Here is a 57671-nt window from a genome sequence, read left to right as displayed (position 1 = left end):
TTATGAAAATTGAACATGGGTGCGTCGTTTTAGGCTACTATTTTCTTCTGGTGATTGGAGACTGGCAGCTCCACAGGGACTTTTTTCTTTACCATATAGTAAAAATTGAAGGCGAAGATGATGTGCGACACAAACATGAGGGAGCCACCAATAGCCCGCCATAGCCAAAAAGGTTTCATCAAGATCACTGACTCGATAAAGGGATGCCCGTCGATCCAACTTAGCCCTTTCAGCGTGCCACCAGCCATCAGAGAAACCATGTAGGCGAACAGGCCGATGAAGGCCATCCAGAAATGAGCACCAACCAATACTTGAGGAGGCTCTCTGTCTGTTAGCTTGGGCAAAATGTGGTAAATGCAGCCCCACAGGATAAAGGTGATGATGCCATACATGGTCATGTGCGAATGGGCCACGTTGAAATCGGTGAAGTGCCAGACAAAATTGGTGAAGCGGAATGCCTGCAGACTACCCTGGGTAGAGCCCACAAAGTAGAAGATGACACCGACAAGAAAGAAGGGCAGCACGTAGCTTTTGGAGATATGGTTCCAGCTTCCTTTCATCGTCATCAGGAAGTTGGTGGTGCCCGTTACCACCGGAATAAACATGCCTGCGCTAAACACAATGGCTACTGTTTGCAACCACCAGGGCAGCGGACTGAATACGAAGTGGTGCGTGCCAATGAGGGTGTAAAATAGCATCTGTGTCCAGAAAGCCAGCACACCCAGGGAGTAGGAGTAGATGGGTTTATTCAAAGAGGAGGGAAGGTAGTAGTAGACAAGCCCCAACGAGAAGGTCATGAACCACATGCCCACCCCCTGGTGCATGTAATAGCCCTGGATGATGGTTTCCCCCAGGCCATTTTGATAAAATGGCAGGTAGGCTATCAGCACCAATATGATCGTCCAGGTGAGAGAGGCCAGAATGAACCAGTTGGAAATGTAGATCTCCGATATTTTGCGGTGAGCCACGGTAAGGTAAAAATTTCGGAAAGTAATCAACAGTCCGGCAGCGAATAGCAACATGACAGGCCAAATGAACTCTCTGTATTCGCCGCCTCCGTTGTTGATGCCAGCCATCAGGCAAATATTGCCAAGCAGCACCGATAGATTGAACAACCCCCAGGCGATCCAGGCCTTTTTATAGCTGTGAATGGTGGTGTTAGATGTCCGTGCTATTACGAAGTAGGCCAGCCCTATCATAGCCATGGAGGCCCATCCCCAAAACACCGTGTTGGTATGCACGGGCCTCAGTCTTCCAAAGGAGAGCCACGAAGTGTGATCCATGTCAGGCCACACGAACTTCATACCTGCATACTGACCGACCAGCGTGCCCACCAGCAGCCAGCAAACAGCAGCGCCCAGGTAGTAAATGATAATCTTCTTGAGCTCCCAGGGTGTTTCAAGGCTTATCGGCGTCTTTTTTTTTCATCAAAAAATGGATTTTCCGGCTCGCTGGTAACTTTGTCGATCAGTCCGTGGCTGTCTTCTGCGTCCAGATCGCTGCCAAGTTCATTTCCCTCAAGATGGTATTGCAGGGCAGCTTTTCGTTTTTGAAGTATCGCATCTATTTCTCCAGCTTCCAGGCCAATGAGTTCCTCAGCAAACGCCAGCCGCTGCCTGGCCTGCTTTCTTTTCTTCAGCGTGCCAACATAGTCATTCAGCCGGGCGGTTAATATGATCACGGCAATGAAAAGGACGATGGTAATCAGGACGAATGTGCCGATAATGCCGGGACTCATGTACCAGTTGTCGGTCGTTACCGATTGTGCTGCCAGCGGAGTGCTGGAAGCAAGACAAATGAATAGGGGTAATGTTAGCTGCTTGAATTTCATTATTAGGAATTTAAGACCTTTTTATCTCATTAAGGATCAAATTTTTTTACCGTTTTAGAAAAGTGAGGCCCACATCAAGGCCTTTTGTTAGTTCATACAGGCTGGTTGTTTCCAGCATTTCCTTCAAATCGTTACGTATCAGTACAAATTTCTCATGCAAAGGGCAGGGCTCCAGTGCATTGCACTCTTTGAGCCCTAGGCCGCATCCCCTATAAATGCTGTCACCATCTATCGCAAATACAATTTGGCTCAGTTTGATAGACGCTATTTTATCCTTCTGGATTTCAAAACCACCAACAGGCCCTTTCACCGAATCGATGATGTTGTTGCGGGCTAGCTGTTGCAAAATCTTGGCTGTGAAGGCTACCGGAGAGTCGATGTCTCTGGAAATATCCTTCAGGCTTACCCTCACGCCATCCATCGACAAAAGGGCGATGTGCAAGGTTGCTCTGATTCCATATTCACAGGCTTTTGAGAACATTGTGGTTTGTTTGTGTCAAAGATATAAAACAATTTTTTAATTCGGATAAATTTATCCGAATTAAAAAATGCAGAAAAAAAACGTGCGTTACCATAAACACTATTGAGTCAAATACTACCAGACAACAGAAGCTAAAAGAGGTGGTGGTCAATCTTCGCTGCTTTCAAACACCCTGGCCAGCTCGGTAAACTTCTGCATGGTTTCCAGTGGCCCTTTGGTAATGAGCAGATTGATGAGCCAAACAGGTATTTCTCCGCCGGGGTTGGCCCGGGCAGTGTATACAATATCTACCCTGCCGTCGTTTCTTGGCCTTATTTCCCATTTCGACTCAAATTCTGTGATTCGTACAATTCCCTTTTTCTGCGGAACAGCGTTGGCAGCGGCGACGGAATGAGAGTGGTAGACACCAGTTTCCCTGTTCCACCATTGTACGGAGTGCACCGACAAGTCCCTGTTGCTGAACGGGTAGGGCAGGGCAGTTTCCACATAGTAGTGAAAGTCGTTGGAGGATGTAGTTTTGATCCTTTTAGCTTCATTGCATTTGTACACCCACAACTTGTAGTTGGGTACATCACTGAGCAGGTCGGTCACCCGCTGCATGGTGCTTTCTATGGTCGTGGTGATCTGGATTTCCTTGATTGGTGACCCCTCAGCGGTACGGGTATAAATGTTCAGGTCTTTTTCGGCACTAACAAGCTCCCAGCTCGCTTTCTCTATTTTTTGTGCAGAGAGAGGCAGCACAGAAATAGTGAAGAGGGTAGCCATAACTTGATAAATGCGCAGGAGCATAGGTGGAAAACATGGGGAATTCTTGCACCAATTTACAATCGGATTTTGTAGAGATTTTGAATTAGTACTCTTTTATTTTTGAATGAAGAACTTGCACTATAAATATCTCTTGGTGAACTTATTCTAACCAAAAAAATGGGCAGTTACGTATATTACAAGAGTAGCTGAAACTATCAGCACACCCAGAGAATGTCTATCTATCAAACAATCGCAAAAATAGGCTCTAAGTACATAGGGAAGCCTAAGCTCTTCAAATACGGATTCAACCTATCACCGATGTACAGAAGAAGCACGGCTAAGATTATTTATGTATCAAAAGACCTATTGGAAATAAAAATCAAGCTGGCCATTAGTTACAAAAACAGAAACTATGTCAACTCCATTTTTGGAGGGAGTATGTTTGCGGCAGTCGATCCCATCCCCATGGTGCAGTTGATGAACCTCCTGGGCGACGACTTTGTGGTTTGGGACAAATCGGCACAAATTTTCTTCAAGCGCCCGGCCCGGGAAAACATCTACGCCGATTTCACCTACTCATTGGAAGAGGTCGATGACATCAAAAGCAAAGTGGGACTGCAAAATGAAATTGAAATCGTAAAAACTACGTCACTTACCAACAGAGACAAGAGCATAGTCTATTGTGAGGTGAAAAAGACCATTTATGTAGCTGACAAAGCGTATTTCAAAGAGAAAAGGGAAAAGTCAAAAAAGCGCTAGAAAAGTCAGGTTAGGCGTGTCCAAGATCAAAGGAGTTACTCGGTGCTAAATCGCACAGAGTAACCTCTTTAATTTCTACTTCCCAGTCCTCTCAATCTCCTTCAAATTCTCCATTTTCTTGTTCCTCAGGAAGCCGTTGATGTCTTCGAAGTGTTCTTTTACCCGCTTGTTGCCAAACTCAAATACTTTTGCCGCCAGGCCGTCAAGGAAATCACGGTCGTGAGACACAAGTATCAGGGTGCCTTCGAAAGCCTTCAGCGCATCTTTGAGGATGTCCTTGGTTTTGATGTCGAGGTGGTTAGTAGGCTCATCGAGAATGAGCAGGTTCACAGGCTGTAGCAGCAGCTTAATCATGGCCAGTCGGGTGCGCTCACCACCAGAGAGCACCTTCACCTTCTTGTCGATAGTGTCGCCGCTGAACATGAAGGCTCCCAGCAGGTCTTTGATGCGTGACCGGATATCGCCTTTGGCAATTTCATCCACCGTTTCGAACACGGTCAGCTTTTCATCGAGCAGCGAAGCCTGGTTTTGAGCGAAGTAGCCAATCTCGCTGTTGTGCCCCACCTGCAAGGTGCCGTCGACCGGAATCTCGCCCATAATGGCTTTCACCAGGGTCGACTTTCCTTCGCCGTTTTTGCCTACAAAGGCAACCTTCTCTCCCCGGGCAATGGTCAGTGTGACGTCTTTGAACACGACATGGTCGCCATATGACTTGCCAAGATCGGTGGCGATCACCGGATAGTTGCCCGACCTTGCAGCAGGAGGGAACTTGATATTCAGCGCTGAGGTGTCTACTTCGTCCACTTCTACGATTTCGATCTTCTCCAGCATTTTTACCCGGGACTGCACCTGCAAAGTCTTGGAGTAGGTGCCTTTGAAGCGGTCGATGAACTGCTGAATCTCGGCAATCTGTTTTGCCTGGTCATCGAACTGGCGCTGCTGCTGTTCCCGGCGTTCTTTGCGTAGCTCCAGGTAGTGGGAGTAGTTGGTTTTGTAATCGTAAATGCGGCCACGGGTGATTTCGATGGTGCGGTTGGTCAGGTTGTCGACAAAGGCTTTGTCGTGGCTGATGACCATCACACCACCGGCGCTGTTTTTAAGGAAGTCTTCCAGCCACTGTACCGACTCAATATCGAGGTGGTTGGTGGGCTCATCGAGAAGGATAAGGTCGGGCTTTTGCAGCAGAATTTTAGCCAGCTCAATGCGCATGCGCCAGCCTCCACTGAACTCACTGGTAGAGCGGGTGAAATCACTCCGCACGAAGCCCAGCCCCAGCAATGTCTTTTCTACTTCCGCATCAATATTGATCTCTTCAATGCTGTAGTACTTTTCGCTCAGCTCCGATACCTCTTCAATGATCTTGCTGTAAGCATCCGATTCGTAGTCGGTGCGGGTTTCCAGCTGGTGATTCAGCTCTTCCATCCTGTTTTTCATGTCCAGGATTTTGGAAAACGCTTTTGATGTTTCTTCAAACACCGTGCATTCGTCGGCAGTGAGCAAGTGCTGTGGCAGGTAAGCGATGACCGCTTCTTTCGGTGCTGTTACTTTGCCCAGCGTGGGTTTACTTTCTCCGGCGATGATTTTGAGGAGGGTGGACTTGCCGGCACCGTTTTTACCCATGAGGGCAATGCGGTCGGTGGGATTGATATTGAAAGTGATATTGCTAAAAAGGGTGGTGCCGCTAAATTCCACACCCACCGCATCAACTGAGATCATATTTTACCGAATTAGGCCGCAAAGGTATTAATAAGTTTGGTAGAAGGGAGGAGGGGTGTTGATTTTGATAAGGAAATTACCGGTTCCGCTTCTACTAAGTCATTCGAAGAAAACACCTTGGCGAGACCGTAGCAAGCACTACTCTCTGCACGCAGTACTTTGAACAATTGTGATGCCGGGGTGAGACTTGTCAACCAGGCTGGTGAGAGATACTTTTTCAACGATTATTCGAAATTGCTTTCTATATTGAGTTTGATGTTCAAATGCAACATTTTACTTTTTGTTCTACTACTTTCTTGCGCTTGTTACGGACAGATTGATCCTGTGTACAACAACTATGTGCATTACGAGGTAGAAGACGGGCTGCCGCAGAATTATGTGTCCTACCTGGCCCAGGATAGCGACGGGTTCATCTGGTTGGCCACGCTGAATGGCCTTGCCCGGTTCGATGGGCACCAATTTCTACAGTTCAACAGTAATTCGCCTGACCCCAACCGACTGTCTACCTCTCAAATCCTGGATCTTATTATCGACGACGCCAACAATCTTTGGATACTGAACTTTAATTATAAGGTTGATCTGATGAACCCCAGGACTTTCGAAGTACAAAGGGACGTACAGCCCTTCATGAGATCAGATGACCTGCACTTCAAGTTTAACATGGGGCCAAAAGCTGCCCGGTTTGTCTATTTTGTCAGTGACAATGCAAAGAAAAACTGGTTCGTAAAGAATGGTACTGAGTACTACCATATTGACTCCACGCTGACACAGGTAAGTGATATTTTCGCTTCGAAGGATAGCACGGAGTTCGGGTATGGATTTGACATCGATGAAAAGGGTCGCTTTTGGTACATGACGGATAGGGGCCTTGCAGTAGCGAAAAGCACAAAAGATCCTTTGACACTGATTCCTATTCCGGCTGATTTCAACTACGAACCCGGAATAAGAAATAAATGTCCGGTTGTATGCTTGCCCGACAGCAAAGTCTTGTTTGCCTACGAAAATAGAATGTTCATGTACTATGAAACGACCAATAGGTATCAAGAACTTTCTGTGCCAAATGTGCCGGTAATCAATAATTCGAAGATTTTCAATTTGATCACTGATCTTCAGCAAAGGCCAGTTTTTCAATATCAGGGTTATATTTTCAGAGTGGAGAAGGACGACCACATCACGGTGCTGTGGGCTTACCCTGAGCGGGAAAAATTTGTCGTAACAGGTCTTTTGATTGATCGGTCAAATACGCTGTGGGTTGGAATTAATACAGGAGGGTTGTACAAAGTCAATCTGCTTACCCCTTCTTTTCACTCCGCCGAATACAAGGTGAATTTTGTGGCCGACCTCCTCATGGGAGAAGTTGGAGTTCCGGCTGCAGAATTGCCGGCTAGCTGGAAAGCCAATGAATGGGCCTATGATTTCCGATACTTTTCTTCAGGAAAAGGACAGATGTATTTGAAGTACGACTACTACAATTACGACGGTGCCAGGCAACTGTTTAAACTGAATAGTGAGAAGCTAGAACCGGTTGAAACCGGGGAGAGCAGCATCGAATACTTTGTAGGGCTTGGTGAAAGCAGCGATAAACGCTGGGCGATCGGAAAGTACGGTTGGATGTACAGTTGGGTCAATGACCTCTCACCTCCGCGACAAGTTAGAATGAAGGAAATCAATAGTCTGACGGAGGAAATATTGTCGGACATGGTGGTCGACAATGATTTTCAATGGGTGATATCGGTGAATAACACCCTCTACCAGGTCAAAGATGGAGAAATCATTGAGCGCTTTTACCCGGCAAGTGACAATGCAAGCCTTATCGACATTGTTCAAGATCCAGATCAACCCAGTATCCTGTGGATTGCTACGCTAGGCGATGGCCTCGTGAAATGGGATAAGTCGACAAAGAAAACAAGTCACGTTTATAATGCTAAAGATGGACTCTCCGACAACAGTGTGGGGGCAGTTGTGCCGGACAGTTTGGGCAACTTATGGATGGCTACTTTTAATGGCATCAGCAGATTGAACAAAAAAACAGGGTTGATTACTGCCTACTATAAGCAAGATGGGTTGATAGAGAGTGAATTTAACCGACACCATTCGTTTACACTGCCGGATGGAAGAATTGCCCTTGGCGGTACCATAGGTTACTCTGTTTTTGATCCAGACGAATTTGTGGAAGATGATTTTGAACCTGAGCTGAAAATCACCAGCCTTTCAATTAACAACCAGGTTCAGTCTTTTTCCAAAGGCCATCCGGTTCTTACCGCCCCATTGAATGAATTGCAAAGGCTTCAGCTTGGCTATGAGGAGAATTCGCTTTTGCTGGAAATGGCTGCCATGCAATTCAATGGCCCCAAAAAAAACCAGTACCGTTATAAATTGAGTGGTTATAATCAGGACTGGGTTTACAACGGTACCGACAGAAAAATAAAATTCGATAAGCTAAGGAGCGGGACTTATACCCTCGCCATGAATGCTTCCAACACCAATGGAATCTGGAGTTCCAATGTCAGGGAACTGACGATCAAAGTACTTCCGCCGCTCTGGCTGAGTTGGTGGGCTTTTACACTATATGGCCTTGCTCTTTCTTCGTTGGTTTACATCTACTGGAGGGGCTACCGAAAAAAGATTATCAAACAGCAGGAAGAGGAATTTAACAGAAGGGAAAATATTCGTTTGAAAGAGGTGGACGACATGAAAACGAGGTTTTTTTCAAATATCACACATGAGTTTCGCACTCCTCTCACACTGATCCTCTCACCTTTGGAGAAACAACTGCGAGACAAAAATTTTCCCAAAGAGGTCCAATCCATTCTGGAAAATAATTATCGCCACGGGAGCCACCTTTTGAAGCTTGTGAATGAATTGTTGGACATCTCCAAGCTGGAGTCGGGATTTATGAAATCTCATCCTTCAACCGGTCGGCTCGATGTCTTCGTAAAATCTTGCGTGGAGCAGTTTCAGGAAATGGCACAAACAAAAAACATTGAGCTTGCAGCTGAATACAAAAGCCTTGATGGTTTCTATCAGTTTGATAAAACTCATTTGGAGACAGTGTTGCAAAACCTGCTAAGCAATGCCATCAAGTTTACTGAGCCTCATGGTCAGGTTCACCTTGCGGTGGAGGCAGGACAGGACGATCAACTGAGAATAGAGGTGAGAGATACAGGGATTGGCATCCCTGAAGAGCAGTTGCCCAGGTTATTTGATCGGTTTTACCAGGTAGACGAAACATCCACCCGGGTGCATGGTGGCACGGGCATCGGGCTGTCACTGGTAAACGAACTGGTCAGCCTGATGGGTGGCGAGGTAACTGTAGAAAGTGTTGTTGGACAAGGGTCTTGCTTCACGGTGTATATGCCGGTGATAAAAATGCCGCTGCATGATGTGGAACAACACGACATTAGTTTTACTCCGGCAGAGTCAGGGGAAAATGTCCCGCTGGTACTGGTTGTTGAGGATAATGATGAGCTCCGGGCCTTCATTGTGGAAAGCCTCTCGGAGAATAACGTTGTCGTTTCTGCAAGGAATGGAAAGGAGGGATGGGAGATACTTTTGGACAGGCTGCCTGATGTGGTTATTTCAGACATAATGATGCCCGAAATGAATGGCTATGAATTATGCAGGCAATCCAAGCAAGATCTTCGTACCTCCCACATATATTTTATCCTGCTCACGGCCAAAACGGCACAGGAGTCAAAAGTTGAGGGACTGGAAGCTGGCGCTGATGGCTACATTGCCAAGCCTTTTCACCTTTACGAATTAGAATTGCGTATCCAAAATGCAATGATTCAACAACGTAATTTGATTAGTCATTATCAGCAACAACTCCTGGCTACTGAACTACCGACAGCAGCATTGAGCGTTGGCGACGCCTTTATTGATAAGTTCTATCGTTTTCTGGATAGAAGTTTGTATGACACTTCTCTGAAAGTTGAAACAGTGGCAAGGGAGATGGCGATGAGCAATAGCACGCTCAATCGAAAAGTAAAATCGCTATTAGGCATTACAACAAATGAGCTGATAAAGCGCTATCGACTACAAAAAGCTGCGGAGTTGATCCGGGCGGGTGAAAGTATTGCCACAGTAGCGTTCAACGTTGGTTTTGAAACCCACTCTTATTTTTCGCAAAGTTTTAAAGAAGTGTATCAGGTGACGCCCACAGAATACCGTGAACAAACTAATGGCGCACAGGACTAAGCTCTTCTGGGTCGTCGTCGAAGCCATATTGGTAAACGCTATTAGGCATTTTGACACGCTACCGACGATGTCTTTTGTGATTGCTAAAATGTTAGTTATCAATGTGATAACTATTTGTGGTAATGGGGCTTTAAAAGAGTTTCATTTCTGACAAAATCGTTATTGAATAGCTAAGGAAATAGATACTTCATCGACCGCTCAAGCGGCGTGTTTATCAAAATTGTCGCTTGTCGGGCAGGGGAAAATTAAAAACCCGCACCGGAAGCTTTTTGGCTGTGGGGCCTCCTTTCAATGCACTCCACAACGGAGGCAACACACTGGCGGGGCATTTGGATTGTCAACTTTAAGCCTGAACCTGTGAATTATGTAACTCTTTTCCAGGAACGTGAAACACTTCACGGCGGAGTTTGGTCCAAATTTACTGTATCATTTGAAACCCTTTTCGAGGTGTTTCTTGGCTACTCCGGTCTTTTCGTGGTCAAAGTGATATCAATTTCATCATTTTATGCTGCCACTATGAATATCAACGTTTTTCTCGGAGTCGTTTCGTTTGCGGTTTGGTCTACCCTCAGCACCTGGCTGTATGTGAACTACATCAAAGTGTTTGACACTGACTCACAAAAGGAACTGGTGATGCTGCCCAAGAAAGCAGCAGAAGTCACATCTATGGCTGCGGAAGACAAGTCAGCGGCGGAAGTGCCAATGCCCATCGAATTGACAAAGACCTTCACCTTTGACATAAACACGGCGGACATGATACACCCCGGGGCGGTCAAGCAGTTTGCTGATAGCCTTCAACCCTTGCTGGCTGGCCGAAAGGTAGACGTGAGCATCACGGGCTATACCTGCGACTTGGGGACTGAAGCCTACAATATGAAGCTGGGCCTCAGCAGGGCCAACTATGTGATGACGGCCTTAAAGGCCAGCACCATCGATTGGCCAGCGTTGCATTTACCTCTCAAGGGGAAGCCAATCCACTGGTACCCAATACCTCAGAACTGAACAGAATTAAAAACAGACGAGTAACCTTACTCATATCCTCAAAACCATGATCCTAGCCATCTTAGAAATACTCGCATTGCTTACCGTTTCGTGCCTCATAGGTGTCTTTTTCACCTATCGATTTTGGAAAGCCAAATATTACAGACTCCAGCGTCAAAACGATCAGCTTGGCAAGGAAGTAAACAACCTGAAGCAAGAACTAAAAACAGCACACTCCATCACCAACGAAAGAGAAAGCGTACTAGAACAACTCCGTGAGCAACTTACAATGGCCAAGGTCAGCGCAAACGAGCAAGCCTCAGGAAGACATGATGTATCAAAGGCGGACGCTATCGCATCAAAGAATTTCAAAAAGGAAATAGCGCTGTTGAAAGTTGAAATGGCTGAGAAAGAAAGAGAACTCGAAGAGGTCAGCAAAGAGCTGGCGCTGAGGAAAATCTCCTACTACCGACATATTGATGGCCACAGGTACAAAGCTGCCACACTCAACATGGCCGATGAGGCTATTGCTGGTCAGGGAGATGGACGCATAAGCAAAGCGGATGCGGAGAAGATTTTTGGTACAATTTCGGACGGACAAGATTACACACAGGTGGAAAAACATACGATCAGATACTTAAGGGATAACTACAACTGGACGGAGGAAGCCGATGCACTATTCAGATCCAGGGTAAGAAGCTGGGCAGCCAGTGATCATGAGCTCGCTTGATTGCCAGCTTTTGCCGATGGTGGGTGTGCGCTGAAAAATAGTGTGCAAAGGCTTCACTTGAAGAACAATGGGCCAGTCGTTGATGTGGCATGAAGTGATTGGGCATCCTTTATCCCCATAAAAGACGATGGGGCAATCGCAATGCCTCCAAAAAGCATGAGATTTCTTATATTTCCGCACAACATACGGAAACAATGAAGACTCGTCTACCCAACATCCAGGCCCTTTTTTCACTCCTCATCGGTGTTACCGCATTCTTCGGCTGCACTTCACCGGAATCAAAGCAAGTCGATCTTTGGCCCGATGGCACTGAAATACCTGAGTGGTTTTCGGATACTACAAAGGTGAAATTGGCGGATCTCGGAACGCCTTACGTCATTACCGACTTTGGTGCGGTCGGCGACAGCACTGTCCTTCAAACCGAAGCGATACAGCAAGCAATCGACGAAGCCAGCAGCAAAGGTGGTGGTGTGATCATCATTCCCAAAGGTGTATTCCTGAGCGGGGCGTTGTTTTTCAAACCTAATACTCACCTGCATGTGTCCGAAGGCGCTGTGCTCAAAGGGTCCGATAGCATAGCACACTATCCTAAAATGGCTTCGAGAATGGAGGGCCAAAACCTCGACTACTTTCCAGCGCTGGTGAATGCCTATGGTGTGGATGGTTTTTCCATATCGGGCAAAGGCACTATTGATGGCAATGGGCTGAAATATTGGGAAGCGTTCTGGAAACGGAGAGAGGAAGACCCCAACTGCACGAATTTGGAGGTGTCACGGCCACGCCTGGTGTTTATTTGGGGTAGCGACAATGTGCAGGTGCAGGACGTCCGTCTGCACAACTCTGGCTTTTGGACCAGCCACTACTACCAGTGCAATAATGTGAAAATCCTTGACCTGCACATTTCCTCTCCACATGCGCCAGTGAAAGCGCCCAGCACCGATGCCATTGACCTGGATGTCTGCTCCAATGTGCTGATCAAAGGATGCTACATGTCGGTCAACGACGATGCCATTGCTCTCAAGGGAGGAAAGGGGCCTTTTGCTGACACTGATGCCAATAATGGAGAGAACACCAATATCCTTATTGAAGACTGCGAGTTTGGCTTTTGCCACTCAGCGCTGACCTTTGGCAGTGAATCCATTCATGACAAGAACATTGTGCTGCGCAACAGCCACGTAAATGAGGCCAGGAGGTTGCTGTGGCTCAAAATGCGACCTGATACACCTCAGAAATATGAGTATGTGACCGTTGAGAATATTACCGGTAATGCCTACAGCTTTATCTATGTGAAGCCCTGGACCCAGTTTTTTGACCTGAAGGGCAGGGAAGAAGTGCCGCTCTCTTATTCGGATCACATCACCATGCGCAATATCGACCTCGACTGCGAGATCTTTTTCGATGTGGCCATTACCGAGCACGACCGGCTGTCTAACTTCACTTTCCAGAACCTGACGATCAAGGCTGTCAACCCAGCTTTTGACAAGAGCATGGTTAAGGATTTTTTGCTGGAGAATGTGAAGGTAAATGGGGATATCCTACAATAAGTGCATATCCTGAAATCTCTCAATCGGATCAAAGAAAGTTTAACAGACGTTAACACCAGTCACTATCGCTGCTTTACGGGTTCGTTGAGTGAGCAATTGTGTCTCGAGCCCGAACCAGATTACAAAAAATAACGGAAAAATTGTGTGAATCAAAAGTTACATATATAATTGCGTAACTTTTGATTCACATAATATAAAACACATAGCAGTATGAATAGGATCGACGTACTATCAGTGCCGGTATCGGACCAGCAGCGAGCAAAGGAATTTTATTTGAAAATGGGGCTTCATATAGTGGTAGAAGCGCCCTTTCAGGGAGACCAGTTGTGGATACAGATGGGTTTTCCCAAAGGAGAAACGACCATCACATTGGTGACGTGGTTCCCTAAGATGCCAGCCGGGAGCCTACAGGCAGCAGTGATCAACACCGACGATATTGCTGGAGACATTAAGAAGTTGACAGCTAGCGGCATCGAAGTTGGTAAGATTGATGACACGCCCTGGGGTAAGTTTGCTTCGATTGAAGACCCTGACGGCAACACATGGAGTTTGAACCAGAAAAACGCTTAATGCAATGAAAAAGGAAATACACTTAAAATGGTTTTATCCGTATTCCGTCGATACTATTTGGGAATACCTGACCGATGCTGATCTGCTGATGCAGTGGAGTACAATTCACCGGGATGAGCCTTTTCAGGCCAAGCCAGGGTTTCAATGGACATCAACCCAAAAAGCCCGCCGGGGCTGGGACGGTATCATGTATTTGGAAGTACTTGAAATAGTGCCAAAAGAGAAATTGGCTTACGCTCTGAAGGGTGGCCCACGACCTGGCGAGCTGTCGCTGGATACGGTTGTTACCTACAAACTGGTGGAGAAGAACGGGGGCACGGATCTTCAGCTTTCTCATACAGGCTTCCAGGGACTCAAAGGGGCCTTTACTGCGTTTATCATGGAAAAAGGCTGGGGTAAATTCTTCAGCCAGCGCCTCATGAAAGTGCTTAACGAAATACAACATGACACACACACAGTACGATAGCTTTCTGGCACTGGCCGACAAAAATCGCAGGGAGATATTGATGTTGCTTACGAAAGAGAAAAGCAGCATCAATACCCTGGCGGATGCTTTTGAGATAAGTCGACCGGCTGTGTCGAAGCATATAAAAGTGCTTGTTGATACGGGATTTATTTCCATTGAAGAAAGGGGTAGGGAACGACTGTGCAGCCTCAATTCTCAGGGTTTCGAAGAGGTTCAGAGTTGGATTAATCATTTCGAGAAATTCTGGAAACAACACCTGAGCAGCCTGGAAGTACTGCTAAAAAAGAAAGAGAAGGAGTAAAGACTGCAAATAATGGGCGCTATCTACCAGCAAACATTGTGGTAGCAATGACAAAGACAGCCCCGGTGCACTAACCTGTCAGCGTTTATTCCAATTTCTTTAGACAGGGTGTAAGTTTTTTTTCTTTCTGCCACTAACCAGAGAAAACGCTTATGAAAATTGATGACGCCATTGAACTGCTCAAGACAGAAAAAGCCAGGGCCGAGAAAAAATCTGAGATAAAGATTTTACAAAACATGATTGGTATCCTGTTGGACTTGCAAACCCGACAGTTGTCCGCAGAGGATCTTGCCGCAGTAGAAAGCGAGCTGGACGTGATGGAATTGGATGCCTACCAGGAAAACAGAAAAAGACACCTTAGAAAGAAGCTAGCTAAGTTTCAGCAATTTTTGAAAGACAAGTTTTCTCTTATCGCAAAAGGCCACTATACAGCACTAGGCATTGCCTTTGGCGTGGCCTTTGGTGGCATGTTTGGAATGATGATTGACAAAACCCTCGGGAGCTCTCTCGGGATTAGTTTTGGAATCGCTTTTGGTTTGGTAGTTGGGCGCTATCTCGACGCACAGGCGGAAGCACAGAATAGGGTGTTGAACGTTGAATTTAAATAACTGAGCGCAAGCGCCTCTTGACGACGCCGTGATCAATAACTGTTGATTCCACCTCCGCTCCTCAAAAAATATCAAAAAGGGAATGCCCCGGGTGTAATAATCCCCAACTTTGGCCACCAACCAAGGTAAAAGATTTGAGTAGCGACTTTTATACGTCCATGATTTTGCCGTTTTCGGGTATCATCATCAAGATTTGCCGGGCATACACCAATACCCAGGAAGATTTTGAAGATTACTATCAGGAGGTATGCCTACAGATTTGGAGGAGTCATGCCAATTTCAGAGAGGAGTCGCAGTGGTCGACCTGGGTGTATCGGGTGGCCCTGAATGTTTGCCTTACCTTATTGAAGAAAAGGAAAAACGACCCGCAGCACTTTGCGTCCGACTACCTGCCCGACGAGGCTACCGAAGATACCCGAGCATTTGCCAACGAGTCGCTCAACGAGTTATACGCTGCTATCAAACAGCTTTCTGAGGTTGACAGAGGAGTGGTTTTGCTCTACCTCGACGAAAAGAGCTATCAGGAAATCGCCGAGATAACCGGCACCAATGCCAATAATATTGGTGTGCGGATTAAACGAATCAAGGATCGACTAAAAGTAATATTGGATGGAAAGGTCAATTGAAGCTATTTGGAAAGAGGGATTTTTAGTAAGCGATGCTTTGGTGGCACCGAAGATCAATCAGTTATACAACCAAAAGTCGAAGCATATTGTCGATAAGTTTAAAAGGATGTTTGAGATTAATCTTATTGCCATCCTCATTTTTTCTGTTGTGTTGTTGCCGGTAAGTTTTTTGTTCGGCATGGCTTATATGGGGGTACCCATGTTTTTGCTTCTCAATGCGGTGGCAGTCGTCAACAAGCGGCTTTCGAATGGATTAAAGAAAATTGATAAAAGCGTAAGCAGCTATCAATACCTCAAAGCGTTCGATGCCTGGATGCAAAAGCAAATTTCCATCAATACAAAAATGTCGGCATTTAACTACCCCTGGGCGTTTCTTTCCATGCTGGTCGGCTTTTGGTTTTTTGAGATTGATGGAAGGATGTTGGGTGATGCGCTGATGAACAAAATACTGACTCATTATCCCGAGACCTATTTAGTCGGTGGTATTCCTCTCATCGGGATCATCGGCGTAATGCCGGTAGTTGTCCTCCTGGCGTTCTTTGGTGGCCGCCTCTACAAGTTTGAACTGAAGCTGATTTATGGGAATGTGATGAACAGACTTCAAGAAATGTTGGCCGACATGGAAGAGCTAAGAAGATAGAACGTTACAAGCGGGGCTGCCTGAACCTCTTATTCAGTGCGTGGCCGCCTCCCGATTGTACTTGTTCCGGTACTCCAGTGGCGACATGCCGGTAATTTTCCGGAATACCTCCCGAAAGGCCTTCACATCTGAATAGCCAACATCGTACATCACCTCATTGATGGTCTTGCGACTGGTTTCTAACGATTTTTTTGCAGATTCAATTTTAACCCGCTGCAAGTACTCGATGGGTGTGTTACCGGTGGCTTTGATAAACCGTCTGTCAAAGGTACGCCTGCCTACGGCAAAGCGTTGCGACAGCTGTTCCACTGAGACCTTCTCATCGAGTTTGCTTTCAAGGTAGCTCTGAGCCTCTTTTACCATCTCGTCACCATGCTGTTTTTGCCCTTTGAATATGATGAAGGCCGACTGGCTGTGCCGATCCATTTCGATCTGGAATACCTTGGCACAGAAGATAGCGGTTTGCCTTCCGTAGTATTTCTCTACCAAATAGATCATTAGGTTGAGGAAGGAGTATGCTCCTCCATTGGTGTAGATACCATTCTCATCAGTGATCAGCTCGTCGGCTTGCAGTTTGACCTTGGGAAACCGGGTTTTCAAATCGTTAGCGGCCGACCAGTGAGTGGAGCAGCTTCGGCCATCCAGTAGCCCTGATGAAGCCAGGAGAAAAGCACCGGTACAGATGCTGGCCACCTCAGCGCCGTTTTTATACTGCCTGGCAATCCATTCGGTCAGCTCCTGGTTTGCGTGCACTGACTGCTCATAATTGTGGTTCAGCGAAGGAATGATAATCAGGTCGGTTTGTTTGATGGCCGAAATATGAGTGTGGGGCTTCACTGAGAACAAGCCATCATAGAAATCCACCACTTTCGAAATGCCTGCTAACTGAATACTGAAGAGCACTTCCTTTCCAGCCTCTTGTAGGTAGGCATTGGCCCTGCTGAATATTTTATAGGCCCCAACAATACTGCTCAGGTTGTTTTGCCCGTCCGGCACAATGATGGTGAGGTGTTTCATAAAAGCTATTTAGTGTGATTCATCGGAGCATGACTTTTGCGCAACCAATATTAACTAAAGGTATTTGCAAAGGTAATGAATGGCATGTGTCCAAATCAACCCACCACAATGTCTGTTTGACACCCTTTAAAGGTAGGTTTTGCACAATAAATTTGCCGTAGTTCTAATAAAGCCCCGGCAAGTGATATCCTGAATTTAGAACCGAAACTACTCATAGAATGAGACGAAAACTGATGAATGGTGTCCTGCTTGTGGCTGCCTTATCGGCATGCTACAATGTGGACAAAGGAGCCCAAAAAGAGGCCGATACTAACGAAACAACAATAGAAACAAATACCATGAAAGAGCAAAGCTTTACCACTACCATACAGGTAGATCAAACCCCAGCGCAAGTATTCAATGCCATCACCAATGTGCGTGGATGGTGGTCGGAGGAAATTGAAGGCGGCACCGCCCAGCTGAACGACGAGTTCATTTATCACTATCAGGACATTCATATCACAAAAATGAAATTGGTAGAAGTGGTGCCTGACGAAAGGGTGGTTTGGCACGTGCTGGAGAACTATTTTAATTTCATAGAAGACAAGAGTGAGTGGAAGGACACAAAGGTCGTCTTCGAAATTTCACCCAAAGGGTCTCAAACACAGCTAAAGTTTACCCATCTGGGCCTTGTACCTGATTATGAGTGCTATGGTGTTTGCCGGGATGGCTGGACGAACTACATCAACAACAGTTTGGCCCAGCTAATCACCACGGGTAAGGGAACGCCGAACACTAAAGAAGGTGGTTTCAATGCCGAACTGGCTGCAAAATGGAACCTTAACTAGCGCTCTTTGCGCCTTATGCAGTAAAAATACTATGAACAATCAAAGCTTTACCACGTCCTTTTTGGTCAGCCGGTCACCGAAGGAGGTTTTTGACGCCATCAACAACGTGACAGCCTGGTGGACGGAGAATTTGTCTGGCAGATCCCAGCAACTGAACGATGAATTTTCTGTACGATTCGGAGATGTACACTATTCGAAACAGAAGCTGGTGGAGGTTGTGCCGGACAAAAGAGTTGTGTGGCTGATCACTGAAAGCAGGCTCAGTTTTATTGAGGACAAGAGTGAGTGGACGGGTACAAAAGTCATTTTTGACATCTCAGTAAGGAATAGGCAGACCGAAGTCACGTTCACTCACCTCGGCCTTGTGCCTTTGGTCGAATGCTATGGCGCCTGCAAGGGAGCCTGGACTGACTATATACTTGGCAGCTTACAAAGCCTCATCGCCACAGGGAAAGGGCAGCCAGCGTCGAAGGAAGCAGGCATAGGTTCAGGACAAAACTAAACGGTTCGCAGCTCAATGACATTTTCAGCACTTAACGGGTAGAAGAGCATTAGATTGGTGTTTCAACGCCGTAAGTAGCACGCTTAAACCGCCGACCATAAGATGACCTGCATATTGAAGACATTTCTTCGGTTAATAGCTCATGACGGTTATCTTAGCGATATACTGGAAATGATTCATGGTCAAGAGCAAAGTTTGGGGCCTCGCAGCGGCTATTATCTTCTTCTTCTTTCATTTCTGCGCAAAAGGCCAGACTGACGCTACGGCATACGAAGCGAAATTTCAAAAATGGTTGGGCGTGCGGGCGGATTCGGCTTTTACCTATGCCTCCAAATTATTGGCGATTGCCCAGGAAGTTGACGACCCAAAAGCTGTAAGGGAAGCTCTCATCAAGCAGGGGTTGGCCTATGGGTTTTTGAATGAATTTGATTCGGCTCTCGTCTATTATCGTAAATCGCTCAACGTAAGTCTTGCCAACGACGACAGCTTGGGGATGGGGAAGTCCTACTTGAATATTGGAGTGAATTTGTTTTACAGAGGCTTCCTTGACTCAGCTGCCTTCTATTACGAGATAGCTCGCCCGATCTTTGAAAGTTTAGACGAAAAAAAATATTTATCCTATAGCCTGAATAATCTTGGTCAGGTTTACAAAAGATCAGGCAAATATGATCAGGCCGCCGAGGCATACGCTAAATCGCTGGGGATCAAGAAGCAATTGAAAGATACAGTTGGCATTTTGAACGCCTACTTCAATTTGTCGAGCCTGTATGTTTCCACAACAAGATTTGATACGGCGCTCTTGTATTCACAGGAAACGTTAAAAATTGCGCTCATACTACAGGATACCAGCGAAATAGCCGGAGCCTGGTTAAATATAGCCCTGTCTCAACAGGGCGTGGGCAATGCCGGTGCAGCTCTAGGGGCTTACAAGGCGGCTGAAAAATTTGTGGGATATCCTGGCGATTCGGAATTCAGAATGGAGTTGTATTACAACCTGGCCAAATTGTATCGGGATCAAGGTAATTATGACCTTGCCGAATCATATCTGGGCAAAATGAACGTATACATGCACTCCGAAGCCTTTTTGGAAAAGCAAATGGCGTACTACCAGCTGTCGTATGAGTTGAAAAAGGCCAGGGGCAGTCATGCCGAGGCACTGGCGCTTTTAGAGTCTTTTGTGCAAGTCAAGGACAAATACTTATCTCAATCTGTGCAGGAGCAGATAACAGAGCTGGAGCGGAAATATCAATCCGAACAGCAGGAACTCAAAATTACCGGGCTTGAGCTTGAAAAAAAGACCACTGACCTGGTGCTGGCGAAGTCGATTAATCAGCGGAATATCTTGATTTTGGTGGCCATCATTTTCCTTATTCTGGCGGGTTTTGCCGGGTACAGGTACAGAGAGAAACAAAGGACTTCCAAAGTGCTGAAGCAGAAGAATCACCAGATATCGGAGGCGTTAGACGAAAGAGAAATTCTGCTCAAAGAGATCCATCATAGGGTTAAGAACAACCTGCAGGTGATTTCTAGTTTGCTAAAGCTTCAGGCAGGCAGCTTGAAAGATGAAGCGGCAGTGGATGCGGTGATGGAAGGCCAAAATAGGGTCAGGTCTATGGCGTTGATCCATCAAAAATTGTACAGTGCGGACGATATACGGGGAGTTAGCATTGACACATATCTTGAAAACCTGACGAGTGAACTTCTCACAGCTTTTGGGAGAAATGAAATTGATGTGGAGATAGAAACTAACGGATTGAAGCTCGATATCGACTCGGTGATCCCCCTGGGGCTGATTCTCAATGAGCTGATTTCTAACAGTCTTAAGTACGCATTTGACCAGCCGGGCGGGCGAATAAGCATCAAAATGTGGGAAGCAGACGAGAAGCTGAACGTGACGGTTAAGGACAATGGCAAAGGAATGGATTCGGCCACTCTGGAGCAGTCCAACTCTTTTGGATGGAAGATGATTCGGTCGCTGAGTCGTAAAATTAAGGCTGAGATTGATATCCGGAATGATGGTGGAACCGAGGTGAACCTGTACTTGTCACGTTATAAATTGGTGGTATGAAAAAAGCTTCTGTACTGGTAGTTGAAGATGAACCCCTTATTGCTGATGATATTGCCGAAACGCTGGAAGCTCACGGCTATGAGGTTGTCGGCATTGTAGATGAGGCAAGCGATGCGCTGGAGGTTTGCAAGACTTGTCATCCTGATGTTGCTCTTTTGGATATTCAGATAGAAGGGCCTGTCGATGGAATTGCCCTGGCTGCCCAATTGTCCATGCCCATCGTTTTTCTGACCTCTTTCTATGACCAAAAGACGCTGGATCGGGCCAAACTGGTGAATCCTTCTGGCTATATTGTCAAGCCTTTCAATGAGCGAGACCTTATCGTGAATCTGGAAATCGCCATAGCTCGTGGCAGAAAGCCAGCCAAAAGTAAGCCGGTTGCCAACGAGAAATTTTTTGTCAAAAAGGATCAGGAGATCGTTTCCGTCTCCGCTTCAGATATTGTGTACGTGGAAGCGTATGACAATTATTCAACTTTGTACACTGAAAAAGAGAAATACATGATCAGCCACACACTGAAAAGTATTTCGGAAAAGTTAGAACCATTGGGTTTCCTGAGGATACACCGTTCTTACCTGATCAATTTCGATGCGGTGGACAGCATCTCCGAGAACTATGTGTACCTGAAAGGCCATCAGGTCATGATTGGGAAATCCTACCGCAAACAGTTCATGGAGTCACTTTCCCTACTCTGACGCCTTCAAAAATCCCGCCTTCGACTAAAAATTTCCTTTCCTTCACTAAATCCCACTATCATTTGAAGTAGTCAGCTGGCAATTTCATAGACAAAAAACGACCTATGAAATTTTTTCTGTCTGCTGCACTTTTAATTTTCACTCACATCCTTTCGGCCCAAAACTTTGTAGAGAGCTGGGAAACAACGTTTTCCGCTACCGGACCGGCGGAGATTGTAAAGATGATACATGACGCTGATGACAATGTGATCATTCTAGCCAATCAGAGGCAATCCGACGGACCAAGGTTCGATGGTCTGGTCCTCAAATACAGCAAGAGCGGTGTGTTTCAATGGTCGAAATCTTACGGGTATGATTCCGAAACGAATGACTACGGGGTCGATATTGATGTTGACGATGATGGAAACATCTATGCACTGTTTAGTATTAGCCCTGAGAACGCTGGCAATACTGACCCGAATGGTTTTTTATTGAGAAAGTATTCCTCCGCAGGGACTGTTGTCAATAGCTACGAAAGCATTGGTTCATTGGGATACATACCCCAGAAAGTAGCCTTCTATGAAAGCCAGAACAAGGTTTATTTTACAGCCAGTAGAAGCCAGACTTCAGGTAAAGGATTGCTACTAAGGCTATACAGGTTGTCGGATGGCCTGGTGCATGAGTATGCTAAAAATTATGAGAGTGACGAGGATGACGTCGCATTTGCCATTGATACAGGAAGTACAATTACTGTTCAGTTTCAAAAAGGAACGTCTGAGATAGCTGCATTGTCTATTCCATACAATTTCGGGGTTTCCGATTCTTTTTTAGAATCGGGGTCGATCGTAGTAACTGAATCCATTGAGAACATTACTTATAAGCAGTTTAGTAGTTATAGGTATTTTAAGTTTGAACTAGACAATGGAACCGTTGATCTTTATGAAAGGTCTTCAAGTAATGTAACAAAAGCTGTATTTACCGGAGAGACAGGCTTCGTTGGCGACTTTTCAAGATCCAGTGGTGATGTATTGGTGACCGGCGATTTTGATCAGAATGTAGTCAGGAGGGAGTATAATTTTTCCGGAGGTTCTTATAGCCTTGAGTATGAGTTAGATGATCCGCAAACTATTGGCAATTTTCTTTCATCCGGGAATTACGTGCTTGGATCTATCGTTGAAAACAATACCCGGTATTTTGGTGCCTTAGAGTTTGATTTTTATGGTGTTTCAGATAAATGGTACCATAGCTCAACCGATGGCGAAACACTTGATAAAGCCCTTGCCGATTCGGATGGCAATTTCATTTTTGCGAGCTCTCCTGGCAGTCAGATTAAGCTATTTGCCTTATGCAATGGCCCCATTGGCATCGACCTTGGCTCTAATATGAATACAGAACTGGAGACTGTTACGCTGTCAATAGGCTCGAGCCCGGCCAATGAGGCCAACTGGGAAACTATAGAATGGAGCACAGGGCAAACAGGGGTGAAATCTATCGAAGTCTCAGGGTATCGTGAGGTGAAAACGATTTCTGTTACCGTTACTAATGCCAATGGGTGCTCATTTACTGACGAGATACAGGTTACTTTCAGGGTGCCTGCTCCAGGTTTGCCACAGCCAGAAATAATTGGTATGAACGGAGCTGCTCCCGTTTTTCGGTTTACCTGGGACAAGACCATTGCTGACGTGGTGGAATACGGGATTGACCAGGAGTTCTACATCGGTAGCTGTGGAGTGTTTCGGGGTGACTGGGAGGAGTTTAACAGCAGTTCTTCGGGAAACGCAAACGATTATATAGATATCACAACATCCATTCATGCTGGTTTGCAATTGTTCGGCGGTTATGCAGAGGATGCTGATGAGAACCGGTCATACCCAGCGTATCAGCTGGCCCTTCAACCTTGCAATTGCTATGATATGGAAGCCCTGGATACCTACCTGGCCACCGTTGCAATCAATGACGGGAATGATGTAGTGGGAGAGGGTGAGATTGCATCATTCTTAATTGTGAACCCAGAAACAGATATTCGTAAAACAGGCGATCAGGAACTGCTTTCATACTTTCAGTGGGAAGTGCCTGAAGGCTGGGATATCATTGACTACCAGGGCACTCTGATCAAGACAAGAATCAATGAAGGAGCTGCAAGTGGAAATGTTTCTGTGAAGATTGTCAATCCATGTACCGGAGATCAAACCTCTGCGATATCAAAAGAAGTTACCGTAACGAAAGATCAAACGATCGCATTTGACCAACCGGCTGACATGCAAATGGGGGACGACCCTGTAGCGCTTGGGGCAATGGCTTCGTCTGGTTTGGATGTTGCCTATGATGTCGAGCCACACGATATACTCGACATCGATAATGGAATGATTACTCCACTCTATGCAGGCACAGTAACCATCACAGCGACACAAGCTGGTAATTTCGAGTGGAATGAATCAAATCCTGTTCAGCAAACTTTTACCATCAATAAAGGCAACGATGAGATTACTTTTGGAGAATTGGGTGATGTATTATGGAATGCGGAAAACTTCGATTTAGATGATCTGGCCTCTACCAAAAGTGGAAGAAATATTTCGTGGACTGAAGTAGATAATGCGTACGTTTCGGTTTCATCCCTGGGGGCTGTTGTACTTAAAAAGCCAGGCGCTGTGGAGATCACTGCTACCTTGGCCGGGGATGATAATTGGAATGCCGCCAACCCGGTCAGTCAGACACTTACAATTCTGAAAACAGACCAGACCCTCACACTTGATGAATTTCCGGATAAACTGGTGACAGATGATGATTTTCTATGGGGTGAATACCTGGATATTTCTTCTGGTCTAACTCCCTCACTAGAAAGTGACGATGAAGGGGTGGCAAGGGTATCTGGCAGTCTTATTGAAATAGTCGGAGCGGGAACAGTGACAATCACAGCTATACAAACGGGGAATGATTATTACAACGCTGCTGACCCGGTGAATCAGACACTGACCATCAACAAGCTTTCGCAAACCATATCATTTGACCCTATACCTGAAAAAACCACTGACGATCTGCCGTTTGAGCTGGATGCTACGGGAAGCTCAGGTTTGGATGTTGAGTATGAAAGCTTGAATACTTCTGTTGCAACAATCGATGACAATACTGTTACTATTGTTGGAGTGGGCACGGCAGACATCGTCGCCTCGCAAGCCGGAAACGGTACTTATGAGCCTGCACCTAACGTGACCCGCACATTGACCGTTTCTGAAGGTGTGACCATTACTTTTACTGAAGGATACCCGCAATTTGAATACTACCTGAATGGCGTATATCGCCTTTTATTAGAGTTAACCCAGAATGGCAATGTATACTACGTGGTTACTGCCGAAGGTGCAGACGAGCCCACACCTGCACAAATCGAAAACGGAAAGGATGCCTCGGGTGCACCAGCGTTTAAAAGCGGATCGGCCTATTCTTTGACCGCCAATGATGAATATAATTCGGCCCAGATCTTGGGGCTGGAAGAACTAACCTCCTATGAGATATTTTTGACAATTTCTGATGAAAGCTATGCACTGAGCACTGCTGTTCATCAATTGTCAGTTGAAACCGGGGACTATTCAAAACCTGAATGGGAGTCAGGTTATCCGGCAATGGGTACCATCAATTCCCTGTCAGCTGAGGTGGAAATTGATCTCAATGAGGAGAGCGGAACAGTGTATTATGCTGTGTTCGCAAGCAGTGGTGCTACCAAATTCCCCGCCAATTTGAAGGCTGGGAGCAATTACGGAGCAGTTGATGAGGGTTCTGTATCTGCTGGTGAGGGTAGCTTTGTCCTGACTGGGCTAAGCGAGGCAACAGCCTATGATGTGTGGCTGGTGGCTGAAGATGCAGCTGAAAACTTGCAAACTGCGGCCACCAAATTGGATTTCACTACCATTGACGATATAGCGCCTCAATTTGGTGCGGGTTATCCGTCAATCGCAGCTGTTGATGAGTCTGACGTAGAAATTGATGTGAAGATAAATGAGGCGGGAACAGTCTACGCCATTGCTCAACTTGCCGGAGAAGGTGCTCCGTCGTTTGCGCAGGTACAGAACGGCCAAAACAGCAGTGGTGCAACGGCGATCAGCGCCAACTCGGTAACGGTGAATAAAAATCAAACGACCGCTTTAGGGGTTTCCGGGCTTACCTCCCAGGTGGAATACGATTTTTATGTGGTGGCCTGGGATGATTTTGACAACGAGAGCGGTGCTCCGGAGATGCTAAATGCAACCACCAGCGACCTGAAGGCACCAGTTATTTCTCCGCAGTCTCTTACATTGGAAAGTGTTGATGAGACCATTGCAACCTTGAGTTTTTCATTGGACGAGCCAGGCTCATTCCATTGGGTAGTCGACACTGAGATTGTAACATCACCATCACCCACTCAGGTATCGAACGGTCAAACAGAAGCGGGGGAGGTCTCAACACACTCAGGATCAGTAGATGTTACCATAGCGGATCAGGCCTATCAATTTGAGGTGACCAGACTGTTGGCTGATCAGGAGTATGAAATCTATTTTGTTGCCGTAGATGAGAATGAAACCCCTAACATTAGTGAAAGCACATTTTCAACAACCTTTTCTACGGTAGATCTGACGGCCCCTACCTTTGCGACTACTCCTCAGATGACCAACATTTCTAACGAAGGCTTTGACCTGCTGATAGATGTTAATGAGACTGGGTCTTTGCACTATGCAGTGATCGGTGCGAGCGATCCGCTGCCAACAACCAACGAATTATCTACCGGTTCAGTGACCAATGCTATCATTCAGGGAAGCAAAGCTTTAGCAGACGGAAACAATGATCTCACTTTTACTATTGCTCTCACAGAGGAGTCTTCCTATAAAGTGGTTTTGTTGGCAGCTGATGATGATGAAAACTTGCAAGACGATGTTATCTCGATAGATTTCACGGTTCCGAGCTCCAAAATAGCTCAGTCGGTCACTTTTGAAGCATTAGAGGAGAAAACTTACGGAGACGCTGATTTTGTCCTGGCAGCTATTGCAACCTCTGGGCTGGACGTTAGTTACAATAGCTCCGATGAGTCTGTAGCCACTGTCTCAGGGAGCAGTGTGACGATAATAGGGGTAGGTACTACGACCATTACCGCCTCTCAATCTGGTAATGACAATTACCATCCTGCGACTGATGTCGAACAAACCCTTATTGTCAATAAGGCGAGCCAATTGATCACTTTTGAAGCATTAGAAGAGAAAACTTACGGAGATGCTGATTTTTACCTGGCAGCTATTACAACCTCAGGGCTCGATGTGAGCTACAGTAGCTCCAACGAGTCTGTGGCCACTATTTCCGGGAGCACAGTGACGATTGTGGCAGTGGGTAGTGCTACTATCACTGCCTCTCAATCTGGTAATGACAATTATCATCCTGCGGCTGATGTTGAGCAAACCCTTACTGTCAGTCAGGCGAGCCAATCGATCACTTTTGACGCATTAGAGGAGAAAACCTATGGAGATGCTGATTTTGACCTGGCAGCCATTGCCACGTCGGGATTGGGTGTTAGCTACAGCAGCTCAGACGAGTCTGTGGCTACTATCTCTGGTAGCAGTGTGACGATAGTGGGAGTGGGTAGTGCTATTATCACTGCTTCTCAATCTGGAAATGGCAATTATCATCCTGCGGCTGATGTTGAACAAACATTTACTATCAATAAGGCGAGCCAGACCATCACCTTCGATGCCATAGAAGATCAGAATTTTTCCGTCGGGTCTCTTTCACTGCTTGCGACAGTTTCTTCACAGTTGTCTGTTGTCTATACGCTGGATGATGGCGATGGTGCAATCAATGACAACATGTTGACCTTCCACTCAGCAGGAACCTTTACCGTAACAGCTTCACAGCCTGGTAATGGCAATTTCAATGCTGCCGAGCCTGTTAGTCAAAGCTTTTTCGTGAATGAGGAGAGCCTCAAAGTGCCTCAAACCATCACTTTTGCTTCCATCGAAGATCAGACCTACGGAAATACAATCCAGCTATCAGCTACCTCGTCCAGTGGTCTTACTGTCAACTATGAAATGCTCAGCGGAGGAGCCGTAATATCAGATGGAGAAGTGAAGTTTACCGGGATAGGAGCCGTCACCATCGAAGCAAGCCAGGGTGGAGACGATACTTACGAGCCTGCAGCTTCAGTAAGCCAGACTTTCGGGGTGCTCCCTAAAACCCTTGACGTATTGGCCGAAGACAAGCAGATTGTCTATGGTCAACCGATGCCGGAATTGACTTATACCATTACTGGCTTTGTGACAGGTGAAGATGAGTCTGCATTGACCACAGCTCCCGCCGTGAGTACGGAAGCAATTCAAGATAGTAATGCGGGGAGTTACAGCATATCCGTTGAGGGCGCAGTTTCGGGTAACTATGTCTTTAACTATCAAGGTGCACTACTTGTCATCAATAAGGCTCAGGCAGATATTACCATAGCAGATTTGGAGCAGGAGGCAGATGGATCAGCCAAAGAACCAGTGGTTACCACAACACCGTCCAACCTGAACTTCACAATCACTTATGATGGGTTGGCGGATGCCCCAATCGTCGCAGGGACTTATGAGGTGAAAGTAACGATTGATGAAACAAACTATGCTGGTGAGCAGGCAGCTATTTTCACTCTGACAGAATCGAACCCTTTGGGTGTCGAGGCTGAAGCATTGCTGAGTGTCTATCCGAACCCGGTAGCTGATTACCTGACCATTAAGAATTTAACTAATAAAAATATCGCCATATATGACCTGGAAGGCAGGTTGCAGTCGGTAGACAGGGTGGGGGAAAGACTTGACTTTTCCGGATTGAAACCAGGAATTTATTTACTAAGAAGCGACGGGCAAGTATTGAAGCTCATTAAACTTTAAAGCAGAGGCATACCACAACAATTGACTAAACTCAGATTAACCCCGGTCTCTTAGGAGACGGGGTTTCTTATTTCATCATCATTAGGAGGCATATCAAGCGGGTAAATGCTGGCTATAGTGAGGAGGATGAGCCCTCGAGATGGCACAATTTTTTCTATGTGATGCTAAGTGGCATAATTGCAGGCCTGATCAACATTATTAGCCTAACAATTTAGAAAAGCATGTAGAGGTTTAAAATAGAGTCGATTTGCCGATCCAACTAGTGGCCCTCAATATCGACTTGAAATGAAAAAGGCTCTACACGTTCTTCCCTGAAATTGCCGAAAGACTGCCTTTTGCTCACGCCAGGCCAATGCACCTCCAATTCGCCGCTTTGCACCTTGTACATGATGGTGTAAAGCGTGCCAAACGATTTGTCGAAGTTAGTGTTGTACAAAGGCGGCTGCATAAATTTGGCGAGGACGGACGCCTCTGTTTCAACCTGCGAGGCAACCAGCTCCCCCAGCAGCTTCTTCCGCTCGATGGTGCCAGTGAGAGAAGCATAGTCGGTCCACTCTACTTCTAACTGGTGATTGGTAGCAACGGGGATGTGTAATACCACCGGCGCTCTGTCGGGCGAAAGGTACACAGTGGCATACAGACCCGACTTATCCACAACAGTCACGTTGTAGGCCATGTGAACAGGTACCCGTGACAGGATTTTCACGGCATCATCCACATTTTTAGCCACCTCAAGTACATAACGCAGCACGAGCGGAATGCCGAAGCCTTCACCAGTTACCCGTCGCCCGCCGAAAGTGAGGGAAGCGGCAAGGCCCGAGGCGTTCATTCCATCCAGCAGGCCCCAGGTGCAGTCGCTAACGCCCATCACCGGTTGCAACCAGTTGGTGTACAGCATCGTGCCTTCGTACATCTTGAAAGTGTAGTCGTAGTTGCGGATCAACGAAATGTCATTGTCACGAGACCAGGCCACCTGCGAGCAAGCCGTCATATAAGCAGGAGGGCAGTACATAGACAGGAACCTGCCCTCAAGGTCGCCGTCACCAGCCAGCCCCATTAGCTGTTGATACACTGGCACTAGCTCCGGCATATGATAGGCCAGCTGGCTCGCCGAAGTGAGGTAGCCCTTTCTGGCCAGGTAGCCTTCAGAGAGAAACCAGGTTTTATAGTGAGGCCAGGTTCTATCAAACAAAGCCTTCCACTTTTCTCCGGGTTTTTCTTCCTGAAGGCAGTTGAACGATAGCGGCATAGTTTACATCATTTTGAATCCGCCAATTTCAGCGGCTTGTGGTTTGGCTGGCGTGGGTACATAGTCCACTGCCTTGTACATGCTTTTGATGGCTTTGATCCATTTTTCCGCCCGTGGTCGGAGTTTGAAATCGTCGGTCATCAGCCGCCCCCTCATTACCAGGATACCCATGTCAGCTCCTTCGTAAAAGTAATCGTCGTTTCGACTAATGCGAAGAAAGAAGGCTTCGTTTTCTGTTTCAACAGCCCTTCGGTGGGTGTCCATCCTCGAAAACTTGATCGTCCCATCGTCGTTCATTTTGTAAATCCCCGAACGGGGTGCCTCTGTGATCACCTGAATCTTCTTGTCTGTGTATTTTATTACCAACTGGCCCCATGAGTCTATGTTTTCCGGATTGAACCAACGCCTGTTGATAGCATTGACACTTATTTTGTACGGCTGATTCATCCATTCCAGCAAGTGAAACATAAATAGAGGCATATCAGACAAGGCAAAAACGGCGTGGTTAGTAATGGAACTTGCTCCTGTGATCCGTGGATTCAATTCACCCAGATACAGTTGCTGGTCATCCTGATCGATAAGGAAGTCGAGCTCAAAATAGCCTTTGTACCCCTCTTTCCGTAGTTGGTAGCCAAACTGCTCAGTATATTTCTTTGCTTTTCTTCGGATGGCAGGGGTGAAGGCATCGGCAAATATCTCGTTGCCGCACCAGCCGCCTTTGTAGGGCGTAAGTTCCTTGAAGCCTACCAGTTCAGTCATCAGTGGGGCTACAATGGTGCCATGCTGTGTTACGCAAGCCTCAATGGCCGACCCACGGCAATTGATCCGCTTCATGATCTTCACTTCCTTTTCTTTTACAATTTCTTCTTCGTACTTCTCCCATTCCTGCTCATTTGAAATGAAGAAGGTGGTGTGGCCAGAGTCGCCAAAAGGAGTTTGGACGACGAGGTCGGTTCCGAGCTTTTTCTTGCTGATTGAAGTCATGTGCTCATAGCTTTTTACATTCGACAAAATGTAAGGAACACAGGGAACGCCAGCTTTCTCAGCAATCCGATTGGTGTTCACCTTATTGTCCATGAAAGTCCTCATTTTGGCAGGCGGGAAGCAGACTTCCAGGCCAAGTTGCCTTGACAGTTTTTCCGTGTTTTCATCAAACATCAGAAACAAAGCTTTGCCCTTGTCGCCACGTGATTTGATATAGTCAACTACCTCTTTGTGTTCCAGCAGGTAGTTGTTGATATCTTCTATGCTCTGGAATTCTTCGTGGGGCATTTCTTCTTTTGGAGAAAAGACACTTGGGTGCAAGCCATCGAAGCACTCGATGTAGCAAATGAACTTAAAGCCTTTTACCCATTCATCGGCGCCCAGCAGGTTGAAGTTGGTGGCACTTATGAAGTAGATGGGCGTTTCATTGCGATAAAAGAACCGTCGGATGTCAGATATGCCATTAAGTACGCTTGGGCTTTTTGATTTTGCTGCCTTGGGTGTAGCTTTTTTGACGGCTACTGTTCCTGTTTCTTTCTTCATGGTTATTTGTGTTTTGTTTTTTCGTTCGGTTAAGGAGGAAAGGGTTATTTAAACCTCTCCAGTATTAAATAGTCTCGTTCTTCACGAGTGGTTTTTTCTCTGCTCGGTTTTGACATTAGCCAGAAAACTGTACCCAGCATCGAAAGAGCCAGTAATATGGCCCATTCCAGCGGCCACTTCAATGCGGCGGGACTTGCAGGAAGGGTGATTGCCAGTAGTATCAATATGGATCCGCCGATCGCTATATAGCCGGTTAGTTTACCGCCAGGAGCAAGGTAAGGCCTCGGCTGATCAGGAAATGCTTTTTTCAACCTGAGGTAAGAAAACGACACTCCCAAAAAGGCAGCAGCGATGCAAAGTGACCCCACATCAACAAAGGCAATCATGGCACCACGGCCAAGTAATGCAGAGATGAAGGTGATGGCGCCGCTGAACAGCACAGCGTTGTAGGGCGTCTTATACTTTTGATGTGACCTTCCCAGAGGTGGCGCAATGATCTTACCTCGTCCCATAGCAAAAAGCACTCTGGATCCAGCCAGGAAAAAGCCGTTCCAACTGGTAAGCGAGCCAATGAGAATCGCTATCAAAATGCTGTTTACTAAAAATTTGGATTGAAAAGCTGATTCAAACGCTTCGGCAGTAAATAAGTCCGACCCCACTATCGAAGACCAGTCGGTGACCATGGAAGTGCTGAAGATGAGCAAAATGTAAAACAGCACGGCCGCAACAATAGATACGAGTATGAGGATACCTATCATCCTTGGGTTCACACTGTCTTTTGCTTCTTCTGCTCCCTGCGGTATAGTGTCAAAACCCACCAGCCAAAAAGGCACTGTGGCAAATACAGCAATGATGCCACCAATGACTGTTTTGTCAGCACCTTTAGCAAACAAGGGTTGAAGGTTGCTCACCTGCCCCTCCCAAAAGCCTATTACTCCGACTGCGAGGACGATGAGGAGAAAAACGACCGTTAGATAAACCTGAAACCGGATGGAGTTTTGAACGCCGACGTAGTTGATCCAGGTGATGAGGGCAACAAAAAGGAAAGCCAATAGGAGGTGGCTACCAAAAATAGTTTCCCCATTGATGGCATAAAGCGGCCATTGGTCGATGGCAGGAAAGAGGTAGCTGAGAATTTTCCCGACTGAAATAGCCTCAAAAGCTGAAACTGACAAATAGCCAAACGACAGGAACCAACCTACTAAAAATGACTTGGAGGTGCCAAACGCCTTGTAGGCATAGGCCACCTCACCCCCTGAAACTGGCAACATGGCCGTTACCTCGGCATAGCAAAAACCAATAAACAGCATGAGTAGTCCGCCAATCGCAAAGGCTATCGCCGCACCCATTGGGCCCGCTGTTTGCAGCCAGGGCCCCATGGCCGTTACCCAGCCAACGCCTATCATAGCACCAAAGGCAAGGCAGAAGAAGCCTGCCCGGCCAATTCCTTTGCTCAGTGCCGCCCGGTCAATTGTTGAAGAACTGTTCATCGTTACTTTTTCGCTGGTACGGCTTTTTTGACTCTACCATTACCTCCCATACCAACCATGCCGCTCATAGCTGCCGAGGCACCCATCAGTGAGCTGCCCGACTGGTGTCGGTTGAGCGCCGCCTCGGTAAATATGCGCAGCCCCAAATCTGACCGGTACCCATGGATTTCCTTTACATCAAGTGCCTGGAGAAAATCAAGTATCTCTACTGTCATTACCTGTCCGGGTACGAGTACCGGGAATCCTGGCGGATAGGGGATAATAAAGGCAGATGAAACCAACTGACGTCCCTGCTGCATCAAGTCCTTGCACGATGATAGCTTGACGTATTCGCATTTTTCTTCCTTATAGGCCAGGAAGTAAGCCTCCCTCATTTTACCTCCCGGTATGCCGGCTACAGCCCTGAACGAATCGTGGAAATAGCTGAAGTCGGGGAGCGGCGGCGCCTGCTCAGTGAGTGAGTAGATTTTATCCTGAAGAATTCGGTTTTCTTCCGGATTCAGCGAGTCAAACTGAACGTCGATTTGCTCCGCTATCTTCACCAAAGCACTTATCAGGTAGCTCACCGAACTTCTGGTGGTACCGATATTGGTCATAAATAAAACGGAGTTCCTGGAGGTTTTATTGATCTGAATATGGAATTGATCCATCAGGTACTTGTTCTTGAAAGTGTCACCATCCACACCGGTAGCGCCAATGTGCATATTGATTTTTGTTGGGTCAAGCACAAAATCATCCTCTGCCCAGGCGGTTTCAAGCCTTTGCCAGCCTTTTTCGGTGTTGTAGTACTCCGACAGCCCCGACTGGCGGTATTGATCGGGTATTATGTCTTTAACTGTCAGGATCTTGAAGTACTTTTTGAGTTTCGGGTGGTCACTGATTTTTGCCCGAAGCAGCATGGCCATCTCAATGCTTTTTTCCACCAGCTCATATCCTTCAAAGCTTACCTGCCTTCTACCCACATCTAAAGAAGCAAGTATCTGGTAGTTGGCCGAGGTGGAGGTGTGCGTCATGTAGGCCTCGTGAAACGAGGTTTCTGCCTTGCGCTCAAATTCCTCATCATAGATATGGATCATTGATCCCTGACGAAAAGACGATAGTGTCTTGTGGGTGGATTGCGTGGAATATACCCTGATCTTGACTAGTTCGGGGTTAGGCATCGTCGGTGTTTGGTCACCACCTTTCTTTTTAAGGTCGGCCAGGTGTTGCTTGTACTGCTCTTTGTAAGCCGCTGTTTTATACTTTTTGCATAGCTTGTTGGCTACATACATGGCCGTTCTTTGCCTGTAAGTGGGAGTGAAGGCAGCAAAGCCAAACCAGGCCTCGTCCCATAGGAAAATCATGTCAGGTTTTATTGCCAGCACCTGCTCCATTACCCGTTCCACGTTATACACAAGCCCGTCGAACGTACAATTAGTGAGCAAAAGCATCTTCACATTGTCTAGCCGCCCCGCTTTTTTAAGCGTATGGAGGCGTTCGGTGATCTCAAAGAGTGGTACTGCGCCATACATGGAGTATCGCTGAAGTGGGTAGGAGTCTAAATAGGTGACGTAGGCGCCGGCCAGCACCATGCCATAGTGATGCGACTTGTGGCAATCTCTGTCGATAAGCACCACATCGCCCGGCTCTATCAGAGCCTGAAGGACGATCTTATTCGAGGTAGATGTTCCATTGGTGGCAAAATAGGTCCGTTTTGAGCCAAAGGCTTTACTGGCAAGCTCCTGTGCCTCTTTCAGTGGGCCGGTGGGTTGCAGCAGAGAGTCAAGACCTCCCGTTGTGGAAGAGGTTTCTGCCAGGAACAAATTTCTGCCATAGAAATCGCCGAAGTCATCTATCCAGTTCGATTTGAATATCGAGTTGCCACGGGAGATGGGCATCGCATGAAAAACACCGGTTGGTTTTTGACTGTATTCTTTCAGTGCCGTGTAGAAGGGCGTTTTGTACCGGTCTTTGATACCCCTGATGATGCTCAAATGCAGCTCCTGAGTATCCTCACTTCGATAGAATATGCGTTGAAACGTCTTCAGTGCAGCGTCTGGCAAATTGTTGACGGCATTGTCCGTTACGTAGTAGATGTCGAGCTCAGGTCGCAGATTTCGGATGGCCTGTCCCAAAAGTATGCCCAGGTCGTAGTCGTGATGTTCTTCATAGTTCTCTGTAAACAAGCTGGCTAAGAAGGGTTTTAGGATCCCGTTGGTGTTCTTCGACCTATAGGGGATTTCGTAACGGATGACGCAAGCCTGAATATTTGGATTGGCCACCAGGGCTATCAACGTATCCTGAAATGATTTGACAAAAACCAGCTGGTAGACAAACACATCCTTTTCATCACGTACATCGTCAAGCTTCTTCGAGATAGAATGTTCCTCTTTGGAAGATAGGTTGTCGACCACCAGAACTTCGAAGTACTTCTTCTTTGATTTCTGCGAATTTCCCTGCTTGTTCTCCTTTTCTTTTAGAAGAGTGCCCAGTGAAAACGTCTCGGGGTTGTGGCGATAGTCTTCACTTACCAATAACCTCAAAACCTCCTTTACTGAGTTTTTCAGAATCTGGAGCTCATCTTTCTTTAAAAAATCTACCAGCACATTCAACGTATTGTTACCCGGGAACGCAAAGTACTGTTCGATCTCACGAAGTTCTTTGATCGATTTGATGATCCCGGCTTTGTCGTTGTCCAACTCACCTCTGTTGCGCTTTCTAGCAAGGCTGTATACCCTTTCCTTTAATTCGGTCCAGAGTTCTGTCCGCAACTGGCCGGTGTTGTAATAGTGACCAGCACTGGAAATGGACTTTTCTTGGGGCATATTCACGACTTTCATAGGGTTTGTTTTTAGTGGAACAACGAACGGTGGCAATTAGGTGGGCGTAGGTCAGGCCTTCGAGTGCAGCGCCAGCCTGTTTCCTTCCGTATCCATGAATAAGGCAAAATGTCCGACGGCCTCATTGATCAAAGTTTTAGCCATTATCACCCTTCCACCTGCTTCTTCTACTTTGGAAAGTACGACATTAAGGTCTTTGCCACCATTGAGGTAGAGAAGGGGGCCAGTTGTATTGGGCACGCAACCCTCACCGACTACCACAGCTCCTCCTATACCACCTTTGGCGGGAAAGAAAGCCATTGAATAGCCATTTGCTTCGGTACTGTCCATTTTTATACCGTAAATGTGGCTATAAAAACCAACCGCTCTCTCAAAGCTATAGGCAGGTATCTCAAACCAATTGATATAGTGCTTTAAGTTCAAAGGCTTTTCTTTCTTCACATGTCTCACTGCTGTCTTCATATTGAATAGTTTTTGGTTTTAAGGTTTGAGTTTATTCATCCAGGACTGTAACACGGTAGGCGCCTCCTGAATGGGGATATCGGTTTCAAGCGCCTCTTTAATTTCGGCCAGCCTGGTGGGCTTGTTGAGTTGGCCTAGCGTACTTAGGTAGGGTGCTTTTGCTCCGTCTTTGTAAATATCAAAGCTGACGTTTCGATCACGAAAGCTTTTCAGGGGCTGACCCAGCCTAAGCACACCCATTTCCCTGCTTCTTTTTACTCTCTCCATATCTATTTCGATTGGAATGAGCTCTTCACCTGTACTTGCCTGATGCAATACACGTCCATCCGGCCCGCATATGATCGAACGGCCTGTTCCGCCGTCGCCCAGGCCGTTGATGTCGAAAATGAAGCACTGGTTGGTCGCTGCTGTCGCCTGCACAATGGCCAGTTCGATATCACGGTCAATAGTGGCCGTTAGTGTAGGGTGGAGGATTACTTCCACGCCGTTGACTGCAAGGGTGCGTGAGGTTTCGGGAAACCACATGTCGTAGCAAATGGTAAGGCCGAAGCGTCCTACTTTTGGCACGTCAAAAATCAGGAACTCATCGCCGCCGGTTACACCCACCTCATAAGGGTAGAAAGGAAACATTTTATTGTACCTTCCCACCACTTCTCCCTGAGGATTGATCACGCTGGCCGTGTTGAATATTTTGTCCTCCTTTTTCTGAAACATGGTGCCTGGCACAAGCCAAATGCCGTGTTTTTTAGCTATTTCACAAAACTCCTTTTCGGAGTCGTTAGGAAACTCCTGCGCATGGTAGGTAAGTGGGCCAAACGGGGCCAGCTCGCTGAACACGACCATCTCTACCCAGGGGTAGACTGACATCATTACTTCAATTTTATGTTTCATCACAGGAATATTGCTATAGCTTGCTGAAACATGCATTTGTATGCCTGCTATTGAGAATGGCGTCATATTTAATTGGTTATTTTTAGTAGTTCTTCTTCAATAATGTCTAGTCCTTTGTTAAGCTGCTCATGGGAAATGACAAGCGGGCTGAGTACACGCACTACATTTTTGTTTGTGCCAGCCGTCAATAGAATGAGGCCTCTTTTCAGGCATGCCTTGGTGAGGTCGGCAGCGGTATCAGCATCCGGCTGATTGGGGTCTCCGTTTTCTACGAACTCAATCGCCTGCATGGCACCAAGTCCTCTGACATCGCCGATAGCCGGGCACTTTGCTTTTAGCTTCAAAAAGCGATCATTCACAATTTTAGCCACTTCATCGGCTTTCTGGTTCAAATTGATCTCTTCCATGTACTTGATGGTGGCAATGGCGGCGGCGCAGCAAACCGGATTGCCCAAATACGTGCCTCCGATTGTTCCTACGGCGGCAGCGTCCATCACTTCCTGTTTGCCAATCACTGCTCCGATGGGCATGCCAGACCCCATTGATTTTGCCCAGGTGGAAATGTCAGGCGTAACATCGTAGTGCTCGTAAGCGCCCCATTTTCCAGTCCGCCCAAAACCACTCTGCACTTCGTCGAATATGAGCATGATACCATATTCATCGCAGAATGCACGTAAGCCCTCTACATAGCCTTTCGGAGCTATATTAAAGCCTCCTTCGCCCTGCACCAGCTCGATAATAATAGCGGCCACACTTTCAGGATCAACAAGCGTATGGGTGGAATCATAAAGCTTTAGTAGCTCTTGTTCAACGAAGTCTTCCTCAGTCAAGCCAATCCCGTCATGATAAAAATTAGGAAAGGGCAAACGGTATACTTCGGGCGCAAATGGACCGCAATTCAGCTTGTAGTTGATTTTGGAGGTCAGCGTCATGGCCATCATAGTGCGTCCGTGAAACGCTTCCTGAAAGCACAGTATGGCAGATCGTTTGGTAGCTTGCCTGGCAATCTTGATCGCATTTTCTACCGATTCAGCACCGGTGTTGGTGAGCATCACCTTCGTGTTGTCACCGTGAGGGAAAAGTGAGACCAGTTTTTCGCTTAATTCAAGGTAGGGCTCATAGGTGGAAATATTAAAGCAGGCATGGATAAGCCTTTCTGCCTGTTGCTGAATCGCCTTCACCACTGGTGGCGGGCAATGACCGGCGTTCGTTACCCCAATTCCTCCAGCAAAATCGATCAACTCGTTTCCATTGGCATCAACGATGGTGGCCCCGTGTGCCTCCGCTGCTGAAGAGGGCACAAAAATGCTTACTCCATTGGCGACGACAGCTTTTCTTCTTTTGATCAACTCCTGGGTTTTCTCAAAACTCAGCTCTTTTGCTCTCTGATAAGTCTCAGTACTCATATATTAATTATAATTATTTATTGTTTTCAGGTAAGTGCAAACCGCTTCAAAGTGCCCAAAAAACGGGGCGTAGGTAGGGCCAAGGCAGAGTCTCCCGAGCCCCGGCTAAGGGTCATTTTCTTATCTTAAAAGATGCTATGGCTCCGTGGAAATGCGAAACTTTACTCCCAAAAGAACTCAAGGGAGATTGGTCACGGAATTCACAATATAGTCTAATTTATTGATATATCCCAGTTTTATGCCCATATTTTACGACGAGCTTGGTGCTTTATTTTTTGAATAACCTGCTACCAGGCTTCGAATGAGGTTTAGGATCGATACGCTGACGCATTTTTGAAATCAAGGAATATTTTTGACTAATTTTAGGGAAGCAGAAAGTACAGGCCACATCATTTGCTTCCCCAAGCAACAATTGTACAGATTTAAGATGGAGAGCATACACTCTCAGTGGTTCCACGGTGAAGGGGAGCGGAAAGTATAATTATTTTTATCACCTAAAGATTTGAAAATGGAATTCAAGAGCATTAATCCTTACAACGGAAAGTTAATAGGAACATATAAAGAGCAAACGGCGGCGGAAGTCGACTTGATGATTGAAAAAGCCCAAAGGGCTTTCCATAGTTGGAGAAAAGTGCCTGTTGCCGAACGAGCCCGCTTAATGGCGAAAGCTGGCGCTGTACTTCGTGAAAATGTAGAGGAGTATGCTAAAATGATTACTCAGGAAATGGGCAAGCCAATTTCTGAGTCAAGAGGAGAAGTGAACAAATGTGCCTGGGTATGCGACTACTACGCTGAAAATGCTGCTGACTTCCTGGCTGACGAAGTGATAAAGACGGAAGCACAAAAAAGCTTTGTACGACACGACCCCATGGGATGCATCCTTTCCATCATGCCCTGGAATTTCCCTTTCTGGCAGGTCTTCCGGTTCGCTGCACCTTCTCTTACGGCCGGCAACGTTGCCTTGCTCAAACATGCCCCCAATGTCTTTGGCTGCGCTGAACAAATAGCTGGAGTATTTCAAAAAGCCGGTTTTCCTGAGGGAGTGTTCCAAAATCTCATCATTCATCATACGAAAATAGAAGCAGTTATCGCCCGTGATGTGGTGAAGGCTGTTACGCTTACCGGGAGCGAAGGTGCAGGTAAGGCGGTGGCTCAAACAGCTGGAAAGTATTTGAAGAAGGCAGTACTTGAGCTGGGAGGAAGCAACGCCTTTATCGTACTGGAGGATGCCGATATGGATAAAACGATTCAGACAGCACTCACGGCAAGAATGATGAATTGCGGGCAGAGCTGCATTGCCGCCAAGCGCTTTATCATCGTCGAAGGTGTTTTCGATGAGTTTGTCGCAAAGTATGTCGAGGCAGTTGGAAAGCTGAAGGCTGGAGATACCATGGATGATGCCACTCAGATAGGCACGCTGGCTCGTAAGGATTTGGCAGATCAGCTTCAGCGGCAGGTGCAGGAGTCGATCAAAGCTGGGGCGAAGCTCTTGCTCGGTGGAAAGCAAAACGAATGCTTTCATGAGCCTACCATTCTAACGAATGTTACTCCAGGCATGCCTGCCTTTGACGAGGAAACATTTGGACCGCTGGCACCAATGATCAAAGCCAAAGATGAAAAGCATGCCCTGGCTTTGGCCGAACAATCGAAATTTGGGTTGGGGACTACGGTATGCTCGACGAATATTGACAAAGCGCTCAGTTTTGCAGCCGACATCAGCGACGGTGCTTATTTTGTCAACGAGTTGGTGAAGTCGGATCCACGATTGCCCTTCGGCGGAACTAAAAGTTCTGGGTATGGCCGTGAGTTGGCCAAAAACGGCATGATGGAGTTTGTAAACGTGAAGACCGTGTATGTAAAGTAGGAGATGGTTGCTGATTCTACTTAGCGAATATAGACGTGCCGCCTGGCCCGGAAGGTTTTCTATCTATATTTAGTTGAACAAAGCAGGGGCGGGCAGCCCTGCAACACCATTCAAAGGATAAACTTTGGAGCTCGTCAAACAATGTCAACCCCCGGTGGAAGTTCCCGTAGTGACTGTGAGAAACTGACCCAATATGATGCGTAAACTGACCCATTTTCAAAAGATCAAGATTGCTGCGGCTTCGCTGGTCGTGTTTTTGCTCGTGCTGGCCACGAACATCATGGACAACAATCATTTCGACATCGTACAGCAGTCGCTGGAGACTGTTTTGGACGACCGACTTGTTGCCAAAGACTATATCTATAAAATTTCCCGTCAAATACATCTCAAGAACAAGCTGCTATACACCAGCGACCACGAGCAAATGGCCAAAGCGAATCAAAAAGCCAATGACTCCATTCAGACCCTGGTGGCGAAATATGCCGCTACGGAGCTTACTCCAAAGGAGGCACAGTATTTTGAGTCGCTTGAGAATAATCTGGACAAGCTGCTTCAGGTTGAAAAGCAATTGTACGGCAAGTCTCCTTCAGAACAGGTGGCTGCTATTGAGAAGGCGGAAACCTATTTTACGAGGATCGGCAGTAACCTCGACGTTTTGTCAGAGGTGCAGTTGGCAGAGGGAAAAAGGCAAATACACTACTCAAATCGGGCGATCGAAAATAGCAACCTCATAGCAAAGCTTGAAATAGGAGCGCTTATTGTCATCGGGCTCATTATCCAAATCTTCATCTTCTTTAAGCCTTCGGAGTAGCCGTAGTTGATTTTATAACTAATCTGCTTTTCCAGACATACTCAATCAACCAGTGCCTGGTAAGCCAGCACTTTAAATGTGTTGCCGGTAGTGTTGGTATGAGAACCCCACATTTGCTGATAGAAAAGGATCACCATTTTTTCTTTGGGGTCAACCCAATAGCTGGTAGAGAAGGCACCACCCCAACTGTAGGTGCCCTCATTGGAGGGGAATTTGCCACTTCCTGCTGCTGAAACAACCTCGAATCCTAATCCGAATTTGTTGACACCAAACGTCAGGTCACCAATTTGGTTCATGGTCATCATCCGAACAGTGTTACGTGACAGCAGGCGCACTCCATCATACTCTCCGCCATTCAGTAGCATCTGAAGAAAAATAGCATAGTCGTAAATGGTGGACGACAATCCACCACCACCGGAGAAATAGCTTTTTTTCCGAAGGGGGAAGTTCATATCACCACCGAGGGCTTTTTCACATTTTTTCAAACCGGTGGAGTCCTCCAAAAAGAAGTTCACCAAACGGTCAGCCTTCGCTTGCGGGATATTGAAATAGGTGTCTTCCATCCCCAGTGGTTTAAAAATGCGGGCGTTGAAGAATTCTTCCAATGTCATCCCGGACCAGACCTCCACAAGGCGGCCTACTAAATCAGTATTGAGCCCATATGTCCATCGCTCGCCTGGTTGATGTACAAGAGGCAGGCTGCCCAGCTTGTTCATTGCGTCGCCCAGGGTTCCCTCATACACGTCCAACCCGGCTGTAATATTGTTTTTAGCGTAAATTGCCTGCGCCTCCTGGCTGCCTATTTGTGCATAGTCTATGCCGGAGGTGTGAGTAAGCAGGTCTCGTATGGTAATCGCCCTGTTCGCCGGAACGGTGGTGTAAGTGGTGTCTTCCGGGTTGAACGTATCCAAAACCTGAGCGTTTTTGAAGGAGGAAATGTAGTTCGCCACCGGGTCATCCAGCAGAAATTTTCCTTCCTCGTACAGCATCATGGCAGCCACACTTGTGATAGCTTTCGTTTGCGAGGCAATTCTGAAAATTCCTTCTCTTTCTAGTGCCTCCTTAGTTTCCGGATCGTCGTAGCCAACGCCCTTATAGTAAACAATTTTGCCATTTCGTGCGATCAAGCCAACGGCACCATTTATCCAGCCTTTGTCTACCCATTCCTGCAGAGAGGTGTCGATCCTGGCCAGGCGGGTGGGGGAGAACCCGGCAGCCTTCGGGATGCCAATAGTAAGCGCAGAGGAACCCGGATCTTGGAGGGGCTGGCAGGTGAGGAGAATTCCTGCCAGAAAAATGAGAGGTAGTCGTTTCATGGGTTTAGGTTTATCCTCTCAATTTAATTGATTATTCGGGATTACGCCATGGTGATGGCTATTGGTTTGGAGCGTCTTTTTTTGAGGATATAAGAATGAAAGAACCAGCAGTAGCGATTAATCATCATCTTCGTCAAAAGGCCCCTTCCCGGGAGGATTGAACAAGCCCCATTGGTCGATGATATAATTGCTGGTGTCAAACCCGGCAACCCAATCGATGAAAAGCAGCCGGTATTCTTCAATCAGGTCCCGCACCAGTTGGTAATACCGCACTTCTTTGAACCCATACATGTCGAGACTGTGGTTTTGCACCATCAAGTCTCTGGCTGCTTTTCGGATAATGGCCGCTGCTTCCATTCTGATGTCGTAAAGGTCGCCTGCTTCCGCCCCAGCTACTTTTACTGTGAGCAAAGCAGCATCCGACAGCATATGGCCCTTGATGTCCTGCAACACCTCGTTGTCCTCAGGAATCAGATTTCCGATAAGTCTGACCGTTTCGAGTATTTCTTGTCCTTTTTTGAAGATAGGCAGCTGTCTCGGGTCGTTATCGTTCTCTTCGTAGGACATTATGTTTAGGGCAGAAATTTCTCGCTATTGGCGCCGATTTGCTTTTATTCTCAAAAAAAAGTTTAGTCATTCTTCACTCTTTGAGGCATGCTACATCCCCACCAAAGCCAGGGCTTTTTTCATTGCGGTCATATTGGTTGTCAGCGCCTCGTCATTCTCAAGCTCGTTAAGGGCCTGGTTGAACGGTTCTGTTCTTACAGGTCCATCATAGCCGATGTCGATCAAACCCTGCAGAAAGTCTTTCATGTTGATCACGCCAGTAGCAAGTGGGAGCTCCCGCTTTCCGTCCTGCTGCTCCTCTCGTTTGAAGCCTGATCGGGCATCGTTGATGTCGGCAGTGATGATATCAGCCGGTGTGAGGGTTTTGATGTCCTCCAGGGTGTCGTTAGCGCAATACCAGTGGAAGCTATCCAGCACAAACCCAACATTTCCAGTTCCTATGGCAGCAATGAGTTCTTTTCCTTCCTTCATGGAGCTGATAAATGTATAGCGATTCCCGGCCACAAGTGTTCGCATGCCCAGGTACTCAAGACCAAGCCTGATGCCATAGTCATTCATTATTTTGGCGCATTCACCTAGCCGACTGGCATGCTGGCGCATATTTTCATTGTACGTAAGCGTGGGATGGGAGGAGATAATCCAGGTGTTGATCCGTGTGGCGCCTTGTTTTTGCATGGCCTCGCAGAACTTTGGCAGTTCCTTCACGTCTTCTTTGAACTTGGCTTCATCCCGGCGAAACTCCACAGGTATATTGGTCGAGTCGTAGCTGATTTTGTTCGCTTTCATCTTCGCCATGATTTCGTTCAGCTGAGCCGACGAGTAGTCTTTCATCACTTCCTGTGTAAACGGGCTAATGGCCTCATAACCATACTGGATGGCGTAATCCAAGGTTTGCGCAAAGTTGGCCTTCACCCCGATAATGCCCGGGTTGAGGGCTAGCTTGAACTTTCTCTGCGCTTTAGTAGCCGAAAATAACGGGAATGAAGGGCTGGCTGCAACTGCTGCCGCCATGGCTGAAGCCTGGATGAATTTTCTTCTATGCATGATCTTCTGGATAATAATTGTCTAAGATAGGGCAGTAGTTATGATTTCGGAATAGGAGAGAGGATGGGCGGTGGGTGTGGGAAAACGGTGGCTTTGCCGGTTCTTGTCCTTCGAATGATTTATGGCAGACGAAGAAAGGTCGGTGCCTCTTCAACAGCCAAATGCAAATTTTAAAAGTGCACATTCTCGAATGCTATTTCACCTCCAGTTTTCAATTTTAAGCGCTTCAATACGATTAAATTCTTTCTCATTTGAGGTCACGAAAATGAAATCGTTGGTCAAGGCAGTGGCAGCTATCAAGACGTCGTATGCTCCAATGGGGGTTCCTTTAAGCTTTAATTCGTATCTGAGTTTGGCTGCAATTTGTGATTCGTCAGATCTGAAGGGTAGGATATTTGCCTCTGATAGAAATGCTTGCACAACTTCCTTGCTTCTTGACTTCAGACGTGGGTTTTGAACAAGCCCAAAGCGTAATTCAAATTCCGTTATGGTCGAGATGAAAACGGTGGCTGGGGACTTTGACTTGAGTTTGCGGATAATATCCTGATTACCCCTTACCAAATCGATAACTACGCAAGTATCTAATAAGAAAGCCATTTAAAAGATAGTTTCTTTCGGCGGGATGAGATCTTTTCTCAGGTCATCCACTGAAGGAAATTCAGTATCCGGCTCTATATGGTTGATCCAATCTCCCCATTTACTTTTCTTTTCCTGGTTCAGCAACAACTCGACGGCTTTTCGAATAGCAGCATTTGTGGTCAACCCTTTGTTTTTGACATAGGAATCGAAACGACTTTTAAGATTGTCAGGCAAGTATACGGAGATGTTCATGTCTAGTATATTATAACATATTACAAATGTAGTGAAGTTTTAGTTTTCGATCTTCAAGTTGAAGCCATTTTCACTTTAGTCTTTACTGGCATACCGGCCTTCTCCACAGCCTTTTTGTTCTTGATCCGGATCTTATAGGTCTCATAGGCAACCTGGTATTTCATCCAGAATTCTGCTTTGATGCCAAGGGCATCTTCCAGGCGCACAGCCAACTCCGGAGTGATGTTTCGCTTTCCTCCAATCAGCTCTGACATTATATTCTTGGCAATACCAAGCGCCTTTGCCAACTCAATCTGCTTCATTTCCCTGGCTTCCAGCTCATCTTTTAAAAGCTCTCAAGGGTGCATGGCCGATCCTGGCACTAGGTCGTTTGCCGGCAGTCTTTCTTTACTGGAGAATAATGTCAGCATCGATGTTCAGCTTTTTATGTATAGTCTTAGCCATGTCCAGGGTAATGTCACGCTTGCCTTTTAAGTATTCACTGATCCGGCTGGCGGATGTTCCAAGGAGTTCAGCAAGCTCCTTTTGGCTTAGGCCCATCTCAGACATGCGTAACCGGATCACATCGATCAGCCCAGGCGTAGCTACCGGCAGGTGAGCTTCCTCGTACTCAGCAACGAGGTCAGATATTTCATCAAGTTCGACAAATGTTGGGTCTTCCGGAGAGGTATCATTGCCCACAACCTTTAGAAGCTCTTCGATCCGTGCCAGGTACTTTTTATATTCCTTTTCTTTGATCATATCCGTATTCTTCAGATACTTGAATAGTCCTGAATGTCGTCATATTCAGAATGTGAACCGATAAGCCGGATATACAATTTTTTTGAAGCAAAAATCACTATAGCAATCAGCCGGAATTTATTTCCTTTGATGTTGAAAACATACCGGTTGCTTCCGGCATGGTCCACACTATTAAAGGTCTGTCTCATCTCCCGGAAATTCTCCCAACTGGCTTTGCTGGTTTTGTGATACCACTCTTCCAGGGCTGTTTTGGCCTCCGGCACCTTTTCGGTGTATTCCCCGATCCTTCGGAACGTTACAATCCTCATTACTTCAATTGTAAATGCAAAGTTACATAAAATGTAATTTATATCGCAATCCGATTCACAGCCGCACACTTTTTCATTGCTGGTGATCGTTATTTACTTTCCGATACAAAATATAATGTAGGTTGATTATCAGTTAGTTACGTGCTTATAGATACAAATAAGCAACAAAAACTATCGCTAAACAGCTAAATAAGGAATAAAGAAAGGAAAAATGGAGCGGAGCGGACATAAAAAAACCGCCTCACAAAGGAAGCGGTTTTTATCGAAAACACCAATTGCTTTACGCAACTGTTACAGAGCCTAAATAAGAGCTGTTAGCAACTTTAGTTCCGTCTTCTGATACAAACCCTAAGAAGACTTCAACGTCTTCTCCTGAGTACTCAGAAGGCACTGGAATGGTTGCTGTACCAACTGATCTCGCTGGTCCCGCAGTTGTGAAAACTGCCTCACCTCTTGTGGTATTCAAAAGAGCAATCAGAGCTTTATCTGTTGCTAATGCACTACCACTTCCTGAATTGTCTGTCCAGGTAACTTCTACGTTTCCAGCACTTGGAGAAGAAGCTGCTCCATTCGCAACACCCGTCAGGTTGCCTCTTGAAACCAATGCACTTGCATAGTCAACCATGAAGTTGGGGTAAGCTCCTGTAATGGCATTATTCAGGTTGTATGACATGGCCGCATTGAATTGGGTCATTTTATTGGCATACTGCTTAAAACCAACTCTAAGGAAGTCTGTCATTGGTTGCAAGAACCTTAGAACTGTTGAGAATTTGGAACGTTGGTCAACCTGACCTTCTGTTCTCGGGTTGGTTACGTTGGCAGGCTTGATTCTCATGTAGTCAATGCCCTTCCAAGTTCCACCTACGACATTTCCGACCTTGCCGGAGAAGCCGCCTAATACACCTTGTGAAATTTTTCCCATTGCTTTTTAATTTTTACGGGGTTAAACAAATGCTTGGACTTGGCACGGACTAAACACGGCTTTATCCTATCGCATCTAAAATACTCCAAGAAGTATGCAAGGTTGTTGGTTTGGGTGCTGTTGCATTAGAACGCTTCTTTTTGCTTGTCAAGCAGTTACAAGTTGGCAGGGCAGGTATTTATCCTGCACCTGTGTCACGAAGTAGCTGGCAGAAAATCGACCTTCTTGCTGTATCTACCATCTTTAATGAGACCTTGATTTTTTCTTCATGGATTTCTAAAAGTCTGAGTGCGTTGATTGCCTTTTCAAATGCCTGGGCTTTAGTGCTTGCTTTCGCTTCTGACTCTGTTAGGTGCTTTCTCAGCTCGTGAATAGATATGAAAGGAATTACAGATCCACGAAGAAAGAACTGGAAGGATTTGGAACGCCACAATCCGAAGCAAAGCCAATACATGAACTCTCTGTCTCCTTCATTTTCAGTCAAACAAACAAAGCAATTCGGGCAAGATGCATTTAGCGGTTTCCCACTATTCAATCCTTTATTCAGGATATAGAAATGGGGTTTGGTGTAGGTGGTTTCTGGTCTGTGTGTTTTCAAGCGAAACGATTTCATATAGCAAGCCATTAGAATTATGCTCGCTACGCTCCGCACAGACATTTTCAAAAGAGAAAAGAAAAAAGGGAAAAAAAGAAAAGAGAAAGCTTTGATAAAGGTGGGTGGTGGAGGGTTGACAAGGTTTTTGGGAAAAATACTACCCAGAGGGTGGAGATTTTTATCAAAACCCGTAGGGCTTGACCTTGACAAACCGCTTGTGCGTTGGGCTTGTGCGAACCCACCTAACTTTGCTGCTCCCTTTATTTTTATTGGTCTGGGTTTTTAACTGACATTTAAAAGGACTTTAAATCAATCAATAATCAATCTGTTATCGAAGTTGGAATGTGGTCGGGTATCGTGTGTGAACGCAGGTAAACTAAGGCGTAGCCATTTATGCGAGCCGCCTGCGAGTGGAGCAAGGGTGGTGGCTGCAAAAGCCCGAAGAATGAGGGCGGCAGACAGCTACCGTTTACGGCAGGGCTGGCGTGATTTTTTGCTTTGGGGTCGGGAAAGGCAAGTGTAGCGATTGAATGAAGCGGAATATTGAAGAACGGTATTTTAAAGGATAGTGATATTGAAGTGGAGGTGTAACATTTGGTATTTTCCATTTTCAACCAAATGTGGGTTTTCAGGATAAGCATCAATAGCAATCGAATTGTAGTGATGAAATGTGGAGTGTAATGAATGAGCTACTCTTGTGTGGGGTGCTGAAAGTGGCTGAATGCAGGGAAAGAGGAACGAGAGACTGAAATGAAGCGACTGTAGGCACTGGATCAAATGCAAAAAGCATGACAGCCCGATCAGCCCGCAGCGACCCGCAGGCGAGCAAAAACACATGCAGCGACAGACCCCCAATTTAATATTGAAGTGAGTACAGCGAACACCTTATTGGGGTTTGGGGGGATGAAGTAGCTGCAAGTGAGGATGGAGAGAAGTGTATGTAGCAAAACAAGTGAATGGCAGGTGGTGAGCACCTACTGGAGCACAAACCAACTGGTAAGTGAACGCTATATGCAAGGGCGACCGTAGGGAGTGTATTTTACCCTTGCAGATATGTTTTTGCGGAACAAAACGGAACGATTGACGAACACCGCTTTACCTGCGTTGGGGTGTGTGTTGGGAAAAGCAAGTGTGGCACGGTATGGAATGCAGCTTTGCGGAATGGAATAACGGGCTACTCTTGCTGTGCGGTGCAGGAAGTGGGTGAATGAAAAGAGTGAGGTACGAACGAATGCAATGAACCTACTGGAAGCACATGGGTGTAGGAAGGTTAGAGTCCGCTTGTATCACTCTCGTCTGGTAAATTAATCATCATTATCCCTTTCTAAAGGAATCATTTTGGCATTACTCCGTATTTCAGAGTGTCTAATTTCGCCACCACTTGTACCTACATATTTGGCTACAACGCCATCTGCTATGGCTAGTAGAAGAATCAGAATCGCTAAATATTTGGTGTATTTAAACTTCTTTAATTCTGCTACAAAACCAACTAACGATAGTACTCCCAAAATGATTGTGATGGTAAAAAACGACTCGGCATACTCTTCATGTGTATGTATGAGTGTTTCACTGATTCCAGCAATGTTTTCTAGCACCTCTTCTGCTCCTTCGCCTGTGTAAAAGGCAATAATAGAAGTAATGGCACTAAAGACGAATACACCGAGTGCAGTAAGTTTAACCTCAGTTTTCTTCAATACTATACCAGTCATTAGGATTAATGTACCAATTAAAATACCTACTATTGGTAGATGATTCACTACTAAATGAAAATGTGCGTTATTCATAATTACTCTGTTATTAAGTTAAAAGCTCCTTTAGTTAAAATTTCCGAATTGTCTTTAAATTGTTGGCTGTTAAGTATTTCTAAATATCCATTGTTAGAAGAGCCAATTTTTACTTCTTTTTTTATAAGAGTGTAACCCTCGGTAGTTGAATTGCTCAGAACCAATACAAAATATTTACCCTCTATTTCAACCAATGCATCTTGCGGTAAAGCACTTCTTGATTCAGATGTTGTCAAAATATCTGCTTCCACATACATTCCAGGATTAAATCTATCTGCGAGTTTTTCATCAATTAGATGCCCATGAATACCCACCGTTCTATTCTCAGGATCTACCGTTTTGTTTACCAAGTGAACAGTGGCTTTGTATTCTTTAATGGTACCCTCTTGTAATTTGAATTGTATAGTCTGTCCAATTTTAACCTTAGGAAGGTCTTTCTCGAATATGTTTAATTCTAAATGCAAATGATCCGTATCCACTATGGTAACAGCTGTTTGAGAAGGGGCTAAAAATGCTCCTCTAGCTATATTAACCTGTGTAACAAAACCATTAATTGGAGAAGTGACATTAATAGTCGAACGGATATTTTCTTTAGAAAGACTGTGAGGATTGATGCCCATCAATACCAACTTCTTACCTAAAGATTCCACTTTTACGCTTGTGACTGTATAGTCTGCTTCTGCTTTTAGATAATTTTTTTGTGAGGTTACGTTATCTTGAACCAAATTTTTCTGTCTTTCAAAATCTGATTTTAAATAAGTAAGTTGACTTTTTGCCTCTAAATAGTCCTGCTGCATCTGGATGTAATCAGGGTTTTCTAAAGTAAATAGTACCTGACCTTTTTTTACTCGCTGTCCTGTGAGCAACTGGATACCTTGCACAGTACCTCCAAAATAGGTGCTTATAGTAGCTCGGTTTTCTGGAGGCACATCAAACATACCATTTGCTTTGACAATATCATGGAATGATTTGGTTTCAAGCTTTCCAAATTTCATGTCTGATGATGAGAACTGGATTTTGCTCAAGTGGTAACTATTCTCATTAACCGATTCAATAGGTGCTGTATCTGTACTTGATTGATCTGTCTTTGAAGAACATGAAGTCAAAGAAACAATTGCAGCTGCAATCAATAAGCCTAGAGCTTGTTTTTTCATTGGTATTATATTAATATTTTTCATTTTCAGTTCATTAAATAATTTGCTTCCAGCACTGTCATATTGTATTGAAAGAGAGTGGTCAGGTAGTTAATTTCTATGCTTTTTGAATTGTCCAATAGCTGGGTGTATTGTAGGAAGTTAATCTCACCGCTCTGGTATGCCTTTATGGCGTGAAATAAGGTTTCTGTTGCTACTTGTTTACCTGTAGATTCATAGTAATTTATTCCTTCTGATAACCGTCTGAGGTCAGCGTGTAAAGCCTCATACTTTGCAACCAACTGGGTTTTATAATTTTTGCTTTCAAGTTCCAATATGCTTACTCCTGTTTTTGCCGCAGATATTTTGGATTTCTGATTACCGAACCATAATGGTACCGCTATGCCTACCTGAAAACCTGAATAAGATTGAGTACCCGTACCATTGTTTGTGCCTTGAAAAACAGATACACTTAAATCAGGTAACATCTTGTTTTTTTCCAAAGAGACTTCTTGACTGGATAATCTCAAAGCATCTGCATAATAGCTTAAAGCTGGATGATTCAAAGTATCAATTGGAACTAGCTCAATTCTGATCATGGAATCATTCACAACTTTTAAGGAGGCATCAGATTGTAGCCATTGGTTTAGTGTGATATATGATTTATTGATACTCTCTTTCACTTGATTAAGCATTAAGGAAACCTCTTTTCTTTTAGTTTCAGCGGTTAACTTCTCCAAATAGTTAGATTCTCCCTGTTCAAACCTTCTATTTGCTGCGTGTTCGAATGATGCGTACAGACTATCCAGATAGATATAATTTTTAAGCATTTGTTGCCAATACACTATTTCAAAATAGGCTATCGATACTTCTTTAGTAATGCTCCTTTTATCTAAAAGATATTGGTCAGTTATCAATTGAGTTTTGCTTTGTGCCACTTTTCGCTGTGCACTATAAACGGTAGGGAATTGAATAGACTGACTAATGCCCAAAACATTGAGTGGTAGGTTATTTGGTGCAATGTTGTTCTGATCTTTATTGAAATAAAAGTCTGTTTTGTTAATATCTACCGCACTTTTTTCTAATTGTTTACTCTGCTCAATCCTCTGATTCGATGCTTTTAACCCAGCATTGTTTTCAATGGCTATTTGAATAGCCCCTTCAAGCGTGATTGTATTGTCTTGACTTTGACCTAACATTGGAATAGTCAACATAAGCAAGAGCATAATTGCTGCTTTCGGTATTTTTAGTTTTGGCAGATGTCCTTTTCTATCAAAAAGTGCATAGAGTACAGGTAATACAACCAAAGTAAGAGCGGTTGCAGATATGAGGCCACCTACCACTACCGTTGCTAGAGGTCTTTGTACTTCTGCTCCCGCAGAGGTAGAGATGGCCATAGGTAAAAAACCCAACGCTGCTGCCGCAGCAGTTAATAATACAGGTCGCAAACGATTCTTTGTGCCAACAAGTATGCGTCTATTAATATCAGTTATACCATGAGACTTTAACTCTTTAAACTCTTCAATCAATACGATTCCATTGAGTACTGCTATTCCAAATAGGGCAATAAAACCAACACCTGCTGAGATACTAAAAGGTAAATCCCTGATGTACAAAAGAATCACTCCACCTACGGCAGACATGGGTATGGCACTATAAATAATCAATGCTTCTTTCACTGAGTCAAAAGCAAAATATAAAAGCACAAAAATGAGAATCAGAGCGATAGGTACAGCTATCATTAATCGCTCTTTGGCAGTTCTCAGGTTTTCAAACTGGCCACCATATTCAACGGTGTAACCAGTCGGCAACTTGATTTTTTGCTCAATGGCCATTTGAACCTCTTGTACTACTGATTCTAAATCTCTGCCTCTCACATTTACACCTACAACTATTCTTCTTTTCGTATTGTCTCTTGATATTTTGGCAGGACCTTTCGTGTAAGTGATGGTTGCAAATTCACTCAAAGGGAGTTGATTGCCATTAGGAAGCTGAACAGTTGCTGTTTCAATATCCTGAATGTCCACATGATGTGATGCATCAAATCTTACCACCAAATCAAACTGTTTTTCACCTTCAAATACTGTTCCTGCTACTTTACCAGCAAACCCCATGGTAATCAGGTTATTCAAGTCTTCTACATTGAGGCCATATTTGGCAATCTTTTGTCTGTCATACTTTACTGACATTTGAGGAAGCCCCGCTACTTTTTCCACTATGATGTCAGCAGCACCTTCTATACCTTGAATAGCTTTCTCAACTTCCAAAGCCTTTTTGTAAAGTATATCTAAGTCTTCTCCGAAAATCTTAATAGCCAGATCCGCACGCACACCTGTGATTAATTCATTAAATCGCATCTCAATAGGTTGTGTAAATTCAAAATCTACTCCTGGTATTTCTGTTAAGGCTTCCTTGAATTTGTCTGCCAGTTCATCTTTGCTGGTAGCGGATACCCATTCACCTTTAGGTCTTAGCTTAATGATGACATCACTTTCTTCCATGGACATTGGGTCTGTGGGTACTTCAGCAGCACCAATCCTACTGACCACTTGTTCTACTTCTGGAAATCGTTTGAGGATGCTTTCAATTCTTGTGGTGGCAATGACCGTGTTGCTTAAAGAAGTTCCTGTTTTTAGCACAGGCTGAATCACAAAATCTCCTTCGTCTAATGTAGGGACAAACTCACCACCCATTCGAGTAAATAGAAAACCAACAGCTATCAATAGTGAAACAGCCAAACTCAGCACTATTTTTTTTCTTCTCAGTGCCCAAGCAATAGTTGGTCGGTATTTGTCTTCTAAAAATGTGATAAGGCGTTTAGAGATTGTTCTTTTGTTTGGGTCTGAGGGCTTAATGAATAGTGAAGCCATGACAGGAACATAGGTAAAACAAAGGATCATCGCCCCAATCAGTGCAAAACAAAATACCATAGCCATAGGTCTAAACATCTTACCTTCTACACCAACCAATGAAAGGATAGGAATAAATACAATGATGATGATGAGTTGACCAAACACAGCTGAATGCATCATTTTACTGGCTCCCAGGTGTGTAATGTTGTCTATAAAATTCTGTCTTTCAGCCTTTGGAAGTGCTATGATTTTAGACCGTTCAGCTGTGATCTTAAATGCAATAAATTCAACAATTATGACCGCTCCGTCTATGATTATTCCAAAGTCGATGGCTCCCAAACTCATTAAGTTGGCATCTACTCCGAAAATATACATAAGCGAAAGAGCAAACAGCAGACACATTGGAATGACAGAGGCAACTACTAACCCTGAGCGGATATTTCCGAGCAGCAGTACCACAACGAAAATGACGATCAAACATCCTAATATTAAGTTTTCTGCAATAGTGAATGTCGTTTTTCCAATGAGTTCACTACGTTCTAAAAAAGGGTTGATACTAATTCCTGGAGGTAGTGAAGGAGAGATTTGAGACACTCGTTCTTTCACGGCATCAATTACCGCTTTAGAATTTGCTCCTTTGAGCATCATCACCTGCCCAAGCACTTTTTCACCCTCTCCATTACCAGTAATAGCTCCAAAGCGTGTAGCATGGCCAAACCCTACAGTTGCTACATCTTTGATGAATATGGGAATGCCATTTCTATTTTCTATGACAATGTTTTCAACATCTTCTAAAGAACTGACTAAACCTTCCCCTCTAATAAAATAAGCTTGATTGGTTTTTTCGATATATCCACCGCCAGCTACGCTGTTATTTTTTTCTAGGGCTGAGAATGTTTGCGTAAGTGAAATATTAAGGCTTCTTAATTTCTCTGGATTAACTGCAACCTCATATTGTTTTAAATAACCACCCCACGTATTTACTTCTACCACGCCTGGGATACCAGAAAGTTGTCTTTTAACCACCCAGTCCTGAATCGTTCTAATGTCTGACAAGGAATAGTCGTTACGATGGGCAGAATCAACCTCAATGACATATTGATAAATTTCACCCAGTCCTGTGGTGATTGGACCCATGAATGGCTTTCCAAAACCAGAAGGGATTTTTTCTTCTGCGGCCTTTATTTTTTCGGCAATCAATTGCCTTGGAAGATAGGTTCCAATGTTATCATTAAAAACAACTGTAACCACAGAAAGCCCAAACTTAGAAACAGACCTAATCTCTTTAACATCTGGTAGATTGGCCATTTCCAACTCAACAGGATAGGTCAGAAATTTTTCAACGTCTTCTGTAGAGAGGTTTCTCGAAGTAGTAATAATTTGAACCTGATTGTTAGTAACATCAGGTACTGCACCAATGGGGATTTCTGAAAGAGAGTAAAACCCAAACCCAATGATCCCTGCTGAAAACAGCAATACAATCAATTTGTGATGGATGCTATACTGAATGATTTTTTCTAACATTGATGTGTATCGTTTTAATTACACACCAAAAATAGAAGGGGTTCTCTAAAGCTTTTCTCAAGCCTTTCTTAAGATTGGCTTAAGATTAAGATCTATCCGAGACTAACACCAAAAAGATGACCTACTAATGCAGTTAAACCCATAGCCACCGTACCCCAAAAAGTTATTCTTATTATAGCTTTACTGATACTTGATCCGCCAGTTTTAGCAGCTAGTACGCCTAGGATAATTAAGAAAACTATAGCAAATCCATAGAGGTAATATTCCATGTGCGTTAATGGCAGAAATAGAGCTACTAATAGTGGAAGAATACCTCCGGCACTGAAAGCAGCACCAGATGCCCAAGCCGCTTGAAGTGGTTTTGCCTGACTCACTTCATTAATACCTAACTCATCCCTAACGTGTGCCGCCAAAGCATCTTTTGCAGTTAGCTCAGTGGCAACAAGTAAGGCTGTCTCTTTTTTTAACCCTCTTTGCTCATAAATTTCTGCTAAACGTTGTAGTTCTATTTGAGGCATTTCCTTCAACTCCTGCTTTTCTCTTTCTATGTCTGCTTTTTCTACATCGGTTTGAGAGCTTACTGATACGTATTCTCCAGCTGCCATTGATAGTGCTCCCGCCACTAACCCTGCCAGGGTAGCCAATATGACTGGCTCACGAAGATCGCTTGCTGCAGCTACGCCAATTGCTAAACTAGCGGTTGATAAGATACCGTCATTTGCACCTAATACTGCGGCCCTTAACCAGTTGCTTCTATGGATGAAATGATTGTCTAAATAATTATCTGATGATGCTTCCATCTTATGTCTGAGCTTTTTGAAATGAAATAGAAACAGATGTTCCTTTACCTAAAACACTGGTGATATTAATTTGAGCTTGAATGGCATTAGCTGCTTTTTTAACAATACTTAACCCTAATCCATTACCCGAGATTTGTTTGTGATTCATGGCTTCAGAACGAAAGAAGTTATCATAAATATGCTGTAAATCTTCTTCTTTAATTCCTATTCCTTCGTCCTCAATTGTGCAGGTCACCTGATCATTTGTCTCTGTTAACATAATTTTAAGAGAAGCACCTTTGTCTGAATACTTGGCAGCATTACTTAGTAGGTTTTCAATAATCAAACCGGTAAAGTAGGATGGTACTAAAAATTTCATCCCATGATCAAATTGAAAATCTACTTTCAGTGCTTTCTCTTCTATGATGTTTTTAAAATACATTAATGATTCATTAATGATAGTTGGCAGTGCTACCCAATCTTCATCGTTTTTCTTTACACTCTCATCAAACCTAGCGAGTAAGAGCAGTTGTTCCAGGATATTTGTCATTCTTGCGATTTCAGACAAACTGTATTTTATTTTTTGCTCATATTCGAGTGGTGTTCTAGGCTTTCTAATTAACACTTCCAATGTTCCCTGAAGAGCTGCCAAAGGTGTTCTCAGCTCATGTGAAGCATCTGAGGTAAATTGTTTTTCACGTTCGAGAGCATTTTCGATCCGTGCAATTAGAGAATTGAAGTTTGATGATAACTCATAGAGTTCATCTTTGTGTTGCGGTAACTCAACCCTTTCTTTCAGGTTGTATTTTGTTATCTGTGTAATTGTATTGGATACCAACTGGACAGGTTTTATACTTCTGCCAGCCAATAGGCGTGAAACGTAATACAAACCTGCCAATATGATCAAAAAGGAAATGACTAAAACGTTTCTTAATTTAAGAATGATAGATTTTGCCGATTCTGAAGACATTGCTGCTAGAATGTAGCCCTTTATTCTGCCATCTTTTTCTATTGGAAGTTGTACTTGTCTAATCCCACGATCATTAAGCTTTGAATCAAAATGTCCTCCAAATTTTGATTCTTTAAAGGAGAGGTAGTCTTGTTTTAGATTCGGAGATTTGTCCATAAGCCTACCTTGCTTATCAATCAACTGAATAAACACAGGGTTGACTTGAATTTCCCGATGCTCTTTTTCTTCCCATTCAGCTTTATTTTTAAAGCGAAGGCTGTCTCTAATAATTACTATTTCATTTGTATGCTTTTCTGCTTCATAACTCAAATCATTATCCAAATTTCTAAGAACAGTTTCTTGTACTACAAAGAAAATAGAACAGAATGCCACAGTCATAATAAGTGCTGTGGCAACCATGTAATTAAGAGCTATCCTATTTTTGAAACTGAGACTCATAATTCTTTTGCGATGTAACCAACACCACGAACGGTTTGAATATAGTTTTCTTCCTCTGACAACATGAGTTTTTTACGTAATGCGTTGATGTATACATCTATTACGCCAGTATTATAATCGAAGTGAATATCCCAAACACTTTCAATGATTCTTGATCTTTTACAAACTTTTCCCTTATTACGTAGAAGATACTCTAGCAAAGCAAATTCCTTTTGAGTTAAACTTATTTCCAGATTTCCCTTATGAACTTGATATGTTTCTGTATTCAAAGTAATCCCTCCTAATACAAAAATTGAATGTTCGCCAGATTTCGGTCGTAGCTGAACCTTAACACGCTCTAATAACTCTTCAAAATGGAAAGGTTTTTTAATATAATCATTAGCACCTGACTGTAAACCAAATACCGTCTCATCAAGCGTGTCTTTAGCTGTCAGAAAGATGATGGGTGTTGATGGATATTCTTTGCGAAACTGTCTACAAATTTCGATACCACTAAGACCGGGTAGCATCCAATCTAATAGCAACAAATCATACTCTCCTGACAAGGCGAGTTGCAATCCTTTTTTACCATCGTCTGCTACATCAACAGCAAAAGATTCTTCCTCCAACCCTTGTTTAAGGAAAGCAGATATGCCCTGTTCGTCTTCTACTATCAATATTCTCATTTTACAAATTTCTTTATTCAATCATTAAGCAGCCTTTAAGAGATTCTTAAGATTTGCTTAAAATCACAAAAACCAAAGATTGTCTTTTCCAAATTCAGGTATTTCATTGCCATCAAAATGAGGGAGCATTTCTGCTACCATTTCAGGGTATTTGATGGTAACAGGTAAGTTCTGTTGCCTTACTGATTTCCAATACATTCTGCTGAACTGATATACCTGATCAATCAATTCTTTTACCGTCTTGTATTCTTCTACCAATTCTTTTTCTGTACAAAAGATTTTCAGCTTGATCGGGAACGGAAAGCCGTCATGGAAGCTGTAGAATTTCGGGTTGTACCGTGTATTGTTGAACAGTAGAAACTTGTTGTATCCAATCTTTATAAAAGTACCACTCATTGGCATAAGGTCTGACCAACTGTTGTCAAATGCAACAATGTCTGAGGACTCTGTTTTGTTGATGGAAACTATAAATACTGGTATATCTAATCCAAGGTCTTTGAGGCCGTCTTCTATCGGTTGTAGT

General features: G+C 45.0%; 48 protein-coding genes and 1 pseudogene (2 of these 49 only partly in view). 18 read left to right on the top strand and 31 right to left on the bottom strand.

Annotated features, from left to right (window positions below; translation table 11 throughout):
- The 5 genes from ACMVP2_RS27190 to ACMVP2_RS27170 all read right to left on the bottom strand — a co-directional run.
- Positions 1 to 17, bottom strand: partial view of a cbb3-type cytochrome c oxidase subunit II gene (locus tag ACMVP2_RS27190; protein ID WP_339811393.1) — the start only. The gene continues 991 nt to the left of window position 1, outside the view; the window shows 17 of its 1008 coding nt (coding positions 1–17); it begins with the start codon at positions 15 to 17; its stop codon lies off the left edge, out of view.
- Positions 18 to 29: 12 nt separating this feature from the next.
- Positions 30 to 1334 (bottom strand): cbb3-type cytochrome c oxidase subunit I, encoded by a 1305-nt coding sequence (locus ACMVP2_RS27185; RefSeq protein ID WP_416865953.1) that lies wholly within the window; start codon positions 1332 to 1334, stop codon positions 30 to 32.
- A 71-nt stretch (positions 1335 to 1405) separates the two neighbouring features.
- Entirely contained in the window at positions 1406 to 1831 is a 426-nt protein-coding gene (locus ACMVP2_RS27180; protein WP_416865952.1) for a hypothetical protein, read from the bottom strand.
- 46 nt (positions 1832 to 1877) lie between these two features.
- Entirely contained in the window at positions 1878 to 2312 is a 435-nt protein-coding gene (locus ACMVP2_RS27175; protein WP_416865951.1) for an RrF2 family transcriptional regulator, read from the bottom strand.
- A gap of 147 nt (positions 2313 to 2459) precedes the next feature.
- Positions 2460 to 3077, bottom strand: a complete 618-nt coding sequence (locus ACMVP2_RS27170) for an START domain-containing protein (protein ID WP_416865950.1) — start codon at positions 3075 to 3077, stop codon at positions 2460 to 2462.
- Between the two features lie 213 nt (positions 3078 to 3290).
- Here ACMVP2_RS27170 and ACMVP2_RS27165 point away from each other — a divergent pair, with 213 nt between their 5' ends.
- The gene (locus ACMVP2_RS27165) at positions 3291 to 3818 is read left to right on the top strand and encodes a DUF4442 domain-containing protein (protein ID WP_416865949.1); all 528 of its coding nucleotides are present in this window, start codon (positions 3291 to 3293) and stop codon (positions 3816 to 3818) included.
- 75 nt (positions 3819 to 3893) lie between these two features.
- On the opposite strand, the gene ACMVP2_RS27160 is transcribed toward ACMVP2_RS27165, so the two are convergent.
- Positions 3894 to 5534: an ABC-F family ATP-binding cassette domain-containing protein gene (locus tag ACMVP2_RS27160; protein WP_416865948.1), complete on the bottom strand. Its 1641-nt coding sequence runs from the start codon at positions 5532 to 5534 to the stop codon at positions 3894 to 3896.
- 255 nt (positions 5535 to 5789) lie between these two features.
- Here ACMVP2_RS27160 and ACMVP2_RS27155 point away from each other — a divergent pair, with 255 nt between their 5' ends.
- The 10 genes from ACMVP2_RS27155 (at position 5790) to ACMVP2_RS27110 (ending at position 16197) form a co-directional block, all read left to right on the top strand.
- The gene (locus ACMVP2_RS27155; RefSeq protein WP_416865947.1) at positions 5790 to 9731 is read left to right on the top strand and encodes an ATP-binding protein; all 3942 of its coding nucleotides are present in this window, start codon (positions 5790 to 5792) and stop codon (positions 9729 to 9731) included.
- 357 nt (positions 9732 to 10088) lie between these two features.
- Positions 10089 to 10733 carry an OmpA family protein gene (locus tag ACMVP2_RS27150; protein WP_416865946.1) on the top strand — a complete coding sequence of 215 codons (645 nt, stop codon included), beginning with the start codon at positions 10089 to 10091 and terminating at the stop codon, positions 10731 to 10733.
- A gap of 46 nt (positions 10734 to 10779) precedes the next feature.
- Complete coding sequence (locus ACMVP2_RS27145; RefSeq protein ID WP_416865945.1) at positions 10780 to 11442, top strand: hypothetical protein; 663 nt, start codon at positions 10780 to 10782, stop codon at positions 11440 to 11442.
- 194 nt (positions 11443 to 11636) lie between these two features.
- On the top strand, positions 11637 to 12986 hold the full coding sequence (locus ACMVP2_RS27140; protein ID WP_416865944.1) for a glycoside hydrolase family 28 protein: 1350 nt from the start codon (positions 11637 to 11639) through the stop codon (positions 12984 to 12986).
- 210 nt (positions 12987 to 13196) lie between these two features.
- The gene (locus ACMVP2_RS27135) at positions 13197 to 13556 is read left to right on the top strand and encodes a VOC family protein (protein WP_416865943.1); all 360 of its coding nucleotides are present in this window, start codon (positions 13197 to 13199) and stop codon (positions 13554 to 13556) included.
- A gap of 4 nt (positions 13557 to 13560) precedes the next feature.
- Complete coding sequence (locus tag ACMVP2_RS27130; RefSeq protein ID WP_416865942.1) at positions 13561 to 14022, top strand: SRPBCC family protein; 462 nt, start codon at positions 13561 to 13563, stop codon at positions 14020 to 14022.
- Positions 14000 to 14323: an ArsR/SmtB family transcription factor gene (locus ACMVP2_RS27125; RefSeq protein WP_416865941.1), complete on the top strand. Its 324-nt coding sequence runs from the start codon at positions 14000 to 14002 to the stop codon at positions 14321 to 14323. The genes ACMVP2_RS27130 and ACMVP2_RS27125 overlap by 23 nt, the downstream gene beginning before the upstream one ends.
- A 152-nt stretch (positions 14324 to 14475) precedes the next feature.
- The gene (locus tag ACMVP2_RS27120) at positions 14476 to 14931 is read left to right on the top strand and encodes a hypothetical protein (RefSeq protein ID WP_416865940.1); all 456 of its coding nucleotides are present in this window, start codon (positions 14476 to 14478) and stop codon (positions 14929 to 14931) included.
- Positions 14932 to 15065: 134 nt separating this feature from the next.
- On the top strand, positions 15066 to 15557 hold the full coding sequence (locus ACMVP2_RS27115) for an RNA polymerase sigma factor (protein WP_416865939.1): 492 nt from the start codon (positions 15066 to 15068) through the stop codon (positions 15555 to 15557).
- Entirely contained in the window at positions 15541 to 16197 is a 657-nt protein-coding gene (locus ACMVP2_RS27110) for a hypothetical protein (RefSeq protein ID WP_416865938.1), read from the top strand. The genes ACMVP2_RS27115 and ACMVP2_RS27110 overlap by 17 nt, the downstream gene beginning before the upstream one ends.
- Positions 16198 to 16230: 33 nt before the next feature.
- Here ACMVP2_RS27110 and ACMVP2_RS27105 read toward each other — a convergent pair whose 3' ends face one another.
- Entirely contained in the window at positions 16231 to 17214 is a 984-nt protein-coding gene (locus ACMVP2_RS27105; RefSeq protein ID WP_416865937.1) for a GlxA family transcriptional regulator, read from the bottom strand.
- Positions 17215 to 17432: 218 nt separating this feature from the next.
- Here ACMVP2_RS27105 and ACMVP2_RS27100 point away from each other — a divergent pair, with 218 nt between their 5' ends.
- From ACMVP2_RS27100 to ACMVP2_RS27080, 5 genes are all read left to right on the top strand, one after another.
- Entirely contained in the window at positions 17433 to 18041 is a 609-nt protein-coding gene (locus tag ACMVP2_RS27100) for an SRPBCC family protein (RefSeq protein WP_416865936.1), read from the top strand.
- Positions 18042 to 18072: 31 nt separating this feature from the next.
- On the top strand, positions 18073 to 18543 hold the full coding sequence (locus ACMVP2_RS27095) for an SRPBCC family protein (protein WP_416865935.1): 471 nt from the start codon (positions 18073 to 18075) through the stop codon (positions 18541 to 18543).
- 178 nt (positions 18544 to 18721) lie between these two features.
- Positions 18722 to 20611 carry a histidine kinase dimerization/phosphoacceptor domain -containing protein gene (locus ACMVP2_RS27090; protein WP_416865934.1) on the top strand — a complete coding sequence of 630 codons (1890 nt, stop codon included), beginning with the start codon at positions 18722 to 18724 and terminating at the stop codon, positions 20609 to 20611.
- Complete coding sequence (locus ACMVP2_RS27085; RefSeq protein WP_416865933.1) at positions 20608 to 21306, top strand: LytR/AlgR family response regulator transcription factor; 699 nt, start codon at positions 20608 to 20610, stop codon at positions 21304 to 21306. The genes ACMVP2_RS27090 and ACMVP2_RS27085 overlap by 4 nt, the downstream gene beginning before the upstream one ends.
- Before the next feature lie 104 nt (positions 21307 to 21410).
- Positions 21411 to 28160, top strand: a complete 6750-nt coding sequence (locus tag ACMVP2_RS27080) for an MBG domain-containing protein (RefSeq protein WP_416865932.1) — start codon at positions 21411 to 21413, stop codon at positions 28158 to 28160.
- A 259-nt stretch (positions 28161 to 28419) separates the two neighbouring features.
- On the opposite strand, the gene ACMVP2_RS27075 is transcribed toward ACMVP2_RS27080, so the two are convergent.
- The 7 genes from ACMVP2_RS27075 to ACMVP2_RS27045 are packed head-to-tail and all read right to left on the bottom strand — an operon-like array spanning position 28420 to position 38004.
- Entirely contained in the window at positions 28420 to 29409 is a 990-nt protein-coding gene (locus ACMVP2_RS27075; protein ID WP_416865931.1) for a C45 family autoproteolytic acyltransferase/hydolase, read from the bottom strand.
- 3 nt (positions 29410 to 29412) lie between these two features.
- Entirely contained in the window at positions 29413 to 30936 is a 1524-nt protein-coding gene (locus ACMVP2_RS27070; RefSeq protein ID WP_416865930.1) for a biotin carboxylase, read from the bottom strand.
- 44 nt (positions 30937 to 30980) lie between these two features.
- A complete protein-coding gene (locus ACMVP2_RS27065; RefSeq protein WP_416865929.1) occupies positions 30981 to 32426 on the bottom strand; it encodes an APC family permease in 1446 nt (481 codons plus the stop codon).
- A 2-nt stretch (positions 32427 to 32428) separates the two neighbouring features.
- Complete coding sequence (locus tag ACMVP2_RS27060; RefSeq protein WP_416865928.1) at positions 32429 to 35245, bottom strand: aminotransferase class I/II-fold pyridoxal phosphate-dependent enzyme; 2817 nt, start codon at positions 35243 to 35245, stop codon at positions 32429 to 32431.
- 51 nt (positions 35246 to 35296) lie between these two features.
- Positions 35297 to 35707 carry a VOC family protein gene (locus ACMVP2_RS27055; protein ID WP_416865927.1) on the bottom strand — a complete coding sequence of 137 codons (411 nt, stop codon included), beginning with the start codon at positions 35705 to 35707 and terminating at the stop codon, positions 35297 to 35299.
- An 18-nt stretch (positions 35708 to 35725) separates the two neighbouring features.
- Positions 35726 to 36664 carry a carbon-nitrogen hydrolase family protein gene (locus tag ACMVP2_RS27050; RefSeq protein ID WP_416865926.1) on the bottom strand — a complete coding sequence of 313 codons (939 nt, stop codon included), beginning with the start codon at positions 36662 to 36664 and terminating at the stop codon, positions 35726 to 35728.
- Positions 36665 to 36666: 2 nt separating this feature from the next.
- Positions 36667 to 38004, bottom strand: a complete 1338-nt coding sequence (locus ACMVP2_RS27045) for an aspartate aminotransferase family protein (RefSeq protein ID WP_416865925.1) — start codon at positions 38002 to 38004, stop codon at positions 36667 to 36669.
- 508 nt (positions 38005 to 38512) lie between these two features.
- Between ACMVP2_RS27045 and ACMVP2_RS27040 the strand changes: the two genes are divergently transcribed.
- Both ACMVP2_RS27040 and ACMVP2_RS27035 read left to right on the top strand, forming a co-directional pair.
- Positions 38513 to 39868, top strand: coding sequence for an NAD-dependent succinate-semialdehyde dehydrogenase (locus ACMVP2_RS27040; RefSeq protein WP_416865924.1), 1356 nt, complete (start codon positions 38513 to 38515; stop codon positions 39866 to 39868).
- A 193-nt stretch (positions 39869 to 40061) separates the two neighbouring features.
- Positions 40062 to 40679 (top strand): MCP four helix bundle domain-containing protein, encoded by a 618-nt coding sequence (locus tag ACMVP2_RS27035; RefSeq protein ID WP_339789352.1) that lies wholly within the window; start codon positions 40062 to 40064, stop codon positions 40677 to 40679.
- A gap of 41 nt (positions 40680 to 40720) precedes the next feature.
- Here ACMVP2_RS27035 and ACMVP2_RS27030 read toward each other — a convergent pair whose 3' ends face one another.
- The 17 genes and pseudogenes from ACMVP2_RS27030 to ACMVP2_RS26950 all read right to left on the bottom strand — a co-directional run.
- Entirely contained in the window at positions 40721 to 41995 is a 1275-nt protein-coding gene (locus ACMVP2_RS27030) for a serine hydrolase domain-containing protein (RefSeq protein WP_416865923.1), read from the bottom strand.
- Between the two features lie 117 nt (positions 41996 to 42112).
- A complete protein-coding gene (locus ACMVP2_RS27025) occupies positions 42113 to 42562 on the bottom strand; it encodes a hypothetical protein (RefSeq protein WP_339789371.1) in 450 nt (149 codons plus the stop codon).
- 90 nt (positions 42563 to 42652) lie between these two features.
- A complete protein-coding gene (locus ACMVP2_RS27020) occupies positions 42653 to 43606 on the bottom strand; it encodes a sugar phosphate isomerase/epimerase family protein (RefSeq protein WP_416865922.1) in 954 nt (317 codons plus the stop codon).
- 198 nt (positions 43607 to 43804) lie between these two features.
- Positions 43805 to 44203 (bottom strand): PIN domain-containing protein, encoded by a 399-nt coding sequence (locus tag ACMVP2_RS27015; RefSeq protein WP_317491987.1) that lies wholly within the window; start codon positions 44201 to 44203, stop codon positions 43805 to 43807.
- Positions 44204 to 44437, bottom strand: coding sequence for a ribbon-helix-helix domain-containing protein (locus ACMVP2_RS27010; RefSeq protein WP_317491986.1), 234 nt, complete (start codon positions 44435 to 44437; stop codon positions 44204 to 44206).
- Positions 44438 to 44490: 53 nt separating this feature from the next.
- Positions 44491 to 44757: pseudogene (locus tag ACMVP2_RS27005) on the bottom strand (HigA family addiction module antitoxin); the annotation flags it as partial.
- A gap of 67 nt (positions 44758 to 44824) precedes the next feature.
- Positions 44825 to 45178, bottom strand: coding sequence for a helix-turn-helix domain-containing protein (locus ACMVP2_RS27000; protein ID WP_151996841.1), 354 nt, complete (start codon positions 45176 to 45178; stop codon positions 44825 to 44827).
- 11 nt (positions 45179 to 45189) lie between these two features.
- Complete coding sequence (locus ACMVP2_RS26995; RefSeq protein WP_416865921.1) at positions 45190 to 45486, bottom strand: type II toxin-antitoxin system HigB family toxin; 297 nt, start codon at positions 45484 to 45486, stop codon at positions 45190 to 45192.
- A gap of 280 nt (positions 45487 to 45766) precedes the next feature.
- A complete protein-coding gene (locus tag ACMVP2_RS26990) occupies positions 45767 to 46408 on the bottom strand; it encodes a DUF6266 family protein (RefSeq protein WP_416865920.1) in 642 nt (213 codons plus the stop codon).
- Positions 46409 to 46586: 178 nt separating this feature from the next.
- The gene (locus tag ACMVP2_RS26985) at positions 46587 to 47021 is read right to left on the bottom strand and encodes a DUF6943 family protein (RefSeq protein WP_416865919.1); all 435 of its coding nucleotides are present in this window, start codon (positions 47019 to 47021) and stop codon (positions 46587 to 46589) included.
- A gap of 1286 nt (positions 47022 to 48307) precedes the next feature.
- The gene (locus ACMVP2_RS26980) at positions 48308 to 48787 is read right to left on the bottom strand and encodes a hypothetical protein (protein ID WP_339789389.1); all 480 of its coding nucleotides are present in this window, start codon (positions 48785 to 48787) and stop codon (positions 48308 to 48310) included.
- A gap of 2 nt (positions 48788 to 48789) precedes the next feature.
- The gene (locus ACMVP2_RS26975) at positions 48790 to 49965 is read right to left on the bottom strand and encodes an efflux RND transporter periplasmic adaptor subunit (protein WP_339789392.1); all 1176 of its coding nucleotides are present in this window, start codon (positions 49963 to 49965) and stop codon (positions 48790 to 48792) included.
- A 2-nt stretch (positions 49966 to 49967) separates the two neighbouring features.
- Complete coding sequence (locus tag ACMVP2_RS26970; RefSeq protein ID WP_416865918.1) at positions 49968 to 54296, bottom strand: CusA/CzcA family heavy metal efflux RND transporter; 4329 nt, start codon at positions 54294 to 54296, stop codon at positions 49968 to 49970.
- Between the two features lie 92 nt (positions 54297 to 54388).
- Positions 54389 to 55096, bottom strand: a complete 708-nt coding sequence (locus ACMVP2_RS26965) for a VIT1/CCC1 transporter family protein (protein WP_416865917.1) — start codon at positions 55094 to 55096, stop codon at positions 54389 to 54391.
- 1 nt (position 55097) lies between these two features.
- The gene (locus ACMVP2_RS26960) at positions 55098 to 56444 is read right to left on the bottom strand and encodes a sensor histidine kinase (RefSeq protein ID WP_416865916.1); all 1347 of its coding nucleotides are present in this window, start codon (positions 56442 to 56444) and stop codon (positions 55098 to 55100) included.
- A gap of 35 nt (positions 56445 to 56479) precedes the next feature.
- Positions 56480 to 57148, bottom strand: coding sequence for a response regulator transcription factor (locus tag ACMVP2_RS26955; protein WP_416865915.1), 669 nt, complete (start codon positions 57146 to 57148; stop codon positions 56480 to 56482).
- A gap of 63 nt (positions 57149 to 57211) precedes the next feature.
- Positions 57212 to 57671 carry the 3' end of a Piwi domain-containing protein gene (locus ACMVP2_RS26950; protein ID WP_416865914.1) on the bottom strand. Its footprint extends 1640 nt past the window's final position, so the window shows 460 of its 2100 coding nt (coding positions 1641–2100); the start codon falls outside the window, past its right edge — the gene reads right to left on this strand; its stop codon occupies positions 57212 to 57214.

The sequence above is a fragment of the Imperialibacter sp. genome (assembly GCF_048007035.1).
In the GTDB taxonomy this organism is placed as follows: domain Bacteria; phylum Bacteroidota; class Bacteroidia; order Cytophagales; family Cyclobacteriaceae; genus Imperialibacter.
The sequence above is the reverse complement of the archived record's forward strand: the minus strand, read 5'-3'. Positions and strand labels throughout refer to the sequence as shown.

Coding starts and splice junctions, on each gene's coding strand:
- ACMVP2_RS27180 (WP_416865952.1), bottom strand. CDS start 1,831: ATGAAATTCAAGCAGCTAACATTACCCCTATTCATTTGTCTTGCTTCC.
- ACMVP2_RS27175 (WP_416865951.1), bottom strand. CDS start 2,312: ATGTTCTCAAAAGCCTGTGAATATGGAATCAGAGCAACCTTGCACATC.
- ACMVP2_RS27170 (WP_416865950.1), bottom strand. CDS start 3,077: ATGGCTACCCTCTTCACTATTTCTGTGCTGCCTCTCTCTGCACAAAAA.
- ACMVP2_RS27165 (WP_416865949.1), top strand. CDS start 3,291: ATGTCTATCTATCAAACAATCGCAAAAATAGGCTCTAAGTACATAGGG.
- ACMVP2_RS27160 (WP_416865948.1), bottom strand. CDS start 5,534: ATGATCTCAGTTGATGCGGTGGGTGTGGAATTTAGCGGCACCACCCTT.
- ACMVP2_RS27155 (WP_416865947.1), top strand. CDS start 5,790: ATGTTCAAATGCAACATTTTACTTTTTGTTCTACTACTTTCTTGCGCT.
- ACMVP2_RS27145 (WP_416865945.1), top strand. CDS start 10,780: ATGATCCTAGCCATCTTAGAAATACTCGCATTGCTTACCGTTTCGTGC.
- ACMVP2_RS27140 (WP_416865944.1), top strand. CDS start 11,637: ATGAAGACTCGTCTACCCAACATCCAGGCCCTTTTTTCACTCCTCATC.
- ACMVP2_RS27135 (WP_416865943.1), top strand. CDS start 13,197: ATGAATAGGATCGACGTACTATCAGTGCCGGTATCGGACCAGCAGCGA.
- ACMVP2_RS27130 (WP_416865942.1), top strand. CDS start 13,561: ATGAAAAAGGAAATACACTTAAAATGGTTTTATCCGTATTCCGTCGAT.
- ACMVP2_RS27125 (WP_416865941.1), top strand. CDS start 14,000: ATGACACACACACAGTACGATAGCTTTCTGGCACTGGCCGACAAAAAT.
- ACMVP2_RS27120 (WP_416865940.1), top strand. CDS start 14,476: ATGAAAATTGATGACGCCATTGAACTGCTCAAGACAGAAAAAGCCAGG.
- ACMVP2_RS27110 (WP_416865938.1), top strand. CDS start 15,541: ATGGAAAGGTCAATTGAAGCTATTTGGAAAGAGGGATTTTTAGTAAGC.
- ACMVP2_RS27105 (WP_416865937.1), bottom strand. CDS start 17,214: ATGAAACACCTCACCATCATTGTGCCGGACGGGCAAAACAACCTGAGC.
- ACMVP2_RS27100 (WP_416865936.1), top strand. CDS start 17,433: ATGAGACGAAAACTGATGAATGGTGTCCTGCTTGTGGCTGCCTTATCG.
- ACMVP2_RS27095 (WP_416865935.1), top strand. CDS start 18,073: ATGAACAATCAAAGCTTTACCACGTCCTTTTTGGTCAGCCGGTCACCG.
- ACMVP2_RS27090 (WP_416865934.1), top strand. CDS start 18,722: ATGGTCAAGAGCAAAGTTTGGGGCCTCGCAGCGGCTATTATCTTCTTC.
- ACMVP2_RS27085 (WP_416865933.1), top strand. CDS start 20,608: ATGAAAAAAGCTTCTGTACTGGTAGTTGAAGATGAACCCCTTATTGCT.
- ACMVP2_RS27080 (WP_416865932.1), top strand. CDS start 21,411: ATGAAATTTTTTCTGTCTGCTGCACTTTTAATTTTCACTCACATCCTT.
- ACMVP2_RS27075 (WP_416865931.1), bottom strand. CDS start 29,409: ATGCCGCTATCGTTCAACTGCCTTCAGGAAGAAAAACCCGGAGAAAAG.
- ACMVP2_RS27070 (WP_416865930.1), bottom strand. CDS start 30,936: ATGAAGAAAGAAACAGGAACAGTAGCCGTCAAAAAAGCTACACCCAAG.
- ACMVP2_RS27065 (WP_416865929.1), bottom strand. CDS start 32,426: ATGAACAGTTCTTCAACAATTGACCGGGCGGCACTGAGCAAAGGAATT.
- ACMVP2_RS27060 (WP_416865928.1), bottom strand. CDS start 35,245: ATGAAAGTCGTGAATATGCCCCAAGAAAAGTCCATTTCCAGTGCTGGT.
- ACMVP2_RS27055 (WP_416865927.1), bottom strand. CDS start 35,707: ATGAAGACAGCAGTGAGACATGTGAAGAAAGAAAAGCCTTTGAACTTA.
- ACMVP2_RS27050 (WP_416865926.1), bottom strand. CDS start 36,664: ATGACGCCATTCTCAATAGCAGGCATACAAATGCATGTTTCAGCAAGC.
- ACMVP2_RS27045 (WP_416865925.1), bottom strand. CDS start 38,004: ATGAGTACTGAGACTTATCAGAGAGCAAAAGAGCTGAGTTTTGAGAAA.
- ACMVP2_RS27040 (WP_416865924.1), top strand. CDS start 38,513: ATGGAATTCAAGAGCATTAATCCTTACAACGGAAAGTTAATAGGAACA.
- ACMVP2_RS27035 (WP_339789352.1), top strand. CDS start 40,062: ATGATGCGTAAACTGACCCATTTTCAAAAGATCAAGATTGCTGCGGCT.
- ACMVP2_RS27030 (WP_416865923.1), bottom strand. CDS start 41,995: ATGAAACGACTACCTCTCATTTTTCTGGCAGGAATTCTCCTCACCTGC.
- ACMVP2_RS27025 (WP_339789371.1), bottom strand. CDS start 42,562: ATGTCCTACGAAGAGAACGATAACGACCCGAGACAGCTGCCTATCTTC.
- ACMVP2_RS27020 (WP_416865922.1), bottom strand. CDS start 43,606: ATGCATAGAAGAAAATTCATCCAGGCTTCAGCCATGGCGGCAGCAGTT.
- ACMVP2_RS27015 (WP_317491987.1), bottom strand. CDS start 44,203: ATGGCTTTCTTATTAGATACTTGCGTAGTTATCGATTTGGTAAGGGGT.
- ACMVP2_RS27010 (WP_317491986.1), bottom strand. CDS start 44,437: ATGAACATCTCCGTATACTTGCCTGACAATCTTAAAAGTCGTTTCGAT.
- ACMVP2_RS27000 (WP_151996841.1), bottom strand. CDS start 45,178: ATGATCAAAGAAAAGGAATATAAAAAGTACCTGGCACGGATCGAAGAG.
- ACMVP2_RS26995 (WP_416865921.1), bottom strand. CDS start 45,486: ATGAGGATTGTAACGTTCCGAAGGATCGGGGAATACACCGAAAAGGTG.
- ACMVP2_RS26990 (WP_416865920.1), bottom strand. CDS start 46,408: ATGGGAAAAATTTCACAAGGTGTATTAGGCGGCTTCTCCGGCAAGGTC.
- ACMVP2_RS26985 (WP_416865919.1), bottom strand. CDS start 47,021: ATGAAATCGTTTCGCTTGAAAACACACAGACCAGAAACCACCTACACC.
- ACMVP2_RS26980 (WP_339789389.1), bottom strand. CDS start 48,787: ATGAATAACGCACATTTTCATTTAGTAGTGAATCATCTACCAATAGTA.
- ACMVP2_RS26975 (WP_339789392.1), bottom strand. CDS start 49,965: ATGAAAAATATTAATATAATACCAATGAAAAAACAAGCTCTAGGCTTA.
- ACMVP2_RS26970 (WP_416865918.1), bottom strand. CDS start 54,296: ATGTTAGAAAAAATCATTCAGTATAGCATCCATCACAAATTGATTGTA.
- ACMVP2_RS26965 (WP_416865917.1), bottom strand. CDS start 55,096: ATGGAAGCATCATCAGATAATTATTTAGACAATCATTTCATCCATAGA.
- ACMVP2_RS26960 (WP_416865916.1), bottom strand. CDS start 56,444: ATGGTTGCCACAGCACTTATTATGACTGTGGCATTCTGTTCTATTTTC.
- ACMVP2_RS26955 (WP_416865915.1), bottom strand. CDS start 57,148: ATGAGAATATTGATAGTAGAAGACGAACAGGGCATATCTGCTTTCCTT.